Source organism: Streptomyces sp. x-19 (assembly GCF_046549115.1).
GTDB classification, from domain to species: Bacteria; Actinomycetota; Actinomycetes; order Streptomycetales; family Streptomycetaceae; genus Streptomyces; species Streptomyces albulus_C.
The window spans coordinates 1-57,671 of the sequence record NZ_JAJPWK010000021.1 but is presented as its reverse complement, the minus strand read 5'-3'; the positions used below and the strand labels follow the sequence as shown (position 1 = coordinate 57,671).

At 70.4% G+C, this 57,671-nt stretch carries 32 protein-coding genes and 5 pseudogenes (1 of these 37 running past the window's edge); 25 read left to right on the top strand and 12 right to left on the bottom strand.

Going from position 1 to position 57,671, the window contains the following annotated elements; translation table 11 throughout:
- The 7 genes from asnB to ACLJT4_RS32610 form a co-directional block, all read left to right on the top strand.
- Positions 1-1,320 carry the 3' portion of an asparagine synthase (glutamine-hydrolyzing) gene (asnB, locus tag ACLJT4_RS32640; protein WP_411127855.1) on the top strand. Its footprint begins 684 nt before the window's first position, so only the last 1,320 of its 2,004 coding nucleotides appear in the window; its start codon lies off the left edge, out of view; it ends in the stop codon at positions 1,318-1,320.
- The gene (locus tag ACLJT4_RS32635; RefSeq protein ID WP_411127853.1) at positions 1,317-22,421 is read left to right on the top strand and encodes an SDR family NAD(P)-dependent oxidoreductase; all 21,105 of its coding nucleotides are present in this window, start codon (positions 1,317-1,319) and stop codon (positions 22,419-22,421) included. Before asnB ends, ACLJT4_RS32635 begins: the two co-directional genes overlap by 4 nt.
- Complete coding sequence (locus tag ACLJT4_RS32630; protein ID WP_411127851.1) at positions 22,418-22,756, top strand: thioesterase II family protein; 339 nt, start codon at positions 22,418-22,420, stop codon at positions 22,754-22,756. The genes ACLJT4_RS32635 and ACLJT4_RS32630 overlap by 4 nt, the downstream gene beginning before the upstream one ends.
- The gene (locus ACLJT4_RS32625) at positions 22,753-24,039 is read left to right on the top strand and encodes an acetyl-CoA carboxylase biotin carboxylase subunit family protein (RefSeq protein ID WP_411127849.1); all 1,287 of its coding nucleotides are present in this window, start codon (positions 22,753-22,755) and stop codon (positions 24,037-24,039) included. Before ACLJT4_RS32630 ends, ACLJT4_RS32625 begins: the two co-directional genes overlap by 4 nt.
- Positions 24,040-24,207: 168 nt before the next feature.
- Complete coding sequence (locus ACLJT4_RS32620) at positions 24,208-24,723, top strand: flavin reductase family protein (RefSeq protein ID WP_411127848.1); 516 nt, start codon at positions 24,208-24,210, stop codon at positions 24,721-24,723.
- A 136-nt stretch (positions 24,724-24,859) separates the two neighbouring features.
- Complete coding sequence (locus ACLJT4_RS32615) at positions 24,860-26,116, top strand: MFS transporter (RefSeq protein ID WP_411127846.1); 1,257 nt, start codon at positions 24,860-24,862, stop codon at positions 26,114-26,116.
- An 86-nt stretch (positions 26,117-26,202) separates the two neighbouring features.
- Positions 26,203-27,333, top strand: a complete 1,131-nt coding sequence (locus ACLJT4_RS32610; protein WP_411127845.1) for an LLM class flavin-dependent oxidoreductase — start codon at positions 26,203-26,205, stop codon at positions 27,331-27,333.
- Between the two features lie 417 nt (positions 27,334-27,750).
- Here ACLJT4_RS32610 and ACLJT4_RS32605 read toward each other — a convergent pair whose 3' ends face one another.
- From ACLJT4_RS32605 to ACLJT4_RS32595, 3 genes and pseudogenes are all read right to left on the bottom strand, one after another.
- Positions 27,751-28,461 carry an SDR family NAD(P)-dependent oxidoreductase gene (locus ACLJT4_RS32605; protein ID WP_411127843.1) on the bottom strand — a complete coding sequence of 237 codons (711 nt, stop codon included), beginning with the start codon at positions 28,459-28,461 and terminating at the stop codon, positions 27,751-27,753.
- Between the two features lie 106 nt (positions 28,462-28,567).
- A pseudogene (locus ACLJT4_RS32600) lies at positions 28,568-28,822 on the bottom strand (leucine zipper domain-containing protein); the annotation flags it as partial.
- An 11-nt stretch (positions 28,823-28,833) separates the two neighbouring features.
- On the bottom strand, positions 28,834-29,766 hold the full coding sequence (locus ACLJT4_RS32595; protein ID WP_411127841.1) for an NADP-dependent oxidoreductase: 933 nt from the start codon (positions 29,764-29,766) through the stop codon (positions 28,834-28,836).
- A gap of 117 nt (positions 29,767-29,883) precedes the next feature.
- Between ACLJT4_RS32595 and ACLJT4_RS32590 the strand changes: the two genes are divergently transcribed.
- Positions 29,884-30,450, top strand: coding sequence for a TetR family transcriptional regulator (locus ACLJT4_RS32590; RefSeq protein ID WP_411127840.1), 567 nt, complete (start codon positions 29,884-29,886; stop codon positions 30,448-30,450).
- 518 nt (positions 30,451-30,968) lie between these two features.
- Here ACLJT4_RS32590 and ACLJT4_RS32585 read toward each other — a convergent pair.
- Entirely contained in the window at positions 30,969-31,667 is a 699-nt protein-coding gene (locus tag ACLJT4_RS32585) for a TMEM175 family protein (protein ID WP_411127838.1), read from the bottom strand.
- 238 nt (positions 31,668-31,905) lie between these two features.
- Between ACLJT4_RS32585 and ACLJT4_RS32580 the strand changes: the two are divergent.
- Positions 31,906-32,016 (top strand): annotated as a pseudogene (locus tag ACLJT4_RS32580) (IS5/IS1182 family transposase); the annotation flags it as partial.
- Positions 32,017-32,119: 103 nt separating this feature from the next.
- Here the strand turns inward: ACLJT4_RS32580 and ACLJT4_RS32575 are convergent.
- Together ACLJT4_RS32575 and ACLJT4_RS32570 are read right to left on the bottom strand one after the other, a co-directional pair.
- Positions 32,120-32,245: a hypothetical protein gene (locus tag ACLJT4_RS32575; protein WP_411127836.1), complete on the bottom strand. Its 126-nt coding sequence runs from the start codon at positions 32,243-32,245 to the stop codon at positions 32,120-32,122.
- Positions 32,242-34,005 (bottom strand): FAD-dependent oxidoreductase, encoded by a 1,764-nt coding sequence (locus tag ACLJT4_RS32570; protein WP_411127834.1) that lies wholly within the window; start codon positions 34,003-34,005, stop codon positions 32,242-32,244. The genes ACLJT4_RS32575 and ACLJT4_RS32570 overlap by 4 nt, the downstream gene beginning before the upstream one ends.
- Before the next feature lie 70 nt (positions 34,006-34,075).
- Here ACLJT4_RS32570 and ACLJT4_RS32565 point away from each other — a divergent pair, with 70 nt between their 5' ends.
- Positions 34,076-34,909, top strand: a complete 834-nt coding sequence (locus tag ACLJT4_RS32565; RefSeq protein WP_411127832.1) for a helix-turn-helix domain-containing protein — start codon at positions 34,076-34,078, stop codon at positions 34,907-34,909.
- A gap of 60 nt (positions 34,910-34,969) precedes the next feature.
- Here the strand turns inward: ACLJT4_RS32565 and ACLJT4_RS32560 are convergent.
- Together ACLJT4_RS32560 and ACLJT4_RS32555 are read right to left on the bottom strand one after the other, a co-directional pair.
- Positions 34,970-35,158: pseudogene (locus ACLJT4_RS32560) on the bottom strand (hypothetical protein); the annotation flags it as partial.
- Positions 35,159-35,774: 616 nt separating this feature from the next.
- Positions 35,775-36,266: a MarR family winged helix-turn-helix transcriptional regulator gene (locus ACLJT4_RS32555; RefSeq protein WP_020929292.1), complete on the bottom strand. Its 492-nt coding sequence runs from the start codon at positions 36,264-36,266 to the stop codon at positions 35,775-35,777.
- A 215-nt stretch (positions 36,267-36,481) separates the two neighbouring features.
- Here ACLJT4_RS32555 and ACLJT4_RS32550 point away from each other — a divergent pair, with 215 nt between their 5' ends.
- Positions 36,482-38,185, top strand: coding sequence for a chloride channel protein (locus ACLJT4_RS32550; RefSeq protein WP_411128005.1), 1,704 nt, complete (start codon positions 36,482-36,484; stop codon positions 38,183-38,185).
- Positions 38,186-38,680: 495 nt separating this feature from the next.
- On the opposite strand, the gene ACLJT4_RS32545 is transcribed toward ACLJT4_RS32550, so the two are convergent.
- Positions 38,681-38,860 carry a helix-turn-helix domain-containing protein gene (locus ACLJT4_RS32545; protein WP_411128013.1) on the bottom strand — a complete coding sequence of 60 codons (180 nt, stop codon included), beginning with the start codon at positions 38,858-38,860 and terminating at the stop codon, positions 38,681-38,683.
- Here ACLJT4_RS32545 and ACLJT4_RS32540 point away from each other — a divergent pair.
- From ACLJT4_RS32540 to ACLJT4_RS32520, 5 genes are all read left to right on the top strand, one after another.
- Positions 38,795-39,469, top strand: a complete 675-nt coding sequence (locus ACLJT4_RS32540) for an MFS transporter (RefSeq protein ID WP_411128003.1) — start codon at positions 38,795-38,797, stop codon at positions 39,467-39,469. The two genes, ACLJT4_RS32545 and ACLJT4_RS32540, sit on opposite strands and share 66 nt — an antisense overlap.
- A 411-nt stretch (positions 39,470-39,880) precedes the next feature.
- Positions 39,881-40,708, top strand: coding sequence for an aldo/keto reductase (locus tag ACLJT4_RS32535; protein ID WP_411127829.1), 828 nt, complete (start codon positions 39,881-39,883; stop codon positions 40,706-40,708).
- Between the two features lie 113 nt (positions 40,709-40,821).
- Positions 40,822-43,056 (top strand): excinuclease ABC subunit UvrA, encoded by a 2,235-nt coding sequence (locus ACLJT4_RS32530; RefSeq protein ID WP_411127827.1) that lies wholly within the window; start codon positions 40,822-40,824, stop codon positions 43,054-43,056.
- Positions 43,057-43,172: 116 nt separating this feature from the next.
- On the top strand, positions 43,173-44,024 hold the full coding sequence (locus tag ACLJT4_RS32525) for a VOC family protein (RefSeq protein ID WP_411127825.1): 852 nt from the start codon (positions 43,173-43,175) through the stop codon (positions 44,022-44,024).
- Entirely contained in the window at positions 44,021-44,971 is a 951-nt protein-coding gene (locus ACLJT4_RS32520; protein ID WP_411127823.1) for a Gfo/Idh/MocA family protein, read from the top strand. Before ACLJT4_RS32525 ends, ACLJT4_RS32520 begins: the two co-directional genes overlap by 4 nt.
- A 3-nt stretch (positions 44,972-44,974) precedes the next feature.
- On the opposite strand, the gene ACLJT4_RS32515 is transcribed toward ACLJT4_RS32520, so the two are convergent.
- Complete coding sequence (locus tag ACLJT4_RS32515) at positions 44,975-45,988, bottom strand: helix-turn-helix transcriptional regulator (protein ID WP_411127821.1); 1,014 nt, start codon at positions 45,986-45,988, stop codon at positions 44,975-44,977.
- Between the two features lie 119 nt (positions 45,989-46,107).
- Here ACLJT4_RS32515 and ACLJT4_RS32510 point away from each other — a divergent pair, with 119 nt between their 5' ends.
- Complete coding sequence (locus ACLJT4_RS32510; RefSeq protein WP_411127819.1) at positions 46,108-46,587, top strand: VOC family protein; 480 nt, start codon at positions 46,108-46,110, stop codon at positions 46,585-46,587.
- A 25-nt stretch (positions 46,588-46,612) separates the two neighbouring features.
- Here the strand turns inward: ACLJT4_RS32510 and ACLJT4_RS32505 are convergent, their stop codons facing one another.
- Both ACLJT4_RS32505 and ACLJT4_RS32500 read right to left on the bottom strand, forming a co-directional pair.
- Complete coding sequence (locus ACLJT4_RS32505) at positions 46,613-47,788, bottom strand: winged helix DNA-binding domain-containing protein (RefSeq protein ID WP_411127817.1); 1,176 nt, start codon at positions 47,786-47,788, stop codon at positions 46,613-46,615.
- Positions 47,785-48,405, bottom strand: a complete 621-nt coding sequence (locus ACLJT4_RS32500) for a TetR/AcrR family transcriptional regulator (RefSeq protein ID WP_411127815.1) — start codon at positions 48,403-48,405, stop codon at positions 47,785-47,787. Before ACLJT4_RS32500 ends, ACLJT4_RS32505 begins: the two co-directional genes overlap by 4 nt.
- 459 nt (positions 48,406-48,864) lie before the next feature.
- Here ACLJT4_RS32500 and ACLJT4_RS32495 point away from each other — a divergent pair, with 459 nt between their 5' ends.
- From ACLJT4_RS32495 to ACLJT4_RS32460, 8 genes and pseudogenes are all read left to right on the top strand, one after another.
- Complete coding sequence (locus ACLJT4_RS32495; protein ID WP_411127813.1) at positions 48,865-49,227, top strand: VOC family protein; 363 nt, start codon at positions 48,865-48,867, stop codon at positions 49,225-49,227.
- A gap of 28 nt (positions 49,228-49,255) precedes the next feature.
- Positions 49,256-49,663, top strand: a complete 408-nt coding sequence (locus tag ACLJT4_RS32490) for a VOC family protein (RefSeq protein ID WP_411127811.1) — start codon at positions 49,256-49,258, stop codon at positions 49,661-49,663.
- Positions 49,664-49,720: 57 nt separating this feature from the next.
- Positions 49,721-50,080 (top strand): VOC family protein, encoded by a 360-nt coding sequence (locus ACLJT4_RS32485; RefSeq protein WP_411127809.1) that lies wholly within the window; start codon positions 49,721-49,723, stop codon positions 50,078-50,080.
- A 53-nt stretch (positions 50,081-50,133) separates the two neighbouring features.
- Entirely contained in the window at positions 50,134-50,847 is a 714-nt protein-coding gene (locus ACLJT4_RS32480; protein ID WP_411127807.1) for an NADPH-dependent F420 reductase, read from the top strand.
- 527 nt (positions 50,848-51,374) lie between these two features.
- On the top strand, positions 51,375-51,965 hold the full coding sequence (locus ACLJT4_RS32475; RefSeq protein WP_411127805.1) for a hypothetical protein: 591 nt from the start codon (positions 51,375-51,377) through the stop codon (positions 51,963-51,965).
- Positions 51,966-52,292: 327 nt separating this feature from the next.
- A pseudogene (locus ACLJT4_RS32470) lies at positions 52,293-52,361 on the top strand (beta-ketoacyl synthase N-terminal-like domain-containing protein); the annotation flags it as partial.
- A gap of 52 nt (positions 52,362-52,413) precedes the next feature.
- A pseudogene (locus ACLJT4_RS32465) lies at positions 52,414-52,494 on the top strand (YjbQ family protein); the annotation flags it as partial.
- Between the two features lie 688 nt (positions 52,495-53,182).
- Entirely contained in the window at positions 53,183-57,457 is a 4,275-nt protein-coding gene (locus ACLJT4_RS32460) for a tetratricopeptide repeat protein (protein ID WP_411127803.1), read from the top strand.
- Positions 57,458-57,671 lie beyond the last annotated feature (214 nt).

Sequence of the window (57,671 nt, the reverse complement as noted above, 5' to 3'; positions counted from 1 at the left end):
GCGTTCGACGGCGACGAGCGGGAAGCCATCGTGTTCGTACGGGAGACGTTGCGCCGCAGCGTCGAGGTGCGGCTGCGCAGCGACGTCGAGGTGGGCGTGTACCTCAGCGGCGGCCTCGATTCGTCCATCGTCACCAAGCTGGCGACGGAGCAGTCCGCACACGAAGTCCGCACGTTCTCCGTCGAGTTCGCGGACCGGACCTTCGACGAGTCCAGCAGCCAGCAGTTGGTGGCCTCCCACCTCGGCACCCGGCACTCCGCCCTGCGCGTCTCCCACCGCGACATCGCCGACTCCTTCGCCGACGCGGTGTGGCACGCCGAGGTGCCCGCCTTCCGGACCTCGTTCGTCCCGATGTACCTGCTGTCCCGGCACGTCCGCGACGCGGGTATCAAGACGGTGCTCAGCGGAGAGGGCGCCGACGAGGCGTTCCTCGGCTACTCACTCTTCCGCGAGACCATGCTCCGTGAGTCGTGGAACACCCTGTCCGAGGAAGACCGGCTGCGTCGGCTCGCCACCCTGCACCCGGAGCTCGCACATTTCGGTGCCGCCCGCCGGTCCCATCTGTTGGGCCTCTTCCAGCAGTTCAGCGCCGAGCGCACCCCCGGCCTCTTCTCGCACGAACTGCGCTACCAGAACGGAATGTTCGCCACCCGCCTGCTCAAGGACCCCGGCGACCCGTTGGAATCCATGCGGGAACTCGTGCGCGGCACGCCCGGATACCACCGTCTCACCGCTGTGCAGAAAGCACAGTGGATCGAGTACAAGACGCTTCTGGCCGGATACCTCCTGGCGACCCAGGGGGAGCGGGCGAGCCTCGCCCACAGCGTCGAGAACCGTGCCCCGTTCCTCGACCCGTCCGTCGTACGCGCCGCGGCCTCTGTGAATCTCCGCTACGACGACGGATCGGACGAGAAGGCCATCCTGAAGAATGCCTTCGCCGATGATCTTCCGCAGTGGACGCTCAGCCGGCCCAAACAGCCCTACCGGGCGCCGGGCAGCGCGGTGTTCAAGGAACAACGGCCCGACTGCCTCGAACTGGTGCTCTCCGAGAACGAGCTGCGCCGAATCGACTGCGTCAATCCCGTCTTCGCCGGAAAACTCGTTTCGAAGATCATGCGGGCACCGGTCGAACAGATCAGCACCAAAGAGGACCAGGCGTTCGTGTACCTGCTGTCGACCGCGATCCTCAACCAGCAGTTCGTCCTCGCCGGGCCGGCGACTTCCGCGGGCGCGGCATACGGCCCGAAGCGGACGCGGATGAATCTGCGAACGACCGTCGACAAGCGGCGCGTAGCCGTCCGGACAGGAGCCGATCGATGAGCCGCCCGATCTCCGACCAGTCCTGTGACGTCGCTGTCATCGGCCTTTCCCTGCGATTTCCCGGCGCCGACACACTCGCCGGTCTCTTCCGCGAGCTGCGTGCCGGACGGTCGCTCATCTCCGAAGTTCCCGAGAAGCGTTGGCTCAAGGAGCGCTGGTTCGGCGATCCGCGCGGTGGTGCGGAGAAGACCAGGAGCGTCTGGGCCGGTTTCATCGACGACGCCGAATGCTTCGACGCCGCCTTCTTCAGCATCTCGCCCCGCGAAGCCGCAACCATGGACCCCCAGCAGCGGCTGACCCTCGAACTGGCGTGGAAGGCCATCGAGGACGCCGGGTACCCGGAGAGCGCGCTGGCCGGCACCAACACGGGCGTCTTCATGGGCGTCTCACACTCGGACTATGCCGAGATGATGGAACGGGACGGGGCGAAGATCGACGCCTACCTCCCCACCGGCACCGACTTCGCCATCGTGGCGAACCGCGTGTCGTACCACTTCGACCTCCACGGTCCGAGCGTCATCAACGACACGGCCTGCGCCAGCTCCCTCGTCTCCGTCCACCAGGCCGTCGCCGCGCTGCACGGCGGCGAGTGCGACATGGCGTTGGCCGGTGGCATCAACCTGATCTGGTCGCCCAAGCTGTTCGTCGCCTTCAGCCAGGCGGGCATGCTCTCGCCGACCGGCAGGTCGCACGCGTTCGACCAGGGCGCCGACGGGTTCGTCCGCGGCGAGGGCGGCGCCATGCTGTTGCTCAAGCCGCTGCACCGCGCCGTCGAGGACCGGGACCCGGTCTACGCCGTGATCAAGGCGACCGGCACCAACCACGGCGGCCGGACCAACTCGCTCACCGTCACCAACCCCGCCGCCCAAGCCGACCTCATCGAGGGCGTGTACACCCGCGCGGGCATCCCCGTGGGCAGCGTCGGATACATCGAGGCCCACGGACCAGGCACCCCGGTCGGCGACCCCATCGAAGTACTCGGCCTGAAGAAGGCATTCGCCCGCCTGCACGCGGCCGACGGCACCCGACCCGTGCCGGGGACCTGCGGCCTCGGCTCGGTCAAGACCAACATCGGTCACCTGGAGGCGGCCGCCGGGGTGGCGGGCATCGTCAAGGTGATCGGTGCCCTCGCCACCCGGACGCTGCCCGCCACGGTGAACTTCACCCAGCCCAACCGGCTCATCGACCTCGACGGCAGCCCGTTCTACGTCGTACGCGACACCCAGCCGTGGCAGGCCCCCGGTACCGCCCCGAACGGCGGCGAACTGCCCCGCCGCGCGGGAGTCAGCTCCTTCGGCTTCGGCGGCGCCAACGCGCACTGCCTGCTGGAGGAGCACCTCGCCGACGACCCGCCGGCCGGTACACGGGACGGACGCGTGGAGGTCTTCCCCCTCTCGGCGCGAACCGAGGACCGCCTGCGCGCGGTCGCCCGTCAACTCCTCGCACACCTCGCCGCTTCCGCCGACGGCGACACCGCGTCGCTACCGCCCCGCCAGGCACTGGCCGACATCGCGTACACGCTGCAGATCGGGCGAGAGGCCATGCAGGTCCGCCGTGTCATCACCGCCACCAGCCATGCCCGGCTGGCCGAGGCGCTGGAGACCCTCCTGCGGGATGGCCTGTCCGCCTCCGATGCGCCCGTGGACGGCAGCACGGACGGGGCCGCCACGGCGCCGGACGAGGACCCGGCCGTCCTCCTCGCCGTCGCACGGGAGTGGCAGGCCGGAGAAGCGGTCGACTGGGAGGCCGGGCGGCAGCGCGCGGGATACCCGCGGGCGCGCCGCGTCCGGTTGCCCACCTACCCGTTCGAGCGCGTGCCGCACTGGTACGTGATACCCGAGGAGCGGCGGGTCACCGCCGTCGGGAGCCGCGACGAGCCGCACCCCCTGGTGCACCGCAACACCTCCGTGCTCGGTCGGCAGCGTTTCACCTCAGTCTTCACCGGCGCCGAACCCTTCCTGGAGGCGCACCGGGTGAACGGCGCTCGCGTCCTGCCCGCCGCGGCGTACGTGGAGATGGTCCGCGAGGCGGTCGGCCGTGCCGTGGAACCCGACGGGCACGGGCAGCGGGCCGCCGTGACCCTGAAGGACATGACGTGGCTGCGCCCGCTGACCGTCGGCGACGAGCCCGTCAAGGTGCACGTGGAGCTCTCCCGGAACGAGGACGGTGCCGTCGCCTTCGAGGTACGGCAGGGCGCCGCTGACGGCTCCCCGGACACCGTGCACAGCCGGGGAACGGCCGAGGCACGGCTCCTGGCCGAAGCCCCGGCCGTACTCGACCTCGACGCGCTGCGGGCCGCCTCCGCGCCCGCGCCGGTCCCCGAGCTGTATGCCCAACTGCGCCGCCAGGGACTGAAGTACGGGCCTGCCATGCGCGGTCTGCGGGAGATCCGGCACGGTGCGCACGGCGTGCTCGCGCGGATCACCGTGCCCGGCGGCCAGGCGTCGCACGACGGTCTGGTGCTGCCCCCGAGTGTGCTCGACGCCGCGTTCCAGGCATCGGTCGCGCTGATGACGGCCGAGGCGCCGGAGCCGCCGGACGCGGCGGTGATGCCGTTCGTACTGGAACGGATCGAGATCGCCGGACCGAGCCCGGCCGAGACATGGGCCTGGGTCAGACGAGCTGGGAGCAGTGGCACGGTGGACAAGTTCGACATCGATCTCGCCGACGGCGAGGGCCGCGTGACGGCTCGGGTCCGCGGACTGGTCCAGAGGCCGGGGGCGCCGCTGCCCGCCGCCTCCGACGGCTCGCACGTCGTCGCGGCCGTCACCGGATGGACACCCGTCCCGCTGCCGGAAGGTACCGGCGAGCCTGACCCCGGTACCGTCGTGCACGCCTACCTCGCCGGGGCCCCGGACTCCGCTGCCACCGGCTTCGCACGGCTGCCCGCAGTGGCGCGCACCAAGGCCGCCGAAGGGATCGCGGCCGTCACGGACACTGTCTTCGGCGCGCTTGGTGCGGTGCTGAACAGCAGGCCCAGGCAGGACCATCGCTTCGTCGTCCTGGTCGACGACCGTGTGCCGCGGCATTTCCACGCCCCGCTCACCGGACTGTTCCGGACCGTGGCCCTGGAGAACCCCGTAGTCCGGGGACGGGTCGTCAGGGTGGCCGGGCTCGATGTGGCCGACGCGGAACTGCTGCGGCGCGTGGTGCGCGACGAGGCCGCCGACGCGGTGGCCGACGCAGAGGTCCGCTACACCGCCGACGGCGTACGGCACGTCCGCCGGACCCTGCCGGCCACGGTCGTCGAGGGACCCTCGACACCCCCACTCAAGGACGGCGGCGTCTACTGGGTCACCGGCGGCCTCGGTGGCCTGGGACGCCACATCGCCCGGTACTTCGCCCGCCACGATGGCGTCACCGTGGTGCTCAGCGGGCGCTCCGCGTCCGGCTCGGACACCGACGCCGCCCTGCGCACCCTGCGCGACGAGGGCGTCGACGCGCACAGCCTGCCTGTGGACGTCACCTCGGCGCAGGACGTCGAGCGCGCGGTGAGCGCCATCATGCGCGCTCACGGCTCCCTCGACGGTGTCGTCCACGCGGCCGGTGTGCTCCGGGACGGCTTCGCCCTGCGCAAGAGCCACGAGGACCTGCACACCGTGCTCGGTCCCAAGGTGCGCGGCACCCTGCACCTCGACGCCGCGACCCGCGACTGCGATCTGGACTTCTTCGTCCTGTTCTCCTCCGTTGCCGGAGTCTTCGGCAATCCGGGACAGTCCGACTACGCGGCGGCGAACGCCTTCCTCGACGCCTTCGCCGGGCATCGTCAGGCCCTCGTCGAGGCCGGAGAGCGCACCGGAACCACCCTCGCGGTGAGTTGGCCGCTGTGGGCCGAGGGCGGGATGCGCGTCGACGATCCGACCCGCGCGTCGATGCGCGAGCGGCACGGCTGGGAGCCGCTGCCCACGGAGGCGGGCGTGCGCGCTCTGGGACACGTGCTCGCCCACGGCCCCACGCACGTCGTGGTGGCCCACGGAGCCGAGGCGAGGCTCACCGACCCGGCGCTCACGCCGGTGGCGGCCGCCGGCGCCGGACGCCGGGACGACACCTCGAATCCCGCCCCGACGCTGCCCGGGGACGAACCCCGGACGGGGGTCCCGGCGGCCCCCTCAGAGGAGGCTCTTCGGGCGGGCGCGGTGATGCTCGTGACGAGGCTTCTCGCAGAGGTCCTCCAGCACCGTCCCGACGCCATCGACCCCACCGCGAACCTGGTCGAGTACGGCATCGACTCCCTCGCCATCCTCGACATGACCGCGCGCCTGGAAGGGTTGTTCGGCACGCTGTCCAAGACGCTCTTCTTCGAGTACCTCAACGTCACCGACGTGGCCGGATACTTCGCCGAGGCCCACCGGGACAGGCTCGTGAGCCTCCTCGCCGAACAGGACACGGAACGGGCCCCGGAACAGGACGCGGAGCAGGCACCCGAGCCCACCGCCCCGGCGACGGCCACGAAGCCCGCCACGGGCACCGCGACGCCGGTGGCCGCGGCACCGGCCGCCGGCCCGGCGGCGATCACCGTCACGGAGCCCGCGAAGCCGTCCGCCGAGGCCGACGGCAGCCGGGACATCGCCATCGTCGGCATCTCCGGCCGTTACCCCGGCGCCGCGACCATGGATGAGCTGTGGCAACTCCTGCGGGACGGGCGGCACTCCTTCGAGGAGGTCCCACGCGAGCGCTGGGACCACGACGCCATCTACAGCCGCGACCGGGCCAGGCCGGGCAAGAGCGTCATCCGCACCGGCACCTTCCTGCGCGACATCGACAAGTTCGACCCCCGGTACTTCCACATCTCCAAGCGCGATGCGGAACAGATGTCGCCGGAGGTCCGCCTCTTCCTCCAACTCGGAGTCGAGGCGCTGGAGGACGCCGGCTACTCGCGGGAGCAGATCCAACGCCAGTACCAGGGCGACGTCGCGGTGCTCACCGGCACCATGAGCAACCACTACGGCCTCTACGGCTTCCAGAACAGCCTGGTGCGCGGAGCCCCGCAGAGCGGCAGCTACAACGCGACCATGCCCAACATGCTGTCGTACTTCTACGGGCTGACCGGCCCGTCGCTCTTCGTCGACACGATGTGCTCCACGTCGTCGACCTGCGTGCACCAGGCCGTCCAGATGCTGCGGGCCGGCGAGTCCAGGATGGTCGTCGCGGGCGGTGTCAACCTCCTGCTGCATCCGTACAACCTGATCACGTCGTCCCAGGAGCACTTCACGACGGCGACCTCCGACGTCATCCGCAGCTACGGCCTCGGCGTGGACGGGACCATCCTCGGCGAGGGGGCCGGCGTCGTGGTCCTCAAGACCCTCGCCGACGCGGAGCGGGACGGCGACCACATCCACGCGGTCATCAAGGGAACGGCGATCACCAACGCGGGCACCCGCAACGGGTTCACCGTCCCCAGCGTGGCCATGCAGGCCAGCGCGGTCAGGAAGGCCCTGGACGACGCGGGCGTCGACGCCCGGACCGTCAGCTACGTCGAGGGCCACGGATCGGGCACATCGCTCGGCGACCCCATCGAGGTCAAGGCGCTGGACGACGCCTTCCGGGCGTCCACGGCCGACACCGGTTTCTGCGCCCTCGGTTCCGTCAAGTCGAACATGGGCCACCTCCTCGCGGCGGCGGGCGTGGCCGGCATCACCAAGGTCGTCCTGCAGATGCGCGAGGGCCAGCTCGCGCCCTCGCTGCACAGCGACGAGATCAACCCGGACATCCCGTTCGGCGACACGCCTTTCCACGTGCAGCGCCGGCTCACCGACTGGCGCAGGCCGACCACGCTCGTGGCCGGCGGTCTGGTCGAGCACCCCCGGCGGGCCGGGGTCACCTCGATCGGAGCGGGAGGCATGAACTCCCACCTGGTGCTGGAGGAGTACACCCCCGCCCCCGTCCCGGCACACGACGGCGGTCACGAACTCTTCGTCTTCTCGGCGATGACCGACGAAGCCCTCGAGAGCTACCTGCTGCGCTTCCGCGACTTCGTCGCCACGCGCTCCGACGACGACCTCCCCGCCATCGCCTTCACCCTGCGCGTCGGCAAGAACGAACTGCCGCGCCGCTGGGCGTTCCTGGCGAAGGACCGCCAGGGCGTCCGCGCAGCCGTCGAACGCTACCTCGCGGGAGACCGCGACACCGCTGCCGCCCTTGCCGGGGACGGTCCGCAGGCCGAGCAGGCGCGGGAGACGGCCCTCAACTGGACCCGCGGCCACAAGACCGACTGGAGCGTGCTCGACGGAGACCGCAGGCCCCGGCGCCTGCCGCTGCCCGCCTACCCCTTCGCTCGGGTGAGCTGCTGGGTCGAGGAGGACCCGGCCGCGCCCTCGGTCGTCGCACCGCTGGTGTTCCGCCGCGCGCTGCATCCGTTCCTCGGCGAGAACGAGTCGGACCTCGGTGGCCTGCGCTACGGCACGGACCTGCGCCTGGACGACCTACTCGATTACGGTCACCTGCGCGACAAGCGGCGCGCGGTCGTGCCGACGTTCGCCGTCGACTCGGCCCTCGCCTGCGCGCGCGTCTCCGGCTTCCCGGCCGGTGCCCGGATCCGTGATCTGCGCACCGTGGGCCGCGTCGACTGGGAGAAGGCGTCCCGGCTGGTCACCACGTTCGCCGCCGCCGAGGGCCGCGGGTACGGCACGGTCTTCACGCAGGACGATACGGGAGCCCGTACCGCGATCGCCGAGTTCACCGCGCACGCCGGTGACGACGCCGGCCCGGCGGACCGGTGGGCCGGTACCGCGCCCGGCGCCGGCGATCTCTCCCGTGAAGCCGTCGCCGTACTCACCCAGGAGCAGTTCCTCGCCGAGCTGGCCGAAGGCGGCATCGAGCGGCAGTCGATGTCCGAAGGCGTGCGGGCGGCCTACTGGCTGCCGGACGGATGCCTCGCGCTCGACGTCACCCAGCCGGACTTCCAGCAGAACCACGTCAAGCGGAACGTCTCGATCGAGCCCGCCGTCCTCGCGGCCGTCGCGCACGGCGCGCAGCTCGTGGCGAAGCGGGCGGGCACGGCGAGGTGGGCGAGCCTGATACCGCACCGCATCGGCGAGGCCGCCGTGGTGCATCCCCCGATCGCCGATGTGGCACGCGTCGTCCTCGACCTCGTCCCCGGCGACGGCGGACTCGGCGGACGCGTCCTGTTGCTGTCCGGCACCGGCCGCCTCGTCGGCGAGCTGACCGACGTGTGGTGGGGCGACGAGGATGCCGACCTGCCCGGACGTCGGACCGAGCGGCGTGCCGTCCCGTACGCCTCGGCTCCGCCGCGCACATCCGTCTCCGTACCGGTGGGCGCGCCGTCGCCCGCCTCCGCAGGCGCGTCCGCGTCCCTCGACGAGGCCACCGAGGCCACAGAGGCCACCGAGGCAGCCGCCTCCGGTGCGGGTGTGGTCGGGTTTGTCGCCGGTGAGCTGCGGGTGATCGCGGCCGGAATCCTCGGGTTCGAGCCCGAGGAGATCGAACCCACCACGGGCTTCTACGCCTTCGGGTTCGACTCGATCTCGCTCGTCACCCTCGCCGGGCGCGTGAGCGAACGGTTCGGCGTGCAGGTCAGTCCGGCCCTCTTCTTCGATCTGGACACGCTCGACGCCCTGGCACGACACCTGGTGGCGGAGTTCGGCGACCGGATACCCACCAACTGCCCCCGGCCCCCGGCCCCTCCCGCCGCGCCGACGACCGGCACCGCGCCCCCACACCCCGTCGGCGCCCAGGAGCAGACGGCCGATGCCACCACGGCCGCGTCGGAGCGCTCGCCCGACGCCCGGAGGGCGGCGACGGCTCCCGTCACTGAGGCAACCGGCCCCCGGGACACCGTCGACGGCTCACCGATGCCCGTCGCCGTCGTCGGCGCGGCCGGACGCTTCCCCGGTGCCCGCAACCTCGACGAGTACTGGGCGAACCTGGTCGCGGGCGTGGACTCCGTGGGCACGTTCCCGCTGCACCGTTACGACGACACGTACCGGGCGATCGCCGAGGACGCCGACTTCCCGCACCACGCGGGAGTCCTGGAGGACGTGGACGCCTTCGACGCGGGCTTCTTCCGCATCTACCCGCGCGAGGCCGAACTCCTGGACCCCCAGCACCGCCTGGCCCTGGAGACCGTCTGGAACGCGCTGGAGGACAGCGCGTACCGCCCCGTCGACCTGCCGGTCGACACCGGTGTGTTCCTCGGCGTCTCGGGCACCGACTACGCCACGCTGCTGAGCGCCCACGGCATCGAGCCGGACGCGTTCACAGCGACCGGCAACGCGCATTCCATGCTCGCCAACCGCCTCTCCTACCTACTGGACGTACGAGGGCCGAGCGAGCCGGTCGACACGGCCTGCTCCAGCTCCCTGGTCGCCGTCCACCGCGCCCTGGAGGCCATCCGCTCGGGCGCCTGCCGCATGGCCGTGGCGGGCGGGGTGAACCTGCTGCTCAGCACGGACACCTTCGTCAGCGCCCACAAGGCGGGCATGCTCAGCCCCGACGGACGGTGCAAGACCTTCTCCAGCGAGGCGAACGGCTACGTTCGGGGCGAGGGCGTCGCAGCGGTCGTCCTCAAACCCCTCGCCGACGCCGAACGCGACGGCGACGCCATCCTCGGGGTACTGCTCGGCAGTGCCGAGAACCACGGAGGTCGGGCCCAGTCGCTGACCGCGCCCAACGCCGACGCGCAGGCCGATCTCGTCGCGACGGCCGTCGGCGGCACCGACCCGGACACCATCGGATACATCGAGACGCACGGCACCGGGACGGCGCTCGGCGACCCCGTCGAAGTGCGTTCCCTGCGCTCGGCGTTCCGGCGCCTCGGCGCGAGCGGCGACGGCGCCTGCGGCCTGGGCTCCGTCAAGTCGAACATCGGTCACCTGGAGGCCGCGGCCGGGATGGCCGGGTTGCTCAAGGTGCTGCTCGCCATGCGGCACGGCGTGCTGCCGGCCACGCTCCACTGCGGCGAGATCAACCCGTTCATCGAGCTGGACGGCGGACCCTTCCACATCGTGCGGGAGCACGAGATCTGGCAGCGGCCCACCGGCCGCGACGGCGCCCTGGCCCCGCGCCGCGCGGGCGTCAGCAGCTTCGGCTTCGGCGGCTCCAACTGCCACCTCGTCGTGGAGGAGTACCTGGACCCGGACACCGGCCGGGCCGACCAGGGCACGGCCGCGGGCGCGGTCGTCGTCCCGCTCTCCGCGCGTACGGAGGACCGCCTGCGCGACATCGCGGGCAACCTTCTCGCCCGGCTGCGGGACGAGCGCCACACTCCGCTTCCGCTCACCTCCCTCGCCTGGACACTCCAGGTCGGACGGGAGGCCATGGCGGAACGCGTGGGATGGGTGGTGGAGTCCCACGAACGGCTCGCGCAGGCCCTCGACGCGTTCGTCACCGACGGCCACGTCGTCGAGGGCGGCGCGCGGGGAAGTGTCGAACTGCCCGCCGACGTCGGTGCGCGGCGCCACGCCGGCACGGGCGCATCCGCCATCCCCGCGACGGACCGGACGGCCGGGTACGACGACCTCCGGCGGGTCCTGGTGGACTGGACCCGCGGCGCCGAACCCGACTGGCGGACACTGCACGGAGCGCGCACGCCGAAGCGTGCGCACCTCCCGGGGTACCCCTTCGCCCGCGATCGCCACTGGATTCCCGGCCACCCGCCGCGCCGCATCCCGGCCCCTGCCGCCGGGCGGGCCCCGGCCGTGCCGACGACCTCGGACACCGGCTCCGGCACCCCCGCCATGAGGACCCAGGCCATGGAGACCACCCTGCTCGTGCCCCGGTGGACGCCTCGGCCCCGCACGGCGGCCGAGCGCGCGACCGCCCCGGCACGGCGCCTGGTCATCCTCCTGGAGGAAGCCCAGGCCGCGCGGGACGCCCTCGTCCAGGACCCCGACGTGCGCTGTGTGACCGTCACCTCGCCCAAGGAACGACTCGACGGCTGGTTCCGCGACGTGACGCGCCAGTGCCTGGGCGCCGTCCGTGAGGCGGCGGCCGACGAACGTCCGGGCAGGACCCTCGTACAGGCGGTCGTCCCGGCCGCCGGACGGGGAGCCACCGCGTTCGCCCTCGCCGGGCTCATGCGGACCGCGATGCTCGAAGCGTCCCACTTGACCTGCCAGGTCATCGGGTTCGACGAGCCTGGCAAGGGCGGCGCGCTCGGTGCCCTCCTGGCCGCGGAGGCGGGCGTCGGCGACGACCTGGTGCTCCACCGCGACGGCGAGCGCCTGGTCCGTACGTGGGAGGCGGTCCGGGCGGCGCAGCCCACCGCGGACGGCCCGCTGCGCCCCGACGGCGTGTACCTGATCACAGGCGGGGCCGGGGGAGTCGGTTCCGTCGTCGCGCGCTGGATCGCCGAGCGCGCGGAGCGGTCCACTGTCGTCCTGGCGGGCCGCTCGCCGCGGAGCGCCGCGACCGACGCCCTCCTCGACGGCCTGCGGGCCGCCGGCGCCACCGTCCGCCACGCGCGGGCCGACATCTCCCGATGGGAGGAGACACACCGTCTCGTGGCGGGTGTCCGCGCCGAGTTCGGCCGGATCGACGGCGTGTTCCACGCGGCCGGTGTGCTCCGGGATTCCGCGCTGACCACCAAGACCGACCAGGAGTGGGAGGACGTCCTCGAACCCAAGAGTGACGGCCTGGTCAACCTCGACCGCGCGCTCGGTGACGCGCCGCTCGACTTCCTGATCGCCTTCTCCTCCGGGGCCGCGGTCACGGGGAACCCCGGCCAGTGCGACTACGCCACTGCGAACGCCTTCCTCGACGAGTTCGCCGAGCTGCGCAACGCGCGGGTCGCGGCCGGGGAACGCCAGGGACGGACCCTGTCGGTGGCCTGGCCGCTGTGGGCGGACGGCGGGATGCCGGTGTCGCCCGCGGCCCTCGCCCACCTGTGGCGGAGCCGCGGCCTCGCCCCCATGCCCGCCGCCGACGGGATCGCCGCGCTGTCCCGTGCGTGGCAGCTGGGCGAGGACCGGGTGTGGGTGCACCACGGCCGGCCGTCCCCGGTACCCGCCACGCCGGGCCGGGAGGCTGCCGGCACCGCGCCGACCGCCTCCCGCGAGCGCGACGCCGCGGACAGCCTGCGCCATCTCGTCACGCTCTTCGCCCGTGTGACGAAGACCGCCGTGGACACCATCGACGTGGACCGGCCGCTCGGCGAGACCGGCCTCGACTCGATCATGGTCGTTCAGCTGAACCGGGAACTCGCGCCGGCCTTCGGCGACGTGCCGAAGACCCTCTTCTACGACCTGCCCACCCTGCGGAAGATAGCGGAGCGGCTCGCGTCCCCCGGTGCGGACGCCGCGCGGCCCACCGAGGCCCCAGAGCCTGCTCCCGGACCGGCCGCGCCGGAGCGCGGTGGCGGGCACGGGATCGCAGAGCCGGATGGGGACGGGCGCCGCCCGTACCGTCCCGCGACGGCGGGCCGGGGAGCCGACCGGGTGCCGGGGCGGCGGAGCGCCGCGGCCTCCGTCCCGCTGGTGCGCGAGCCCATCGCGGTCATCGGCATGAGCGGGCGCTACCCGCAGGCGGACAACCTCGATGCGTTCTGGACGAACCTGCGGGAAGGGCGGGACTGCATCCGCGAAGTGCCCGCCGACCGCTGGCCGTTGACCGGCTTCTACGAGCCCGACCGGCGCAAGGCTGTCGCGTCCGGCCTCAGTTACAGCAAATGGGGCGGATTTCTCGACGACTTCGCCGCGTTCGACCCGTTGTTCTTCCAGATCGCCCCGCGCGACGCCTACGTCATGGACCCGCAGGAGCGGCTCTTCCTCCAGGCGGCGCACGAGGTGATGGAGGACGCCGGATACACCCGTGAGACGCTGAGCCGCCGCCACGGCAAGCGCGTCGGGGTCTTCGCCGGCGTCACCAAGAGCGGCCACATCCGCCACGGCGCCGCCCGGCTGCCCTCGGGTGAGACGGTCGTACCCGCGCTGTCGTTCGCGTCTCTCAGCTCCCGCACGTCGTACCAGCTGGATCTCAACGGTCCCAGCATGACCCTCGACACGATGTGCTCGGCATCGCTGACCGCGGTGCACGAGGCGTGCGAGAACATCCACCGGGGCGCCTGCGACATGGCCATCGCCGGTGGCGTCAACCTCTACCTCCACCCGCTGGACTACATCGAGCTGTGCCACTCGGGCATGCTGTCGCAGGACCAGCACTGCCGGAGCTTCGGCTGCGGCGGCCACGGGTTCGTGCCGGGCGAGGGAGTGGGCTGCGTCCTGCTGAAGCCCCTGTCCATGGCCGAGGCCGACGGCGACCGCATCCTCGCGGTCATCCGTGGCACGAGCGTCAACCACGGCGGCCGCTCCAACGGCTACACCGTGCCGCGCTCCGGCGCCCAGGCGGAACTGATCCGCGAGGCCCTGGACCGCGCCGGGGTGTCCGCGCGCGACATCGGCTACGTCGAGGCTCACGGCACCGGCACCGAACTGGGCGACCCCATCGAGATCCAGGGGCTGACGACCGCCTTCGAACAGGACACCGACGACAAGCAGTTCTGCGCGATCGGGTCGGCGAAGTCGGCCATCGGGCACCTGGAGGCCGCGGCCGGCATCGCCGGACTCACCAAGGCGGTCCTCCAGCTCCGGCATCGGCAGTTCGCGCCCACCCTGCACGCCGGGGAACTCAACCCGAACATCGCGTTCGACCGCACCCCCTTCTTCGTTCAGCGCGAGGCGGCGCCCTGGCACTTCGACGGTCGGCCCCGGATCACCTCCGTCTCCTCCTTCGGAGCCGGCGGGTCCAACGCCCACGTGATCGTCGAGGAGTACACACCGCCACAGACCGAGGAGCACCTTCCCGCGATGACCCAGGCATCCGCCAACGGCTCCGAGCAACTCGTCGTCCTGTCGGCGCGTACCTCGGGGCAGCTCACCGCCGTCGCCGCACGGCTGGCCGAACACGTCGCCCGCACCGACGCCGACCTGGCCGACCTCGCCTACAGCCTCCAGACCGGCCGGGAGCCCATGAGCGAACGGCTGGCCGTCGTCGTCGCCTCGAAGAGCGAACTCCTCGACGCCCTGGACGACTTCCTCACGGGAGCCGGACCGGACCATGACGGCGCGGTCCTCCACCGCGGCACCACCACAGGCGGTGCGGCGGGCCTGCTCGCAGAACTGGCCGACGACGACGTGCGCGAGCTGCTGGCCGAACGGTGGGCCCGGTCCGGAAAGCTGACGAAGCTGGCCGCCGTGTGGGTCCAGGGCCTGGACGCCGACTGGCGGTTGCTGCACGAGGGGCGCGTCCGCCGCCGGGTCGCCCTACCCACCTACCCGTTCGCCAAGGACCGGTACTGGATCGGGGACCTCGCCCCCGTCTCCGCGCACAGCGACGGGGCGGGCCCGGCCGCGCACGCTCTGGAGCCTGTGGCCGTGCCCGTCGCACCGGCCGGGCGGCCGACACCGGAGACCGAGGCCGAGACCGAGGGCACGCGGTCGCCCGCGGCCGGGCTCCGGGCCGAAAGGGCCGGCGCGTCCCCGTCGGCCCCGGGGACGCGGACGCCTGCCCCGGCGCGGGTCGTGCCGAAGAGCGCGCGCACGGCGGCCCCCGCCCCGCTCGACGTGGAGGTCCCGCGTGTCGTCCGTGCCGTTCTGGCGCGGGCGCTGGCCATGCCGGAGACCGACATCGCCGACAGGTCCGCCTTCGCCGACTACGGACTCGACTCCATCCTCGCCGTACGGGTCGCGCACGAACTCGGCGAGGCACTGTCACTCGACCTGGACACGGGTGTCCTGTTCGACCACAGCTCGGCCCGACGCCTGTCCGACCACCTGCTGACGGCCCACCGCGACTCCATCGTGCTGCCCCGTCCGGCTGCGGCCCCCGGACTCCCGGCAGCCGAGGAACCGGTCACCGCGCGGCCCGAGGCCACGGCAGCGGCCCCCGGAACGTCGCCGTCCCAGGCGTACGAAGTCCACGAGGCGCAGGAGGCCCACACGACCGAGGCGCCCGCGCCGTACCCCGCGCCCGCCTCCCGGTCCGTCGCCCGCCCGCCCCTCGCGGTCATCGGGATGAGCGGCCGGTTCGCCGGCTCGGACTCCCTGGACGCCCTGTGGGAACACCTGGCCGACGGGGACGACCTGATCACCCCCGCGACCCGCTGGGACACGGCTGCCTCGGGCGACGCCACGGCCGCGCCCCGCGGCGGATTCCTGGACCGGATCGACGAGTTCGACTCGCTGTTCTTCAACATCTCGGGCGTCGAAGCGCGTGGCATGGACCCGCAGCAGCGCCTCCTCCTGGAAGAGACGTGGAAGGCTCTTGAGGACGCGGGATACCCGGCCCGCACGATGGACGAACGGCGATGCGGCGTCTACGTCGGCTGCTGGGCCGGCGACTACCCCGGAGGCGAAGGCGAGTCCGCGCCCGTGCAGGGGCTGTGGGGCACCATGGGCTCCGTCATTCCAGGCCGGATCTCCTACTTCCTCAACCTGCGCGGACCGGCCCTCGCCGTCGACACCTCCTGCTCCAGCTCCCTGGTGGCGATCGACCTCGCCTGCAAGGACCTGTGGTCGGGCGAAACGTCCATGGCGCTCGCGGGCGGCGTGTTCGTGCAGTCGACACCGCGCCTGTACGACCTCGCGGGCCGCGCCGGCATGCTGTCGCCATCCGGCCGCTGCCACACCTTCGACCACCGTGCCGACGGCTTCGTGCCCGGCGAGGGGGTAGGCGTCCTCGTACTCAAACGCCTTGACGACGCCCTCGCCGACGGGGACCACATCCACGGTGTCATCAGGGGTTCCGGCATCAACCACGACGGCGCCACCAACGGCCTCACGGCCCCGAGTTCCCTCTCACAGGAACGCCTGCTGCGCGAGGTGTACGACACCTTCGGCGTGGACGCCCGACGCATCGGCATGGTCGAGGCACACGGAACGGGCACCCGGCTCGGCGACCCGATCGAGTTCGGTGCCCTCACCCGCGCGTTCCGCGTCGGCACCGACGACACGGAGTTCTGCGCGCTCGGATCGGTGAAGACCAACCTCGGGCACACGCAGTTCGCGGCCGGGATCGCCGGAGTGCTCAAAGTGCTCCTCGCGTTCCGGCACCGGAGCATCCCGGCCTCGCTCCACTTCGAGGCACCCAACAAGGCCATCGACCTCGGCAAAAGTCCCTTCTACGTGAACACGCGCACCCTGCCGTGGGAGACACCCGCCGGGGTGCCGCGCTGCGGAGTGGTCAGCGCGTTCGGCGCCAGCGGCACCAACGCCCACCTCGTCCTGGAGGAGGCACCTCGGCCCACCCGCGCCCTGCGTGAACCGCGCCCGGCCCACCTGGTCGTACTGTCGGCCCACTCGCGCGAACAGCTCACCGAGCAGGTGCGGCGCCTCGCGGCACACTGCCGCGCGCACCCGTACCAGGACACCGGGGACATCGCCTGGACGCTGATGGCGGGACGGGAACACTTCCGGTACCGCTTCGCCTGCGTCGTCCGGGACCACGACGACCTGCTCCGCGTGCTCGACGCCGGAACCGGCGGACCCCGTGCCGTCATCGGAGACGCCGGTGCGGGGCGCGTGACGGAAGCTGCGGGCGGAACGGAGCAGGAGTCCCTGCGCAGGCTCGCCGGCCCCGTGGACCCCCACACCCTGTGCGCGGAACTGGAGGCGCTGGCCGACCTGTTCGCCGGTGGCGCCGAACTGGACTACGAGGCCGCCTTCGCCCCCGGCTCCCACCGCCGGGTACCGCTGCCCACCTACCCGTTCGCCCGCGTCCGCCACGGGGCGGGTGCGGAACTCCCCGCCGGGACTCCCGCCGCATCCGGCGAAGCCGCCCAGGACGCCGCCGCACCGAGCGGAACCGGCCGGGCCCCGGCTGCGACCGACGGGCAGCGGACCCGCCTCACCCTCGGCGACTTCCGGCGGTTCCTGGACGACCACGTGGTCCAGGGGCGCCATGTTCTGCCCGGTGTCGTCTACCTCGAAATGGCCAGGGCGGCGGCGGCGCGCTTCCTCGGCGCGGACCCGGACACGGCGGTGCGCCTGCGCAACGTCACCTGGGTACGGCCGATCTCGGCCGATGGCACCCAGGCGGACCAAGTGGACCAGGCGATGGGGGACATCGAGCTGTGGGTGCGTCGTGCGCCCGGAGGCGCTGCCTTCGAGTTCCGTTCGGCCGGTGCCGAGGACGCGGTCTTCTGCGAGGGCCGGGCCACCTCGACCGGCGCGTCCCGCCCGCCGAGGACCGACCTGCCCGGACTGCGCCGCGACTGTGCCACCACGGTGGCAGGCGAACGCGTCCACGAGGCGCTGGTGGAACGCGGTATCGACCACGGCCCCGCGCTGCGCGCCCTCCACGAGGCACACGTCGGTCCCGGCACGGTGCTGGCGGAGCTGCGGACACCCGATGCGGCGCCGGCGCCCGCGGTCCCCTTCCTGCTGCACCCCTCGCTGCTCGACTCGGCCATCCAGGCATCGGTAGCCCTGAACGTGGCGGGCGACGGCATGCCGCAGGGCACCGCCGTGCCCTTCGCCCTCGAACAGCTCGACGTCTTCGCCGAGTGCGCACCGTCCATGTGGGCCGTCGTCCGCACCGCGGACGACCCGGCGGTGGACAGCCCGCTCAGCCGCCTCGACATCGACCTGGTCGACGACGCCGGAGAGGTGTGCGTGCGGATGACCGGCTACACCGCCCGCCAGGTCACGCAGGCGCCGCCGTCGCTCTTCGCACCCGTCTGGGACGCTCTCCCGGCACAGGACTTCACCGCGTCCTCTCCCGAACACGACGACCACGTCCTGGTCGTCGGCGGCGACGCCGAACAGCTCTCCCGGATCACCGGCCGCTGCGCCCGTACCACGGCGTGGCACCTGCCGGCCACCGCGTCCACTGACGAGGTGGCCGGGGCGCTGCGCGCCATGGACCCGGTCGATCACCTGGTGTGGGCGGCTCCCAAGACCGCTCCCGCGGTGATGGACGCGGCCGGCCTCCTCGGTGCGCAGACCGACGGTGTGTACGCGGCCTTCCGCATGATCAAGGGGCTGCTGCGCGCCGAGTACGACCGTAGGCCGCTCGGCATCACCCTGGTCACCCGATGGGCCCTCGCCACCCACTCCGCCGAGCCGGCCTCGCCCGCCCACGCCGGGCTGCACGGACTGTTCGGCTCGCTCGCCCAGGAGTACCCGAACTGGACCGTGCGGCGCGCCGACCTGGCGGACGACCCCTGGCCCGAGGACCTCGTAGCCCTGCCGGTACCTGACCGGGCGGACTCCTGGGTCCACCGCGGCGGCCAGTGGCTGACCCGGCGCTGGGCGCCCTGTGACGTCGAGGGGACCCGCCCGGCCGGCTACCGCGAAGGCGGCGTCTACGTCGTGATCGGCGGGGCCGGCGGTCTCGGCGCCGCCTGGACCCGGCACGTCGTCGAGCACTTCGGCGCCCACGTCGTCTGGATCGGGCGCAGCCCGCGCGACGCGTCCGTGGATGCCGCCCTCGCGTCCGTCCGGGGCCGGGGCAGCGTCCACTACGTGCGGGGTGACGCGTCCGACCGCGCCTCGCTGCAGGACGCGTACGACCGCGTCAGCGCCGAGTTCCCGCGAGTCCACGGTGTCGTGCACGCGGCCCTCGTCCTGCGCGACCAGAGCTTCGCCACCATGGACGAGCAGACCATGCGCGCCAGCCTCTCCGCGAAGGTCGACGCCGTCGTCACCACGGCCGAGGTCTTCGGCGGAGAGGACCTGGACTTCGCGCTGTTCTTCTCCTCCGTCCAGTCCTTCGCCACGACCGCCGGACAGGGCAACTACGCGGCGGGCAGCGCCTTCCTCGACGCCTACGCGCGCCTGCTGGACCGGCACTGGAACTGCCCGGTGAAGGTGATGAACTGGGGTTGGTGGGGGAGCCAGGGCAGCGTCTCGTCGGCGTACTACCGCCGTCGTATGCGTCAGGCCGGCCTCGTCTCCATCGAGGCCCCCGAGGCGATGGCGGCCCTCGACGTACTGCTCGGCGGACCGTGCGGCCAGATGGCGTTCGTCAAGCTCACTGGGACGGACGCGCTGACCGCCGCCGAACCGTCGGTGCGTGTGGCCCTGCGCCCACCCGCCGGCGAGCGCGTGCCCGCCCACGCGCTCACCGGGCACGGGACGCCGGGCGAGGAACGGGAGGCACTCGGCTCCGTCGCCGCATGGCGCGAGAACGAGCGGGACCCCATGCTGGGCCGCGTCCTGCGGGCGCACCTCGTGGCCCTCGGCGCGCTCGACCCCGAGGAGCGGGTCCGCGAGGACGTCTCCGGCACCGCCGCCGAGGCGGACGCCGGTGCGCGTTGCCGACGTGCGGGCATCCTGGAACGCTACCGGCCCTGGCTGCGCCAGGCGCTGCGGGTCGTCCCGGACACCGCGCCGCCGCTGCAGACGGTGGAGCGCGAGTGGGACGAACGGCGGCGTGCCTGGTCCCTGGACGCGGGCGTCAAGGCCGAACTGGAGCTGGTGGACGCGACGTTGCGGGAGCTGCCCGGCATTCTGACCGGTGTCAGGCGCCCCACTGACGTCATGTTCCCCCGAGGCTCCTTCGGGCTCGTGGAGGGCTGCTATCGCGACAACCCGGTTGCGGACGCCTACAACCGGGCCGTGCAGGACACAGTCGTCCGCCTGGTGACCGAGTGGCTGAGCCAGGACCGGGGAGCGAAGATCCGCATCCTGGAGATCGGTGCGGGCACCGGAGGCACCAGCGTCGGTCTGTTCCGGGCGCTGAAGCCCTTCGAGGACAGCATCGAAACGTACCTGTACACCGACCTGTCCAAGGCGTTCCTCAACAACGCCCGCGCCACGCACGGGCCCCACGTGCCCTACCTGGACTGCGCGCAGTTCGACGTCGAGCGGCCGCTGGCCGGCCAGGGCATCGAGGAGGGCGGCTTCGACATCGTCGTCGCCGCGAACGTCCTGCACGCCACCGCGAACATCCGCCGCACGCTGCGCAATGCCAAGGCCGCCCTGCGCGACGGCGGTTGGCTGGTGCTGAACGAGCTGTCGCAGTTCGACGTCTTCAGCCATCTCACCTTCGGTCTGCTGGAGGGCTGGTGGCTGTCCGAGGACACCGCGCTGCGCATCCCCGGTTCGCCCGCGCTCTCGCCCGACGGCTGGCGTGAGGTCCTGCACGGCGAGGGATTCGCCACCGTCGCGTCCGTGCTGCCCCAGGCAGCCGAACTCGGCCAGCAGATCATCGCCGCGGAGAGCGACGGCACCGCGCGCCAGACGGTCCCCGGACGGACCCCCCGGCCCCACGTCGCACCGGCCTCGTCTTCCGGTGCCGTGACGGTCTCCCAGACGGACACCGCGACTCCGGCCGATGTGCCCGACCCCGCCGCGACGCCGCATACCGTCGTGCTCTCCGGCAACGCCGCGCCCGGCGAGGCCCCGCGGCCGCAGACGCCGCCGACCGTTCCGGCGGAGCGGATACCTGCAGGGCGCGAGCCTGCCCGGCGCGTCCAGGCCGAGCCGGACCCGGCCGGGCCCAAAACCGCCGAGGCCCTCACCCGCCACCTGAGCGAAATGGCGGCCCAGATACTGGGCATCCCGGCGGAGCGGATCGATCCCGCGGTCCCGCTCACGTCCTACGGCCTGGACTCGTTGCTCGTCCTGCAACTGACCAACCTGATCCGCGCCGACCTCGGTGACGACGTGTCGTCCACGCTGCTGTTCGAGGTCGAGTCGGTGGACGGCCTGGTGGCGCACTTCCTGGCCCGCCGCGCCGACGCGGTCGACGCCCTCGTGGCGCCCCAGCCAGCTGCGGGCAGCAGCGAACGCTGGCCCCTGTCCCGCAGCCAGAGCAGGCTGTGGCACGGACACACGGGCCAGCCGGACGCCCCCACCTACAACACCCCCCTCCTGTTCGAGATACACGGCGCCTTCGACGAGAAAGCGCTGGAACAGGCGTGCCGCACGCAGCCGCGACGCCACCCGATGCTCGCAGCGGTCTTCCACAGGGAGGACGGCGTGCCCCAGATGGAGATCGACCGGACGCGTGAGATGTCCTTCGAGACCGTGCTCGTCACGGCCGCCTCGCGGGACGAACAGCTCGACGAGCTAAGGGAATTGGTCAACCGCCCGTTCGACCTGGAGGCCGGACCCCTCGCGCGGGCGCACCGCGTCACGCTCGACCCCGGGTCCGGCGCCCCGCGGCACCTGCTGCTCGTCACGGTCCACCACGTCGTCATGGACGGAACCTCCGCCGCGCTCCTCGTCCAGTCGCTGAAGGACGCCTACACCGCGGCGCTGCACTCCCAGGAGCCCCCCGCCCCTGACCCGGACGAGACAACCTTCGCCGACTTCGTGGCCTGGGAGGCCGCCCTGCTCAACAGCCCCAAGGCCGAGCGGCACCGCGCTCACTGGCTGAGTGAACTGCGCGGCGCCCGCGGCGATCTCGCGCTGCCCCGTGACCACCGGGACACCGCCGGGCTCGCCCCCCGCACCGGCTTCGTCCTCGTCAAACTGACCCCCGACGTCACGGAGACCTTCGTCGCGCGAGCCCGCGCGCACCAGTCCAGCGTCGCCACGCTCTTCCTCGCCACGTACACGGTCTACCTGCACGCTCTGACCGGTCAGTCGGACCTCGTCGTCGGTTTCACCACGGCGGCCCGCTACGAGGAACGGTTCAAGAACGTGATCGGCCAGTTCATCAACTTCCTGCCGATCCGGTCCATGCTGAGCGGCGAGGAGGACTTCAGCGCCTTTGTCAGCCGCGTCGGTCGGGCCGTCGTCCAGGGCATCGACCACGGCGCCTACCCCCTGCTGGAGATCGAGCGGGCGCTGTCCGAGGAGGAGAGCCGCCCGGTGACCCCTCTGCTCACCACCAACCTCATCTTCCAGAACTTCAACGGGGCGTCCGTGTTCACCGGGGCCGGCGGCGCCGAGGCCGGCCCGCTCGACCTCAGGCCCTTCGACGACCTGCCGGACTGCGGCGAGATGCCGGTCACCATCGAGATCTACCAAGGGCCGGACGGCTACAAGCTGTTCTTCAAGTACGACGCGCGCGCCTTCGAGGCGTCCACCGCACAGTCCATGGCGGACGAACTGGGCCGCGTCATCGAACACGTCGCGCACACGGCGGACTTCCGGATCGGCGATCAGCCGTGGCGCCACGCGGACCACGCTCCGGTGGACGCCGACGCACCCGACGACGACGCCGACGAACCGCGCGAAGGGGACGAGCACGCGTGACAGGCGCATCCGCCACCTCGGCCGCCCGCTGGCTCAGACGGTTCCACCCGATCCCCGAGGAGGGGCCGCGACTCGTCCGCTTCCCCCACGCCGGGGGATCGGCCTCGTACTACTTCAAGCTGTCCCGCGTGCTGCACCCGTCCCCTGCGTGCCCGGTCCTCTCCCTCGTCGGAACCGACGACCCCCAGGCCACGACCGACGAGGCCAGCGCCTGGGCCGGGCATACCGACGGCCCATTCACCCTGCGGGTGTTCGACGGCGGCCACTTCTACCCCGACACCCACACCGACGAGATCGCGGACGTGATCCGCAGCACCGCAGGAGGCATGTCATGAGCCGAAGAGAACATGTGGTCCACGTCGGCTTCGCCGACCAGGACGTCTCCCACATCGACTTCGACAGCTACGACGTCACCCTGCTGCTGGACGCGTACAACCACTCGCTCATGCCGCAGCACACGCGGGACCGCTTCGCGCGCATCGGCATCATCGACACCCCCCACCGGATCAACGTCGAGGACTACGACCTGTCGATCGGCCAGATGATCGACCACGTCCGCGAGTTCGCGCGGGACCTCGGCGCGCCCCGAGCCATCGTGGGCCTGTACGAGCACACCGTGCTGCCCGCCGCCCGGCTGCGTGAGGCGTTCGGCCTGCCGGGAACCGACGTACGCACCGCTCTCCTCACCCGAGACAAGGTCCTCATGAAGGAGGCCCTGCGCGAGGTGGTGCGAGTGCCGCGGTACTGGAGCGTGGGGAGTGGCACGACGGAGGCCGAGCTGACGGAGATCGCGGCGGCGCTGCCGGGGAAGGTCGTGCTCAAGCCGAAGTGCCAGGCGGCGAGTTTCGGCGTGGAGATGTTCGACGACGCCGAGAGCTTCCTGCGGCACGTGCGGGACCGGGGCTTCGAGGACGGACACCATGTCGAGGAGTTCGTCGAGGGAGACGTGTGCCACTTCGACGGGTTCGTGCGCGACGGCGAGATCCGGTTCCTCCACGCCTCCCGCTACCTCGGCGACTGCTTCAGCTTCCAGTACCGCCGGGAAGGTCTCGCCTCCGTAGCCCTGGACGACCCGGACGAGGTGGCGGCAATCCGCGACTTCACCCAGCGGGTGCTGAACACCCTGGGGCTGCGTGACAGCGCCTTCCACCTGGAGGCGTTCCGCACGCCGGAGGGCGGACTCGTCTTCCTGGAGATCGCGGGCCGGTTCGGCGGCGGCTACATCCGGCGCCACTTCGAGGTGGCCTATGAACTCGACCTCATCCGGGAGTCCATCGCGGCCTGCATGAACCTGCCCTCCGCCGTGGACAGGCCCCTCACCAACCTCGACCTGCGCGACGCCGGACGGGGCGTCACGGGCTGGGTGCACCCGGCGCTGCGGGAGGAGGCCAGATGCAGGGTGACCGAGGTCAAGGGCCCCGACACCTATCCCGACTCGGTGATCCTCGCCGAGACGCCCGAGGTCGGCACCGTCTTCAACGACGCTCCTGGCCTCTTCGTCGGCAGCGGCCTGTTCATCCTCGCGGGGGAGAGCACCGCGCAGATCGAGCGGGACGCCAGGACGATCATGGACGTGTACGACGTCGAGGTCGAGGTCCTCCCGGAACCGGAGCGGTGACGGTCGACACCGCCGCGGTGATCCGCGCAGGGGGACAGCGGACCCGCCCGGCCCCCCTGTCGCCCCGCCACACCAGGACCCGGCGCAGGGCCCGGCACGGCGACAGACGAACCCTCACCCGGCAGACCACGGCGCCCCTGGGCGCCCGGAACGGAGAACGGTCAACCCATGACACACCCGGCACCGGCCGGCCCGGAAGAGCTGGCCACTGCGGAGCTGCTGCGTTCGGTGTTCCGACAGCACGCGGCCGGCGTCGCCGTGATCACGGCCTTCGGCGACGCGCCCGTGGGATTCACCGCCACCTCGCTCAACTCGGTCTCTCTGGACCCACCGCTGGTCTCGTTCGGCATCGGCACCTCGAACTCCTGCTGGCCGGTCATCGCACAGGCCGAGTACGTGGGAGTGCACCTTCTGGCCGCCGAACAGCGGGAGTTGGGGGCCACGTTCGCCCGCAGCGGAGCCGATCGCTTCGCCACCTCCACCGCCTGGCATCCCGGCCCCAACGGCGTGCCCCTGCTGGACGGGGTCCTCGGGCGGCTCGTGTGCCGGATCGTCGCCCGCATGCCCGCTGCGGGCCACCGCATCGTCGTCGCCGAGGCCCTCACCGGCCGCACCTCGGGACCGGGCAGGCCGCTGCTCTACCACGACGGCGGCTTCCACCACCTGGCGCCACTGCTTCGGTGAACGCCAGGTCGGCGATCAGCACCAGGGGCCGGGCCTGAGAACCGAGCCGATAAGGGGAACAGTGAGGGAGACTCGATTGGGCACCGATACGAGGCGGTGCGGACGGGGCGGTCCCATCGCCCGTCCGCCGCTGCTCTTGAGGCTTGTTGACGGATTCGACATCCTTCGGCAGCCCAACTACCGCCGGTTCCTGACCGGGCAGGTCTTCTCCCTGGTCGGCACGTGGATGCAGCGGATCGCACAGGATTGGCTCGTACTGGAACTGTCGGGCAAGGACCCGATGGCGCTGGGCGTGGCGACGGGTCTGCAGTTCCTGCCGGTCCTCCTCCTGTCCCTGTGGGCAGGCGTACTCGCCGACCGCCTCGACGTACGCCGGGCCTTGATGGTGCTGCAGTCCCTGATGGGAATGTGCGCACTCGTCCTGGGGCTGCTGGAACTCACCGGTTCGGTACGGCTCTGGCACGTCTACCTGCTGTGTTTCGCCCTGGGCTGCCTTTCCGCGCTGGACGCTCCGATCTTCGAGTCGTTCGTGGTGGAGATGGTGGGCAAGGACGACGTGTCCAAGGCCGTCGCGCTGAACTCGACGACGTTCAACGTGTCCCGCGTCGTCGGTCCGGCTCTTGCGGGCTGGGCCATCGGCTGGTGGGGCACGGGTCCGGTCTTCCTGTGCAACACCGTGAGTTTCGCCGCGGTGGTGGCGGGGCTGATGGCGACCGACCCGAGCACCCTGCACCGCAGGCCCACCGCGCGGCGGGCTCGGGGACAGCTTCGCGAGGGTCTGCACTACACCTGGAACGATCCGGATCTGATGCTCCTGATGGGCCTCACTTTGGTGGTCGGCACGCTCGCCAGTTTCAGCACCGCCGTGGCGACGGCCGCTGCGAAGGTGTTCGGTGCCGGTGCCGGCTCCTTCGGGCTGCTGTCGACGCTGCTGGCGCTGGGCATGCTGGCCGGCTCCGTCATGACCTCGCTGCGCGGCAAGACCTCCCTGGAACGTCTGCGGATGCTGCTCGTACGGTCCGCCGCCCTACTGGGGGTACTGGACCTGGCCCTCGGACTCATGCCCGGCATCTGGCTCTTCGGCTTGCTGCTGGTCGGCGCCGGCACCGCAGCGACGGTGTTCGTCATCGCGGCACACACCACCGTCCAGATGTCGGTGAGCGACGAGGTGCGCGGGCGCGTCACGGGCCTCTACATGCTGGTGCTGCTCGGCGGCACTCCCCTCGGCGGCCCGCTGACCGGCTGGCTGGCCGACGCACTCGGCGGCCGGGCGCCCTTCGTCCTCGGAGGCGCGGCGATCCTCCTGGCGGCCGGCATCGTCGCAGCCGCGTTCCATCGCCGACATGGACGGACAGCGGCCGACGCCCGCACCGCCGGGCCGTCCACAACCTGACAACCTCCGCGAGCGGTGCTCCCCTCGCGCCGAAGAACGACCGGCAGCCCCTGACCGGGGCCCGCCCTTTGAGGAGACGACTAACCATGCCCGTGAGCTTCGTAGGCTCTGCCATGACCAACGACGGTTCGGAGACCCGCGCGCGTTCCGGCCCGGTGTTCGACAAGGAGTACACGCTGCGCCTCGCCCGGGCACACGAGGAGGCCGGCTGGGACCGCCTGCTGATCGCCTACCGTTCCAACTGGCCGGACCCCGCGCAGATCGCCGCATACCTCGCCGCGAACACCGACCACATCGAGTTCCTCGTGGCGCACCGGCCGAACGTGTCCTGTCCCACCTTCGCAGCCACCACGTTCGCCACCTTCGACCATGTCACAGACGGTCGGCTCACCCTGCACTTCATCAGCGGGGCCTTCGACGACGACCAGCAGCGCGAGGGCGACTTCCTGAAGAAGGACGAGCGTTACGCACGCACTCGCGAGTACATGCAGATCGTCAAGAAGGCGTGGACCTCGCACGAACCCTTCGACTACGAAGGCGAGCACTACCGCTTCCACGACTTCGTCAGCGACGTCTTCCCGGCGCAACAGCCCCGGCCCGCACTCTCATTCGGCGGCTCGTCGCCGGCGGCGTACGCGGTTGGCGGCGCGGAGGCGGACATCTACGGCCTGTGGGCGGAGTCGCTGGCCGGCACCGCCGAGCAGGTCAACTCCGTGTACACGGCGGCCCGAGCGGCCGGACGCACCGAGATGCCCCGTCTGCACTGCGCCTTCCGGCCGATCCTCGGCGCCACTGAGGAACAGGCTTGGGAGAAGGCGCACCGCGTCGTCGACCAGATCCACGCCCGCAAGCAGGGTCTGAGCAAGAGCGCGGACGTCGCCTCCCACCGTCTGCGCCAGCTTGCCGCGCAGGGCGAGCGCTTCGACCGCTGCCTGTGGACCGGGACCGTGGCCGCCACCGGCGGCGGCGGCCCCGTGGCGGCGCTGGTCGGCACGCCCGAGACGGTCGCGGCCGCGCTGCTCGACTACGTCGACCTCGGGGTGGAGATCATCGCGGCCCACGGCTACGACTACCTGGAGGACGCCGTCGAGTTCGGGCGCGAGGTCATCCCGATCGTGCGCGCGGAGGTCGCCAAGCGGGACGCCCTGCGGCAGAAAGCGGCGGGCGCCCCAGCCCCGACCGCAGACGCCGCCGCTCTGCGGCCGGTCGGCGGCTGAGTTCAGCAGCGCGTCCGCGAGCTGCTGGAACCGGGCCCCGCAGCGTGCCTTCACAGGGAGGGACCTTAGCGCCCCGCAGGCTGCCCGTCCGGCGCGGTGGCGCTTGCGGCATCCGGAGGCAGCCGCGGGTGACCAGGGCTTGGTAGTGGCGGGCTCGTTGTCGTAGCGGGTGGCCAGTGCTTTGTTGTGCTTGAGCCGAACGCGGAGCCCACTCCCTGGCCATCCGTCAAGCGGAACCACCCCGGACTCCATGAACGAGTCCGCCGCCTGCCCTGGCGTGACGTCCGCCTCGACTGGGTGTGCGTAGTTGGCCTACAGGAAATCCCGGTGAGTTTGATCGTGGTCGGCTGGCTTCGAGGCCGGGGCAGGCCGGCCTCGGTGAACGTTGCTCGTCGGAGCCGGGTGAGGAGTTGCGCGTCAGGGGCGGGGGTGAATGCCGATGCCGCCGGAGACGGTGAGGTTGTCGCCGGTGATGTAGCTGGCGGCGTCCGAAGCGAGGAAGGCCACGGCGTCGGCGATGTCGGCGGCAGCGCCGACGCGTCCGAGCGGGATGTCCTGGCCCCAGGAGTCGATCGTTTCCTGGGAGATGCCCATCTTGCCGTAGGCGGGGGTGTTGATCACTCCTGGGCTGATGGCGTTGACGCGGATGCGACGGGGGGCGAGTTCGAGCGCGAGGGACCGCACGAGAGGCAGCAGGGCGCCCTTGGCTGCTGCCATGGCGGCCCCCATCCCTCCGCCGACGCCCACGGTGAACACGATGGAGGCGCCTTCGCTGAGGAGCGGGAGTGCCTTTTGCAGGGTGAAGAAGTTGCCCTTGACGTTGATGTCGAACAGGGCGTCGAAGGTGTCTTCGTCGGTTGCTTCGATCGGGCCGGGGCGGGAGATGCCCGCGTTGAGGAAGAGCAGGTCGAGGGAGCCGAATCGCCGGCGTGCCTGGTCTATTGCCTGGTCGATGTCCGGCAGGGACCGGGCGTCGGCCCGCACGACTGTGATGTCTTCGGGAAGCCCGGCGGCGAGGGTGTCGAGGCCGGTGACCATGACGCGGTAGCCGCGGGTGTGGAGCAGTTCAGCGGTCGCTTTGCCGATGCCGCTGGTTCCGCCGGTGATCAAGGCTGCAGGTGCGGACATGATGCGTTCCTTTGCGTGTTCCTGGGAGGTGGACGGGGATCGCTGAGCGATCCAGGCTGTGGGGCGGGGGAGTGTGCTGCAACGACCACTTGGATGTGAAGGAAACCCGCTCGCGTCGTTGAGCGCAGATCCGTTCCTCCACGTCGGCGGGCGTGCGGTGTGGAGTGGCGCGGGGCCGGCTCGTGCGGTCGCACAGGCCCGCATCGCCCTCGGCCCGCCAGTGCCGAACCCACTTGTGGGCCGTAGCCCGGGAGATGCCCCTCTCGTCAGCGACGTGGGCGACGGGACGTCTGGCCCGGAGACGGTCGACCAGGAGTCGGCGGCCGTGAACGGTCGGCCGGGCGTGGGGATGTGACGCCAATGCCCCTGAGGTCACTCGGTCGTGATGACAAGCTTGCCGCCCTTGGGCGTGCCGTCGCGTTCGAGCTCGGTGAGTGCCGCGATTGCTTCCGCGAGCGGCACCGTACGGGCGATCGGCACCCGCAGTGTGCCGCGTCCGGCGGCGCGCGCGACCTCCCCGAGGTCCTCCGTGACGGGTCTGGTGATCAAGACGTTGTACGGGCCCGGCAGTGCGCTCTTTGCGATGTTCGCGGGCGTGGGATGGATGCTGACGATGCGTCCGTTTGGCTTCAGCATCTTCTTCGCTGCGTCGGTCGGGAGCGTGTCGGCAGTGTCGACGACGAGGTCGAATCGGCCGCTGAGCGCCGTCGGGTCGAAGTCGAATTCGACGATCGGGTCGAGGCCGAGGTCGCGCGCGTCCTGCGTGGCGGTGGCGCGGCAGCTGCCTCCCACTGAGGCGCCGTGCGCCAGCGCGATCTGGGCGCCGGCTCGGCCGACTCCACCGAGGCAGCCGTTGATGAAGACCGATTGCCCGGGCTGCAGCTTTCCCTTCTTGACGACGGCTTGGAGTGCGGTGAGGCCAACGGTCGGGATGGCGGCGGCCTCCTCGAAGGAGAGTTCCGCGGGCTTCCTCACAACCCCTCTCTCCGCGGCCAGGACCATCTCGGCGAAAGCTCCCGATGCCTTGATCGACGCCCCGCCGAGCACTTCGTCGCCGACGGCGAGCCGAGTGACGCCCTCGCCGACCGCCTCGACGACGCCGGCGAAGTCGTAGCCCAGTGCGCGCGGGAACTTCCGTCCGGTCACCATCTTCATGGCGCCGCTGCGGATACCCCAGTCCATCGGGTTGGCCGCGGCTGCCCGCACGCGGACCAGAACCTCCCCGGAACCAGGACGAGTCGGCTCGAAATCCTCCAGACGCATGACTTCGGGGCCGCCGTACTGGTGGTACTGGATGCGCTTCATCGGTGCCTCCACAAGTGATGTCATCGAATGACATCACTCTACCACGGCGATGTCATCGAGTGACATCACGGTGAGCAGGGCGGGGCGTCACGAGGTGCCATCACCTAGACTCGCGGCATGGGACGGTGGAAGCCTGGGGCCGGTGACCGGCTGCGCGAGGCCGCGCTGTCGCTCTATCTGGAGCGCGGCTTCGAGCAGACGATGGTGGCGGACATAGCTGAGCGGGCGGGCGTCACCGCGCGCACGTTCTTCCGGTATTTCGCCGATAAACGCGAGGTCCTCTTCGGCGATTCCTCCGCCCTGGAAGAGAAGTCGCTGGCTGCGCTTGAGGGGTTGCCGACCACGACGTCGGCGCTGGATGCCGTCGCGGCCGTACTCGAAACCGTGGCCCAGATGGTGGGTGTCGACCGTGAGCTCGCCCGGAAGCGACAGGCCGTGATCATGGCCAACGCCGATCTCCGCGAACGCGAGTTGATCAAGCTCACATCCCTGTCGACCGCCCTGGCCGACAGGTTGCGACAGCGAGGCATCGGCGACATCGAGGCCAGCCTGGCCGCCGAGACCGGCATCGTGGTGTTCCGCGTCGCCTGCTCGCGATGGGTCACCGCCGCCGAGGATCAAGTCCTGCAAGACGTCATGCGCGAGACGTTGGACCGACTGCGGGCCCTGGCCGCCAGCGGCTGAACCACATTCCGGCTCGCCCACGCCCGTCGACGTGGAACAGCCAGTCCTCGCCCACTCGCCATCTGTCAACAACGCTCGTGGTCAATACGGCTGGCGCACCGGCCGTGGACCCTGCTGAGGTTCGGGGAAAACCGGTCGGGTGGGCGTCGGGGCTCGCTACGGCCCGGCCGTGCCGGCGAAGTTTCTGACCGATGAACAGGCCGAGGCGTACGGGACGTTCACCGAGGCGCCCACGCGTCCGGAGGCGCTACTCCGATACCAGCAACCTGACGAGGGACTCGCCCACTGCCGCTGACACGCCCCCACCGGCAGGTGAGACGGAGGGCAGCTGTCCGCCTCAGCCGGGTGAGCCGCCGAAGCACGCCGACCCGATCAAGACCGAGGCGCGGGGAGCAGTGGGGCCGGCAGGTGGTCTCCTGCCGGCCCCACCGTGTGCACCGTGGCCGCCGAATCCCCGAGCCGCAGGGCAGATGGCCCCAGGGCTCAGGCGGATACCCGGGCACTGGCCGTTCCGATGGTCAGCGCGAGCGGCGCCGGCCCGTGAAGCGCACCCGCCCCGGCAGGATCAGTAGCAGCAGGCTGTAGTACTGCAGCATCGGTACGGCGAGGGCGAGGGCGAACGCGACGACCACGGCGATGACGTTGATGTAACTGTCGGTGTACAGGCGCGCGATCCTGAGGCGGGCTTCTTCGCCATCGCCCTCGACCATCCCCGGATTGCTCTTCAGGACCTTCAGCATGGCTAGCCGGCACACCATGCCGACCAGGAGCACCGCGTAGTAGAACGCCGCCACGAACCGGTCGCGGCCGAAGGCGCCGATCATCTCCGTCGGGAGTGGTAGCACGACGACCGACAGCAGCCACCCCATGTTCCACACCGTCAGGGAGCGGGTGGCCTTGATGACCGTCGAGAAGGCCCGGTGGTGCTCCTGCCAGATGTTCGCGATGACCGCGAAGCTGAGCAGGAAGCTCCAGACCTGGTCGAGGTGACCGGTGATCACCTCGCTGGCGCCCTCGTGGGCGGACGCGACCTCGGGGACGAGGTCCACCAACGGCAGGATCAGCAGGGTGATGGAGATCGCGGTCACCGCGTCGGTGAACAACACCAGCCGCTCTCCCGAGAGACCCCCCTCGATCCTGTCCGGGGCGGGAACCGACGGCTCTCCCGGGCCGCCACGTCCCGTTCCGGTCTCGTCGATGACGCTACTGGCACCCATGTGTTTGCACCTCTCTCTTGTCATGCCCGCCGCCCCTGCCATCGCCACCGGACCCTGCTGGTCATGGACGTTCCAACGAACTGCGCGGGCTCCACCCACGGAGGCAGCGAGAAGTTGACAGAGTCCGCAGCCGCTGCCCCCTACGCACAGGGGCATCCTGTCGAGGCGCGGGCGATTGGGGCGTTCGGATTATCAATTGGTTGTTCAAGGTTAATCTTTGGTGAGTCCTTGAGGAGTCTGGCTCTCCAACTGCCGCCACCTGCACCGACGCTACGAGCGCAAGCCCGAGCCCTTCCTCGCTTTCACCGCCGTAGCCACCAGACGGATCACCTACCGCCGACTCACCAACGGCAACGACGTCTTGGCCGGGAAGTCGGGTGAACTCCTTGCGGGGGTCGGCGAAGCTGGCGAAGTGGGCGCGATGGAAGCAGCGTTGGCCGCACAGTCACGGACTATCCCGGACCGATTCGGACGGTCGCGTCAGGGGCGAGCAGAGTCGGCAGTTCTTCGAGCGCCGAGTCGTCGTGCACCGCCCGGTCCGACAGGCCGATGGACCGGTCGAACGTGGTGTCCGTCATTGCGCGGCAGCTCCTTCGGTGGTGGCCGCCGCCTTTTCCAGGAGCTCCGGATCGAACAGTGTGTCGGGGTGACGCAGCATGTAGGAGACGTTGTTGAATGCCCGCGACACATCCGCATCGGCGAGGGCGGCGCCGGCGATCTGCGCCATGACCCGGCGCTGCTGCCGTACTTCCTCCGGCACCTCGGTACCGTTCTCGGCGTCGATGCGGGCGGCGTCACCTCCCGCGGACACGGCCCAAGCCGCGTCGACGACCACCTGCTGCAGACGGAAGAACTCCATGGCCGCTTCGTCGAGATCGGTACCGCTGTCGAGGTAGGAGGCCAAGCAGGAGGCGTGCAGCGCGGCGGAACTCATGCCTTGGCCGTAGACCGGGTTGAAGGAGGCCACGGCGTCCCCCATGCTGACCAGGCGCGCCGGCAGGCAGCCCGCTTCGGCGAAGTGACGGCGCCTGTTTTCCGCTTGACGGTACGTCACCACCCCACGGGTGACGCCGCCACTGGTGATGTCGCTGAATATCGCGGGCAGCGCGGCACAGCGCGCGCGAAACTCGTCGAGCGTCCTGCCTGGCCGGTTGTCGCCGTAGCCCATCAGCATGACGAGCCACTGCTGCTCTTCGATCGCGTTCGCCGCCGCGACGGACACTCCGCCCGACGGGTACTGCGGCGTGAACAGCTGCAGTACGGTCGCCACTTCCAGCTCCGGGAACTTCACTGGGCGCTCAAACAGCGCGGTCGCGTAGTTGACCGGGGATTCCAGCCGTTCGAGCCGGGGCTGGTCGTAACCGTCCTGCCTGAGCCAGTTCGACAGCCGGCTGGAGCGTCCCATCGCGTCCACGACGAAGTCCGCCGCGAGGTCCCCCTCCGCCCGCTCTCCCTGATCTCCGTTCCCAGGCCCGGCGAAGCGCACGCCGACGACGGCGCCGTCGCCGTATCGCAACCCGGTCGCCTGCGCCCGCAGGACCGAGACATTGGGCAGGGCGGTGACCCGGGCCCGGACGAGAGTCTCCAGCAGAGGACGCCCGACCGCGAGGAACTGGTGGCCCACGCCGTCCGATGCCTGCCGGATGTCGTCGTAGCCGACAAACTGCTTGTCGGGTCCGACGAGCGACGCGCCCCGGTCCTGCGCCTCCTGCGAAACACCGGGAAGCCACCGCTCGATCCACAGCCGACCGGCCGGCAGCAATGTGTGCACCTGCTGGTCCTGGGGCACCCCGGAACGCGACTCGGCCTCCGCCGATGTCTCGTCGGGCTCGACGATGACGACCCGGCGCGCGCGGTCGGAGAGCACCCGTGCCGCGAGGAGCCCCGCGATGCTCCCGCCCATCACGCACGCTGTGTCGAACAGAACGGGTACGTCGTGCGGCGGCTCAGCGCCCACCAGACTCTCGAAGAGAGTCACCACGGATTCGGACACCGAATACTCCAGTTGGTGAGTGAAACAGACCTGGACAGGCGGATCAGCGCCCAGGCGCTCGGAACCAGGGCCCCGGAGGTCCGGCGAAACCTGCTCGTCCCAGAGGAGAGAACCCGCTCGTGCCGGGGAGGCGAGCAGGCGCCCGATCATGATGACAAGGCCCGGACGCCGGCGACTTGTACCAGTCGGCCCCGTGCGTTGTACTTCCTTGCCACCCAGGGCCGCACGGTGAGCCTTGGCCGGGGCGGTGGCCAGGGGGAGGAGTAGCTTGGTCCGGATGCGCACCGAAGTCAGCGGGTCTCCTTGGCGGATCGGGAACCCTTCCACACCCTTGGTCGACGTCACCGTGCCGTATGCGAACGAGAACCGGAACTCCGTGCTCCTCAGGGAGTGGCGGCGTCAGGGGGGCGAGTCGGTGCCGGCTCCGCCCATGCGGCTGCCGCGGCACAGCGAAGGGACCTACCGCGCCCGCATCTGGAAGCAGAATCTGCTCGACCTCTTCCTGGAGGACCAGTGCAGCGACGCGGTCGCGGGGGGCACCGGGGGTCCTGATGGGCACCTCGAGGACCGGATCGTGACAAGTGTGACGCTCAGCGGTGAGTGGCGGTTCGCCACGAAGGGGCAGCGAGCCACGGCGACGGCCGGAATGCTGTGCGCGCGTAGGAACGAGGATCTCTGGGACTTCGAGGTCGCCCGGGGCACCCGGGCGATCACCCTGGTCCTTCCCGCGAGCGAGATCCGCTTCCCGGCGAACACGCGGGCGGTCACCGCGGAACAGGCGTCACCCGCCGCGGCCCTTCTGCTCGCCCACCTCCGTCTCTGGGCGGAACTGGCGGACGGACTCGGTGCCGCCGCAGCCGGGGCCGCCCGCAACGCGACCCTGGAGCTGTTCAGAGGACTCATGAACGACCAGGTCATCGACGACGCGGAGTTCGCACCCGCGCTCCTCAGGGCGGCGATGGACCACATAGAGGCCCGGCTGCTCACCGACCCCGACCTCGCCCCCAAGGGGATCGCGGCGGCCCTGAACGTGTCCGTCCGCACCCTCTACCGCGCGTTCGGTCAAGGGGGCACGTCGTCGGTCATGGGATACGTGCGCGAACGCCGACTCGAACGCGCCAGGGCAGAGCTGCTCTCGACACGCCTCACCGTCTCCGAGATCGCCGCCCGCTGGCATTTCGCCGACAGCAGCCATTTCGTCAAGGCATACAAGAAGCGATTCGCCGAGACTCCCGCCGCAGGCCGGTAGCCCGCAGAGAGTGTTTAATCCAGGTGGATTACCCCATATTCCTAGGTCGTGTCTGCACAGTCATGGCAGCCAAAGCCGTAGGCAGGCGAGGGTCACCAGCACTTGGTAGTGGCGGGCCCGTTTGTCCGCGATTGCTGAGACGGCGAGGGTGCCGTTGAAGACGTAGTGGTGTTTGTCGTGCCTGCTGGCCACTGCGCGGTGCTGCTCCCATTTTCTGACGCGTCGCTCGACAGCGCTGCGGTGACGGTACTGGACCGTTTCGAACAACCATCAGACTTCGGCGAGCGTCAAACGCTTTTCCGGCAGCGACCGCTTTCGCCGCACCTTCTATATCACGCCTGCCTGTCCCCCCAGACATGCACCGCCAATGGCCGCATATCGCCATCAGGAATTTCGGCCTGGGAATCTGCCGAAACGAGGATCCCGATTGTCGCATCCCGCATGTGCATAATGACGGTGCCGTGATGCCGGATCGCTTGAGCTTGATACTCGCCATTCCGTAGGCTTTCGACGGGCGCCGTGGAAAGGGTTGGATGGGGCTTCCAAGTCACGATGCCGAGCAGTGGCAGTGGTGCCGCCCCGTATCAGTCCCGTCGGTCCAAAGTCTCAACGAGCCTGCGGAGTTCGCGCGACCGGCGGCGGGACATCACCAGCATCGCCGCATCGAGCAACTCGCGAGCCTGCCACGGGTCACCGCAACATGCCCACTTCGTGCAGCCACCGCTCGTACTCCCACAACCGTCGATTCGGCTGGCGGACGAAGCTCCGCCAGCGCACCATCGCCGACCCGGTCGAGCCCGGCCACAGGTACTTCTTCTGGCGTTCGATCCGTCGAACCTCGCGTCGGACGGGGCCTGGCGGTTTGTTAGCGGGTGGTGTTGTCGGTCCAGCCCAGCGGGTAGGCGTCGGGGCCGGCGCTGGGTGCCGCGGGTTCGTCGGCGGCTTCGGCGAAGGCGGTGAGGGCGTCGACCAGGGCCTGCCCCTGGTCGGGGTCCATGCGGCTGACGATGGCGGTGATCTCCTCGCGACGGCGGGCGGTGACCTCGTCGACGATCCGGCGTCCGTCCTCGGTGAGGTGGATCAGGGATTCACGCCGGTTGTCGGGGTTGGGCTGCCGTTCGGTGAGGCCAGTGGCGGTGAGCCGGTCGATCATGCGCATCGCGGTGGACGGGTTGACACCGAGGATTTCGGCCACCCCTGACAGGTTGGTGTCCCCGTGTGCGGACAGTGCGATCAGCAGGCGGAACTGGGGGAGGGTGACCTTGTCCTCAGCGGCCGCCAGGGAGCGTGCGGAGACGCCCACCAGCACGCGCGAGGCGGTCAGCACCGCCCGGGTGACCTCGTCCACGTCCGCCATGTCCGGTAACGCTCCCTCGCCCTCGATCATGTTCCTTTCTACCTCGGACGCGGACGCCCTTGACATCGTTTGCATAATGCAAAAAGAGCGAGGAGAGGAAAAATATGACCGGCATAGATGCGGTGCCCCCTTCCGACACGGTCGCGCAGACCTCGGTCGTCGAGGCACGGCCCCCGTCCCTCACGGCGAGGCTGCGCGGAGCGTCGTGGGGAGTGTTGGTACTCGCCATCGTGGTGGGTGCCGGTGCCGGTCTGGGATCGATCGCCTTCCGCTGGCTGATCACCACGTTCACCCACCTCTTCTCCGGCCACGCCGACTACGCGGGCGCCGGCGGCAGTGCGAACCCGCACGTGCCGTGGCTGGGACCGGCCTTCGTCGTCATCACCCCCGTCGTGGGCGGACTCCTCTACGGGCCGTTGGTCGACCGGTTCGCCAAGGAGGCCCGGGGCCACGGTGTCCCCGAGGTCATGCTCGCCGTCGCCCAGCGCGGCGGGCGGATCAATCCCCAGGTCTCCGTGGTCAAGGCGCTCGCCTCCGCGCTGTGCATCGGCTCCGGCGGGTCGGTCGGCCGGGAGGGGCCGATCGTCCAGATCGGCTCCGCACTCGGCTCGACCCTGGGGCGGATGGTGAAGGTCCGGGACGAGCGGATGCGGCTGCTGGTCGCCTGCGGCGCGGCCGGCGGCATCGCCGCCACCTTCAACGCCCCCCTGGCCGGCGTCTTCTTCTCCATGGAACTGATCCTGGGCGCCTTCAGCGCCGAGGCGTTCGGCGCCACCGTGCTCGCAAGCGTCACCGCCAGCGTCATCGGCCGCGCGGCGTTCGGCGACACCGCCTTCCTCACCCTGCCCCCGTTCCACGTCCAACACCTCGCACAGTACGGGCTGTTCGCCGTGCTCGGTGTCGTGGCCGGAGGGGTGGGCGTGGGCTTCACCCGCGTCCTGTACTGGATCGAGGACGCCTGCGACTGGGCCTGGCACGGCCCGGAATGGCTGCGACCCGCCGCCGGCGGACTGCTCCTCGGCCTGGTGCTGCTGGCCCTGCCCGAGATGTACGGCGTCGGCTACCCCGTACTCCAACACGCAGCCCAGGGCGGCTACGTCGTCGCCTTCCTCCTGCTGCTCCTGGTCGGCAAGGTCGTGGCGACCAGCCTGACCATCGGCATCGGCGGCTCCGGCGGCGTCTTCGCACCGAGCCTGTTCATCGGGGCGATGCTGGGCGCCGCATACGGCACGATCGCCGGCCACCTCACCCCCGACACGGCCGGGAGCATCGGCGCCTATGCCCTCGTCGGTATGGGTGCGGTCTTCGCCGGCGCCTCGCGGGCACCGATCACCGCCGTCGTCATCCTCTTCGAACTCACCGGCCAGTACTCGATCATCCTGCCCCTGATGCTCGCCGTCGTCCTGGCCACCGCCACCAGCCGCCTGCTCTCCCGCGACACCATCTACACCCTCAAACTCCGCCGCCGCGGCATCGACCTCCATGCCCCCGCACCCCACACCACCCTCGGCACGCAGACGGTGGGCACGGTGATGGAGGCACTGCCGGCACCACTGACCGCGGACACCGACCTTGCAACGGCGGCAGACCTGCTGGTCCGCTCCGACCACGGCGTACTCCCCGTCCTCGACGACCACGGCCGCTACGCGGGCACACTCACCGCACGCACCGTCGCCGAAGCACTCGCTGACGCACCAGACGCCCAACCGCCACAGGCGGGCGACCTCGCCCAGGCAGACCCGGCCCTCACCACGGACATGCCGCTCGCCACCGCCCTGCACGTGTTGATCACTGCCACCGGCACCGGCCTGGCCGTCCTCGACCCGGGCAAGGAACACCTTCTCGGCTGGCTGACGCACCAAAGCGCCCTCCGGGCTCTGCACGGTGCCACCCCCACGCCGACAGCCTCCGTGGCCTGAAGCGGCGCGGTCGTGGCCCGCCCGCGCGCCGCCCAACCGCCACAACGGGGGCCGACCTGCCCCGGTGCGAGGAGCCGTTTTCGACGATGAAGAAGACCCGATTCACGCTGGCGTAGGGTTCGTTGCCCATCACCTGCTCAACCAGTCTCATGAACGGCACGATGCCTGTGCTCTGTTCGCAGTGGCCGAAGACCTCGGCCTGGTGGATGTCGTAGGCGGCCAGGTGGGCCAAGGCGCCGCCGCGCCCGTAGGCGTGGTGTGGTTGACGCGCATCGGACGGGCCTGGCCCGGGGCCAGGGTGGGATGGCAGCGACAGCGGGCCTGGATGGAGGTCTGCTCATCCGCGGAGATGACGAACTCGTCCTCTCCGAGCGGCGTGCCATCGAAGACGCGCGCGTACCGGTCCAGGACTCGTTGAGCGGTGGCGCGGAAGCTCGGGTCGCGGATGAAGGTCCAGGAACGGTGCTCCCGAGGCTTGAGTACGTTGTCCCTGAGTCAGCGGCGCACGGTGGAGGCGGAGTTCGAGTCGGTGACGGCCCGGGTGACGGCCTCGCGTGCGAGCTCGGGGCACGACCAGCGCGAGAGTGGGGCTCCGGACTCGGTGGGCAACTGGCAGGCCAGTGCCTTGACTTCGGCGATCTGCAGCGCGGTGAACGTCGGAGGCCGCGCCTCCAACTGGGGCTGGGCTTTTCGCCGCTGAAGGCGGGCCTGTCCGGGCTGCCGCTCTCCCTGCTGCTGATGGCCGGCGCCGGCGTTTCGATGCAGGTGCTGGTGCCGCGCTTCGGCCGCGGGGTGCTCCAAGCAGGCGCACTGATCGCCGCGGCCGGGATGGTCCTCTTCGCGTGGCTGACCGGCCACTACGGCACGGACATCACGCTGTGGCAGACGATGCTGCCGCTGGTGCCGATGGGGATCGGCATGGGCCTGATCGTCGCACCGCTGGCGGACATCACCCTGTCCGACGTGCCGCACCAGCACGCCGGTTCGGCCTCCGGCCTGAACAACACCACCACCCAGCTCGGCCAGGCCGTCGGCACCGCCCTCTCCTCGGTGATCTTCTTCAACCACCTGGGCGGCGACGGCAACCCCGCCACCCATGCGGCCAAGATGCCGGACGCCTTCGCACACACGCTGCCGTACGTCGCCGCCGCCTTCCTCGCCGCCTTCGCGCTGCTGTACGCGGTGCCGCGCAGCGCCGGGCGCAAGGGTGCCGACGCCGTCGGCGGTGCCTGCGCCAAGGAGCAGGACGGGCAGCCGGCCCCGGAGGCCACGCTCGCCCGCTGACGTCGGATCGGCCGCGCCAGAGCGTGATCGTCGCTCAGCCGATGCGGGATGAGGGTGTTCACGAGGGCGTCTCGCGGGCTTGCCCCGGGTCCTGTTCTGCCAAGAGGGCGCCGCCTCACGAGAAGGGGTGCGACGGTCCGCGCGCGGGGACGCACGGCCCTTCAACCGGACATTCGCTGACCTATTGGGCTTCTAGGGTCGGGGCACAGCCGGGCCGCGTCCGCTGACCGTGACAGCGCGGTACCGGCCACCGAACCTGACGCTCGTAGGGCTGCGCGGCCGGATCCGCAGCCGGCAGGCTCCTGCGACCACCTTCTGAACACCCTGTTCCGGCACCACTGCCGGCAACCCGCGCCGGCTCGCCGCCGAGATCCGTCCATGACCTCGTGACCTACTGGAGGAAGGACCCCCATGCGTTTCCCCCTGGCAGACGCCACCGTCACGCGTGCCCGCCCCGGGCCCGTGCAGGTGCGAGGCCGGCCGGCGATTCCGCCGCTCGGCTTGGGCACCTGGCAGCTCAAGGGCGACGACGCCTATCGGGCGGTCTCGCTGGCCCTGGAGACCGGCTACCGGCACATCGACACCGCCACGCTGTACGGCAACGAGGAAGCGGTGGGGAAGGCGCTGGCCGCCAGCGGGCTACCTCGCACCGAAGTGTTCGTGACCACGAAGTTCGCCCAGCGGCAGCCCGGCAGGGAGCAGGACGCACTGGAGCGGTCGCTGGGCCTGCTCGGCCTGGAGCAAGTCGATCTGTGGCTGCTCCACTTCCCGCTCAAGGACCCGAACGAGAACGCCGCGGTGTGGGATAGCTTCCTGGCCGCAGCCGAGCAGGGCCTGGCCACCGACGCAGGAGTGAGCAACCACGGCCTGGCCCAGCTCGACGCGCTGACCGCCGCGACCGGCCAGGCCCCGGCCGTCAATCAGGTCCGCCTCAATCCGCCGCTGTACGACCCGGCCGTGGTGGCAGGACACCACCAGCGCGGAGTGGTGCTGACAGGACACAGCCCGCTCCGTCCGCGCAAGCCCGGACTGGACCACCCCGTCCTCGTCCAGATAGCCGCCGCGCACGACGCGACCCCGGCGCAGGTCATCATCGCCTGGCAGCTGGCGCACCGGATCCCGGTGATCCCCAGGTCCGGGCGTCCGGAACGCATGGCCGAGAACTTCCACGCTCGCGGCCTGGAGCTCAGCGCCGAGGACATCGGCCGCATCGACGCTCTCGGGAAGCCCGGACGGTGAGCGGACACCAGGGGCCGACGCGCTGCGGCGACACGCATGGCCCGGCATTTGCTGAGGGCGACCAGCAGGGGAGACCTCTGCGCTTGGAACACGAACTTTCAGAGAGCTCACGCATGAACGAGGAAATCCTCATCGAGGGCGCACGCCAGCACAATCTCCGCAACGTCTCGCTGCGTATCCCCAAGAACAAGATCACGGTCTTCACGGGGGTGTCGGGCTCGGGCAAGTCGTCGTTGGTGTTCTCGACCCTCGCGGTGGAGGCACAGCGGCAGTTGAACGAAACCTTCACCACCTTCGTCCGCAACCGGCTGCCGCGCTACGAGAAGCCCGACGCCGACCGGATCGACCATCTGTCCACCGCGGTGGTCGTGGACCAGAAGCCGATCGGCGCCCATGCCCGGTCCACCGTCGGTACGGCCACCGACATCGCCTCGATCATCCGCTTGCTGTTCTCGCGTGCGGGAGAGCCCTCGGCGGGCATGGCGACGGCGTACTCCTTCAATACTCCCGAGGGCGCCTGTCCGACCTGTGCCGGGCTCGGCCGGACCGTCCAGCCCGACCTGGAGACGTTCTTCGACACCACCAAGTCGCTCAATCAGGGCGCGCTGCGCTTTCCGCTGTTCAACGTCGGTGGTGTGCAGTGGAGCCTGTTCACCCGCACCGGCCGGTTCGACCTGGACAAGCCGCTGAAGGACTACGCCCCACAGGAGTGGCAGCGCCTGCTGCACGGTGAACCCGGCTCCTCGGCGGCCTCCGACGAGGGACTGATCCCGCGCTTCGAACGCCTCTATCTGGGCCGGGACATCTCCACCCTGTCGCCCCGCACCCGCAAGGCCGTCGAGGACTTCACGATCCAAGGCACCTGCCCCAGCTGTCATGGGGCACGACTCAACGAGGCCGCGCTGGCAACCCGCGTCAACGGGCACCGCATCAGTGACTGGATGGCGATGGAAGTCACCGAACTGCTCGACGTACTGGGCCAGGTCGACCACCCGCTGGGTACCCCGCTCGCCGAACAGGCCGCCTCGGGACTGCGCCGCCTCGACGACATCGGGCTCGGATACCTCAACCTGGGCCGTGAGACCTCGACCCTGTCCGGTGGCGAGGCGCAGCGCCTGAAGACGGTGCGCTTCCTGGGCTCGTCGCTGACCGGGATGACGTACATCTTCGACGAGCCGTCCACCGGCCTGCACCCCCGAGACGTCGGCCGCATGAACGCGCTGCTGCGCGAGCTGCGCGACCGCGGCAACACCGTGCTCGTCGTCGAGCACGACCGCGACGTGATCGCCGCCGCCGACCACGTCATCGACATGGGTCCCGGTGCGGGCACGCACGGTGGCCGCGTCGTCTACCAGGGCACCGCCGCCGGCCTCCGGAAGACCGACACCCCAACCGGGCGCTGCCTGCGGCGCACCCCGGCGCTCAAGGAACAGGTCCGCACCCCGACCGGTTGGCTGACGGTCAAGGACGCCGCCCTGCACAACCTCAAGGACATCACGGTGGAGATTCCCACCGGGGTGCTGACCGCCTTCACCGGGGTCGCGGGATCGGGCAAGTCCACCCTGGTCACCGAGGTGTTCACCGCCCAGCACCCCGAAGCGGTCGTGGTCGGCCAGGGCAGCACCGGGGCGTCCTCCCGCTCCACCCCGCTCAGCCACCTCGGCATCATGGACACCCTCCGCAAGGCGTTCGCGAAGGCGGGCGGCGTCGACGCCGGGTACTTCAGCTTCAACTCGCGCGGCGCCTGCCCTCTCTGCCACGGCAAGGGCGAGATCACCGCCGACATGGCCTTCATGGACCCCGTCACCACCACCTGTGAGACCTGCGCCGGCACCCGCTACGACCCCGCCGTGCTCGCCCACACCCTGGGCGGCAGGAACATCGTCGACGTCCTCGGCCTCACCGCCGAGGAAGCCGCCGGCTTCTTCACCGACCGCACCCTCATCCGCAGGATCAGCCTGCTGAACGAGGTCGGCCTCGGCTACCTCACCCTCGGCCAGCCCCTGTCCACCCTCTCCGGCGGCGAACGCCAACGCCTCAAGCTCGCAGGCGAACTCCACAGGACCGGCGGCATCTACGTCCTCGATGAACCCACCACCGGCCTGCACATGTCCGACACCCGGACCCTGCTGGCCCTCCTGGACCGGATGGTCGACGCGGGCAACACCGTCCTGGTCATCGAACACGACCTCGACGTCATCGAGCACGCCGACTGGATCACCGACCTCGGCCCCGACGGCGGACGGGGCGGCGGCGAGGTCCTCTTCACCGGCAGCCCCGCCCAACTCCTGGAGCACCCCACCTCCCACACCGCCCGCGCGCTACGGCGCGATCTGGCAGGCCGGTGACAGCCCTGCCGGGCGGAGACCTTCTAGGACGTCGCCGGCCCTATTGGGTTCCTACCGTGAGACCAGCGCACATCGCGCTTCTCCCCTTCCCCCACACACGCCACAGGAGGTCTGCCATGAGCAGTTTCATGTCCCCCGGGAACGTCGTCTGGTTCGAGTTCGCCACCGCCGATCCGCAGGCGGTCGAGGGCTTCTACGGCCCGCTGCTGGGCTGGTCCTTCGAGAAGGACCCGGACTCCTCCATCGACGGCAACACCTACCTCCGCATCATGGCTCCCGGCATGCCCTGGCCGATGGGGGCCGTGACGAGCCGGGAAGGCGAGGCCGGGGTCGGCGAGGCATCCAACCTCTCGATCCTGTCCACGGATGTGGCCGCCGACGTCGAGCGGCTGCGCGGGCTGGGCGCGAGCGTGCAGATCCCGCCCACCCCGGTCGGCGACGTCACCGTCTTCGCCCGGCTGCGCGACCCGCAGGGCAATGTCTTCTCGCTGTTCTCCCAGAGCAACGCGGCCCGCTTCGAGGACCGCATGGAGGCCACCCACGAGCAGATGGAGCAGGTCGCCTTCGCACCGCGGCCCGGAGCGTTCGGCTGGTTCGAGATCGGCACCACGGACCCGGGAACCACCCGCGACTTCTACACGCGGGCCTTCGGCTGGAGGTTCGAGGGCGAGGGCCCGTACCAGTCCATCGTCACCGGCGGCCCGTACCCGGTCGGCGGGCTGTACGACCACAGCGGGCGCAAGGGCGGCGCCGACTATGCCATGCCGTGCTTTCTGACGGACGACGTCACGGGCCTGGTCGACAAGGCCGTCGCTGCCGGTGCTCGTGCCGAGCAGGGGCCCGAGACCTCGCCCGACGACTGCCGCTTCGCCCGCCTGCTGGACCCGCGCGGCAACCGCTTCGGGGCGTTCGACAACGGCAACAGCAAGGGCGGCAACCCTCACCACAGCGAGGAGGACGCACGATGAAGATAGGTCTTCTGGGCACGGGCTTCGGCCGCGCGCACGCCGCCGCCTACGCCGCCCGCCCCGACGTCGAGAACGTCGTCGTCTTCGGCCGCACACCGGCCAAACTCCAGCCGATCGCGGAGCAGTTCGGCTTCACCACGACCACCGACCTCGATGAGATCTACGGCGACCAGGACATCGGCCTCGTCGACGTCTGTCTGCCCACCCCGTTCCACGCCGACCACGCGGTACGGGCCATGGAGGCGGGCAAGGACGTGCTGTGCGAGCTACCGCTGGCCACCTCCATGGAGGACGCACACCGCGTCGTCGAGGCCCAACGCGCCACCGGACGGCAGGCGTTCGTCGATCTCTTCGCCCGCTTCAGCCCCGTCAACGAGTACCTCCTCAAGGCCATCGCCGACGGCACGTACGGGCCGCTGCGCACCTGGGAGAGCGAGGTCCGCACCGCTTTGCTGTGGGAGGGGTACGACCTGCGTCTGGACTCCCTCGTCATGGACGCCATGCACAGCGAGCTCGACCTCTTCGCCACCGCCCTGGGCCGCCCCGAGTCCGTCACCGCCCTCGGCGCCGAGGGCGCGTGGCGCGGCTCGGCCGGCGAAGCGTTGCTGCTCTACCCCGGCGGCGTACTGGCGCGCTGTGCCGCCTCCGCCCTGATGCCCAAGACCTACGGCATGAGCGGGGGCTCGCGGGCCGTCTTCGCCGACGGCGTCCTGGAGACGGAGTTCGCCGGGGGCGCCCAGGGGCAGGGACGCACCCGCCTCATCGAGTACACCGACGCCGGGCGGCGCCCCCTCGACCTGCCCGAGCGCGACACCTATGCGGCCGTCATCGACCACGTACTGGCCTGTCTGGCCGGAAAGGAGACCTCCCGGCTCACGCCCGAGAGCGCGCTGGACGGACTCCAGATCACACTCGACGTCCGCCGGCGGATCAACGACCGGGCATAACACTCAACCTCGCCCGTCAGGGCCCTGGGTCGTCTCGATGGCGCCAAGGGCCCGTTCGGCGATCCGCCGCAGGTGCGGGACGATCTCGGGCGGGCCGATCAGGGTGTAGTCCAGGCGCAGGGCGGCGATGCGGAAGGCGAGGAATTCGGGGGAGTCCACGGCCGTCCGCAGCCGGCAACGGTGCTCGTCCAACTGCTCCAGGACGCCGAGCGAGGCCGGCACACCCTCGGCAGCGCGCTCGATGGGGGCATGGACGATCAGCTCGGCGCGGCACTTGCCCGGCCCAGCCCCCAGGACGCCCGCCACATACGCCGCGGCGTCCTGCCCGTCGGGGAGCTCGCGTTCGGGGACGCGAGCGCCGGTGCGATGCAGGGCATCGATGCGATCGACGCGGAAGGTGCGCCAGTCGCCGCGGTCGACGTCGTACGCGACGAGGTACCAGCGCCGCCCTGCGGCCACCAAGCGGTTGGGCTCGGCCAGCCGTCGTGCGGGCTCGCCGCGGGCCGGGGCGTAACGGAAACGGATCCTCTCGTGGGCCACACAGGCCGCGGCGAGCGCGGCAAGGAGATCAGCGTCAGGGCCGGCAACAGGCTGAGAAATGCAGGTGGCGGCCTCGGCGAGATGGGACACCCGGCGCCGCAGACGGGACGGCAGTACCTGTTCCAGCTTGGCCAGGGCCCGCAGCGAAGTGTCCTCGATGCCGCTGACCGCCGCGGTCGCGGCGGTGCGCAGGCCGATGGCGATGGCCACGGCCTCATCGTCCTCCAGGAGGAGCGGCGGCATGGCCGTCCCGGCGACCAGCCGGTAACCGCCGATGTTGCCCTGGGTCGCCTGAACGGGATAGCCCAGTGCCCGCAGGTGCTCGATGTCGCGGCGGATGGTGCGGGGCGTGACCGCCAACCGCTCGGCCAGCTCGGCGCCCGTCCAGTCGCGCGGGGCCTGCAGCAGGGAGAGCAACTGCAGCAGCCGGGCGGCGGGATCTCTCGTACCTCGGGTCTCTCCTGGTTCGGCTCTCATGCCGATCACCTTCGCCGAGCATTAGGACGTTCGATGACCTATCAGCCCTCTACCGTCGAAGACGCCGGGCGAAACACCCCGTTTCCTCACCATTCCCGGCCGTGAGAGAGGAGCCCACCGTGGTCACCGAGGAAATCTTCCAGCGCTTCGTGCCCCTGCTGTACGTGCGCGACAGTCTGGAGGCCATCGCCTTCTACACCGATGCCTTCGATGTCGAGGAGCTCACCGAGCGCACCATGCTGCTGTCCCAGGTGCCCGGCATGGACAAGACGCCCGGCGCGGACAAGACGGTCGTCTACTCCAAGCTCCAGTTCTCCGACGGCAGCGCGTTGGGCGTTGCCGAGCTGACCGCCGACACCAAAGCCGACGGCGAGCACATCATCGGCAACAACATCCACATCGGCCTGGTCTACGAGGACCCCGCCGAGCAGCGCACCGCCTTCGACAGGCTCGCCAGGGACGGCAAGGTCCTCGAAGCCCTGGAGAACCGGTTCTGGGGCGCCGCCTACGGTGCCGTCCGCGACAAGTACGGCGTCATCTGGGAGACCAACTGCTACCTCGCCCAGGGTGATGGCGAAGGGGCCGGTGGGCCCGTCTGACGGGCCGGCCGCTGCGGGCGTGGGTTCACGAGGCGAGTTCGCGCTCCAGCGGCGTGCGGTAGGCGGGGGTGAAGCGGCGCTCCCCGAGGAAGGCCGTCGTCCGTTCCGCCTCGGCCTCGATGGCGGTACGGGCCTCGCGTCCGGGATCGTCGAGCAGTCGCCAGGCCAGGGTTCCGTCCTTGCGTTGTGCCCAGCCGCCGATGATCCGGCCGTTCCACCACACGGTCGGGCCGATGTTGCCCATCCGGTCGAAGAGGGCGGGCACGTGCTCGGGGTCGAGGTAGAAGCCGCGGTCGCGCCAGCCCATCGGGGTGGAGTCTAGGGCCGGCAGCAGCGCGGCGGCCGGCTCAGCCTCGGCAGCCGGCGGCGCTTCGAGATTCTCGGGCAGGGCGTAGCCGGGGCCGTCGTCCAGGCGGACCTCCACGGCGTCGGTGGCGGCGAGGGCCTTGCGGGTCTCGGTGAGGGTCCAGCCGGTCCACCACTTCAGGTCGGCGAGGGTGCCGGGGCCGAAGACGGTCAGCCATTGCCGGACCAGCTCTGCACGGGCCAACGGAGCGGTAATATCCGGCAGTTCAGGGGCGGGGGTCCAGGCATGCTGGTTGCTGGTCCAGCCGCCGCGGCGGCTACCGCGGGTGAGGTGTCCGCCGGCGGCCAGGGCGAAGAGCAGATCGGTGGCAATACTGCGGCGCGTCTCGTACGTCTTGCCGGGCGAGACCACCAACTGCCGGTCCAGGCCCGGTACGGCGGTGGCCAGCTCCGCCGTCGTGGCCTCGCCCCGCTCCCGTACGACCTCCAGCGCGCTACGGCTGACGTTCTCCAGCCAGGCGGCATCGCCGTAGCCGTTCCCTTCCAGTTGGCGCAGCAGCCCCTTGGTGCGGGCTGCGGCGTTCGGCCGGCCGACGGCGGCCAGCATCACGGGCGCCAGGGAGGTGGGGACAACGAAGAGGGTGCAGCGCATCGCCGTCATCCGCAGCAACTCCTGCCGCTCGTACAGCTCGCGTTCGACGGATTCGTGGCGGGGGTCGCCCAGGCGGGCGGCGGCCGAGAGGTAGACCGTTGCGGCGTCGGTGGCGTGCAGGGCCAGCACCGATTCGACCACCTCACGGGTGGTTGTCAGCCGCAGGCCGGGGCCGGGCAGGTGGCGGCGGACCAGGCGGGCGCGGCGCTGCGCGTCGGTGATGCGGGGAACGGCGGGGCTCATGCGGGGGCCTGTGGGGTGTCTAGGTCCGTGGCGGGGGCGGGCAGGCTGGGATTGGGGGTGAGGATGCGGCGCAGGACGCCCTCGACCTCGGCCCGGGTGGGGGGCGTGGTGCCGGCGAGTCCCCGCAGGGTCAGGCCGTTGGTGGCCACGGCGGCGGTGCGGGCGGTGAGTTCGTCGACGTACGGCAGAAGGGCGCTCACGCTCAGTTCGATGAACCGGTCGGCGATCGGGCGCAGCGCGGGCCGACGCAGGGCGGCGAGGTAGAGCTCGAATTCCATCACCTGCTGGTCGCGTTGGGGTCCGAAGCAACCCATGAGGGCGTCGGTGAGCAGCACGGCGAGCTGTTCAGGGGTGAGCTCGGGGCGTTGGGCGACCCAGTCGGCGAGGTAGGCGGCGTAGCGGTCCACCGACCGCTGGAGGGCGGCCTGGATGAGGTCGTCCTTGGTCGCGAAGTGGTAGGTCGTCGCACCCAGAGGGACACCGGCCTTCTCCGCGACCGCGCGGTGGGTCAGCCCTTCGATGCCGCGCTCGGCAATGACCTGCTCGGTGGCGCTGGTGATCTCCTCGATCCGCCGCTTGGGGTCGTACCGCCGCCTCGTGGCGTCCTGCCCAGCCATGACCACATCCCTCCCGAGGGTCTTACACGCTACGGAGAAACTGACTTCTGTACGAAGGTATCAAATTGCCTCCGATCAGACCTGTGAGTCGCCCTCTATCGGGAATCAGGGCCTCTTTCCTGTGTCCCTTCGGTTACGGATTGCCATATGCGCCGGCCCGACCGCGTCCATGTTTAGGTGATTTGCCCTACTCGCGAGTACGCCTCGACAAGGATGCGAGACGTATGTACTAATTGGAGTCCGGGACGCCGAGAGTCACTCCCGCAGCCTGTAGAGGCGGGACGCCGCTGCGCGAAACCGGGCCCGCCGCCGTGCGGCCACGGCGACACCGCCCCGCGGAAGGCATGGAGCAGGCGACGCGCCGACGGGGTACCCCTCTCGCGATCCGCATCCCGCATCCCGCATCCCTGTTCACGACCACGAGGAGCCGATATGGCCACCCCCACAGGAACCGTTCGCATGTCCGCGTTCTGGGCCCCCGACGGCAGGGCGCTCGCGGACTTCTACGCCGCCGCGCTCGGCTGGGAGGTCACCGCCGAGCACAAGGACGACGACGGCAACAGCCTGGCCACCCTCATCAGCGACGGCCACGCGACCTACGTCTTCCACACCGCCCGCCACTTCCGGGCCCCGAACTGGCCCGCGGATGAACTGCCCTTCCATCTCGACCTGGCCTTCGACGACGTCGAGGCCGCCGAGCGGCGGCTGATCGAGCTGGGCGCCACCAAGCCGGCCCACCAGCCCGGCGGCGCGCACTGGGCCGTGCTGCTCGACCCCTCGGGCCAGCCCTTCTGCCTCAGCGCCACCCCCGAACGCGCCTGACCCACCCACCCCTACCGCGGAGACGATCATGACGTTCGCACCCTGCATCAGCGTCCGCGACACCGACGCCAGCCTCGCCTTCTACCGTCAGCTCGGCTTCGACGCCGACTCCAGCACCGCCCGCCCCGGCGACGACATCCACATGCTGCTCTACCAGGGCACCTTCTGCGCGATGCTCTACAGCAACGCCGACCTGAAGACCTGGCTGCCCGTCCTGGCAGACACCCCCGTCGGTTTCGCCGGCATGTTCTACCTCGGCGTGGACGACCTCGAAGCCGCCTTCGCGCAGATCTCGCAGCACGCCGAGATCGTCAAGCCGCTGACCACCGACCACAACGGGCAGCGGATGTTCTACTTCCGTGATCCCGACGGCTACGTCATCGGCATCAACGAAAAAGCCCGGCTGCACAGCAGTGATCTCGGCAAGTACGCCTGACCACCCACCACTTGGAAGCCAGCGCCCGTCATGATGAACATCGCCCCGTGACTGGCCGTGAGCGACCCCCTGGCCACCGCGGACTTCTACCAGAGACTCGGCTGCGGCGTCCTGGACACCGGCCCCCTCGACGCCGAGCACCCCCTCCTGATCATCACTCACGACGGTAAGCCCTCGCTGATGATCCAGGGCCAGGAGAGCCTGCGGGAGCTGCTTCCCGCCATGCGGCCCGTCAACGGCTGCTCGGGCATCCACTACTTCACCGTCGCCGACTTCGACGCCACCGTCGAGCGCATCCGGCCCCTGGTCGACGTCGTCAAGGACACCGTCCCCAACCACGACCGCACCGGGCGGGAGTTCTTCTTCCGCGACCCCAACGGCCACCTCATCGGCGTCACCCAGAAAACCCGGCGCTGACCACCGGGACACCCGGAAAACCACCGACCCCACGCACAACAAGGAGCAACACCATGAAGATCGCAGTCCTCGGCACCGGAGGCGGCGCCCGCGCCCACACCGCCAAGCTCCTCGAACTCGGCCACGACGTCTCCGTCGGCACCCGCGACGTCGACGCCACCCTGGCCCGCACCGAGCCCGACATGATGGGCAACCCGCCCTACCGCCAGTTCCTGGCCGACCACCCCGGCATCCAACTGCGCACCTTCGCCAACGCCGCAGCAACGGCCGACCTCGTCATCAACGGCATCGACGGCGCCAACGCCCTGGCCGCCCTGACGGCTATCGCCAACCAACTCGCCGGCAAGACCCTCATCGACTACGCCGTCCCCTACCTCTACAACCCGCAGGTCGAGCACCCCTGGCCCACGCCCTTCGGTGTCATGCCGAAGCTGGAGCCGTGCGACACCGACAGCCTCGCCGAACAGATCCAGCGCGCCCTGCCTGAGGTGAGGGTCGTCAAGTCCCTCGTCACCCAGGAACAGGACACCGTCGTCAACCCCAAGGCCGTCGGGGGCGGCGACCACACCATGTTCGTCGCCGGCGACGACGAGCAGGCCAAGAAGACCACCACCGAACTGCTCCGGTCCTACGGCTGGAGCGACATCCTCGACCTCGGCGGCCTCGTCGCCGCCCGAGGCATGGAAATGTACGCCCACATGCACGCCGCTATCGGCATCGCCCTCGGCCTCGGTAACCACTTCGGCGTCAAGATTATCCGCCACTGACCCGACAGTGACAGCCGCAGTCGCGGCATCGTCCCGGGGCGGAACCAGCGCGACATCACCCCCTCGGTCAGGGGGAGGGTATCGGGATCGCCATACCACTGACCTGTGAAGACCTGAACGGGAACCGGAGAGCCGTCGCGCAGGAGCGGCGCGGCGAGGGCGCTGAGTTGCGTGGCGATGGTCGGATTCGCTGCGGACGCCGGGGGTGTGGTGCACGGCGCCGGCCATGGACGTGGACCACGTCGCCCCGGGCAATGACCACGACCCGGCGAGTCTGCGGGCGTTGTGCCGGTGGCATCACGCGCGGAATTCCAGAGCGGAGGGCGCGGCGGCCAGGCGGAGGTGGGTGCCGAGGCGGAGGCCGGAGGTGCGGCCCGGATCTCCTGGCGGGTTGAGCGCGCGGGCACCGAGAGTGGAATGAACCGTTTCTTGACCTCCCGTCACCTATTCGCCTGTTCGCTCGCCTGCCAGGGTTCTCGTGAAAACCACCGAGGTACGAGGAGAAAGGGCTCCCGGTGAGCTTAAGGGTGAGATCGGCGCTGGCGGCCGGCCTGCTGGCGGCTGCGGCAGTGGTGGGAACAGCGGGCACCGCCCAGGCGAACACCTACCAGTACAACGTGATGCTCCAGGACTACGCCACCGGCTACTGCCTGGACTCCAACGGCGGCGATGTCTACATCAATCCGTGCCAGCCCGGTAATCCGTGGCAGCGTTGGAACGTCGTGTCCTACGACGGCAACGTCGGTGGCTACTACGACCGGGTGCAGATCGTCCATCGCAAGGAGGGCAACTGCCTGCGAGTCCAGTGGTCGCATGCCGTCTCGGATCCCAGTGGCTGGTTCGCGACCCGCGCGGCCGGGTGCAATTCGAGCGACTACCACGACCAGTGGAACATGACCTGGGTCGGCAACAGCTCCGGCAACCCTCGCAACAGTTGGCAGTTCGCCAACTACCAGGCGGACTCCAATCTCAACGCGGTGCTCTGCCTTGACCGAGGGCAGGACGGACACTACAACCAGCTGCTGTGGAACCAGGGCCACCCGCAGGGCGCCCCCATCGCCAAGACCACCTGCTACAACCACACCAACCGGTACCAGATGTGGAACATGGTCCATTGACGTGTCCGAGGGGTCGGGCGACGGAACCGCCGGCAGATCGTTCCGTCAGTCGTGGGACGGGCGCAGTACGTGCAGCGCCTGCGGCTGATCCAGAATGGGGAGTTTTGCGGCCTGCGTCAGGGTCGAGGCGATATCGGCGGATTCGGCCTCCTCCACCTCACCTCACCCGCACCACATGCCGCTTGGTGAACCGGCCTGTTATCGGTCCGTGGAACCGGGAGCCCGAAAGCCCCGGGACGGAGGCCACGGTCCGAGCCGCGGTGCATCGTGTGACCGGCACCGTGCCGGCGTCCGATCTCCCACCTGGATACCGCTTGCTCCTCGTCGTTGGTCGCTCTGCACCTGGCCGTCCAGACGCTGCACTCCGGGGACTGCTCGCTGGCGATCGTGGGAGGGGCGACCATGATGGCCGCACCTGACGTGTACGTCTTCTTCAGCGAACAACGCGGGCACTCGGCAGTCCGTCTGCCTGGTGGACACGAACGCGAATAACACGGACCGTCGGGTCCGGTTGAGCTTCCTGGGGTGACTTTACGGTTTTCCCGGGAGCCAGTCCTCAACGACGAGCGCCAGGCGACCGCCATCGCCTTCTGGAGACGCGCGAACACCTTTTTCACCGCGTACACCTCCCCGAAGCAATGTTCAGGATTTCGGCATCCCTGGTGCATCCAGACTGCGCTCACGTAAGCACGCTGCACAGTGAGCCACAGGTGAGCGATCCGCCCCCCCTGTTCACCGTTGCACGGATCGCTCAAGGCACGACCACGGATAACCCGGACCGCCGGAACCAGTGGCAACGGCATGAACGTCCCTGCTATACCTGCGGAAAGGTTGGCCAGGGGGAAGGCGGGACGGCGTGACACAGCCGTGGAAGATCGTGCTGATCGTGGTCGGGGTGGCCTGCATCGCGGCGACACCGATGGTGTGGTTACTGAACGGCCCAGGGACCGGGGAGCTGGTCGGGGCGTCGTTGCAGGTCGGCACCGGGGTCGCAGCGCTGGTATGGGCGTGGTTGCAGCCCCGGCAGGGGGACTCGGCCACAGATACAGGCCAGGCGAAGGCGTCCGGTGGTGGGTCGGCGCACACCGGGATCCGCAGGCCCGGTGGGGCGGGCACGGGATCGGCGCGGCTGGATCGGACTGGTGACGCAACGGCTGACGGGTCCGGCAGCAGTGCCGGTACCGGGATCGACTACAGCTAGCCTCGGGGGCGGGTTGATGGAGGACGAGAACGGGCCCGGCGACGCCCGGCCGGGCGCCGAGGTGCGGGACAGCGGCGAAGCCCGCGCGACGGACGGCGGTACCGCGATCACCGGAGTCAGCGCGGCGAAGGTGGCCGGCGCGCCCGGCTCCGTCTCGGTCAGGGCGACGGGGGCGGCGTACGCCTCGCACGGTGGGGTGGCAATCACTGGGTACGTGGCGGGCGACGTCCGTGTGACGCTGCCGTCCCCACAGTCCCGCTCGGTGCAGGACTCCGTCCTGCCCGGCGAACGGCGCCCGCGCCTGTTCGGGCGCGAGGCGGAGATCTTCGCCGGCCTCGACGTGCTGCGGCGCGCGGACGACGGCGGCCGGGCGGCAGTTGTGGTGACCGGGGCTCCTGGCATTGGGAAGAGCGACGTCGCCCTGCGCATGTCCCGGCTGGCTGCGGAGCGGTACCCGGACGGCCAGTTCCACATCAATCTCGCACTGTCGACCGGCCCCACGGACCTCGTGTCGTCGATACTCCACGCGCTCTTTCCGCCCGAGCCTCCCCTGCCGGACCGCCGTGACCAGCAGCTGGCGCTGCTACGGACGACGCTCGCCGACAAGCGCGTTCTGCTGCTCGTCGACGACATCGTCTCGGAGGAGGCACTCCTTGAGATCCTCTCCGTCGACGGCCCGTTCGCGCTGGTGGGGACCAGCCGCGTCAAGCTCAGCGGGCTCAGCGGCCTAGTCCGCCTCATCGACCTCGGTCCACTGCCGGCCGTGCCCAGCGAGGAGCTCGTACGGTCGGTCGCCGGCCCTGGCCGGCTGACCGGCGAGCAGACGGCCGCGCTGTCCGCGGCGTGCGCCGGTCACCCGCTCGCCCTGCACATCGCCGCGGCGCACCTGGCCCGCCGGCCCCGCGTGAACGTCGACCGCTACCTGTCCGAGATCACCAACCCCGACCGCAGCGTCAAGGCCCTCGTCGCAGGCCAGACCGCGCTGCAGCCTGTGTTCCAGCAGAGCTTCGACGCGCTCGAACACGACCAGGCACAGGTCTTCTCCGCGCTCGGTGTTCTGCCGCACATGTCGTTCACCATCGATGTCGTCGCAGCGGGCATCGCACAGCCTCCGCTGGACGAGGTCGACGACGACAACCTGATGGACACGGCCGCGCTCCTCGACTCGCTGGTCGAACTCAGCCTCATCGAGCAGCTCGACGACGACCGATTCGTGATGCACGAAATTCAGCACCGCTTCGCTCGGCTGACGTCCGCGCCGTGGTCGGAGACACAACGGGCGGATGTCGTTCGTCACGCCTGTCTCGTCACAGCTCTCCGTGTGCGGTCGTCTACCGATGCGATCGGCTTCCTGGACGAGGAGGCAACCGTCCCTGCCGAGAGCAGTACTGAAGCGCTGCAGTCGCTGGACGCGGACCGTCCCGGCGCGGTCGCTCTCGTCGAGACGGCCCGGCAGTACGAGGTTTGGGACCACCTACTGCTTCTCGCCTTCGCGCTCACCGAGCATCTGCGGCTTGCCAGTCACTGGAAGGAGCTGGACCGCGTCTACCAGTGCGTACAGGAAGCCGGGGAGCTGGCCGGGCGCGCCAACTGGACGGCCACCGCGCTGTACAACCGGGCTGTGGTTGCCGGGCACTTCGGCGAGAGCCAGGATGCGGTGGATCTGTACAACCGTTGTGCTGAAACGGCGCGCGCGGCCGATGATGCCGAGTATCTGTTCATGGCGCAGCTCGGTCTGGGGACGCTGCTGATCAACCTGGGCCGGCCCCGCGACGCCATCGATTACCTGCGAAGCGGACTGCACTACTGGCGGACCGTCGGGCATCATCAGGTACTCGTGCTCGCCCTGGGGCACTTGGGCCAGGCGTACCTGGCGGTCGGACAGACCCGCCGGGCCGAAAACTACCTGCGCAACAGCCGGGACCTGAGCCGGAACAGAGGCTTCGGCGAGATGCTAGCCACCCGGTCGATCGCCACACTGTTGAGCAGCACGGGCCGAGTGGCGGAAGCGGCGGAGGAGTCCGTCCGGGACATCGAACGGGCACGGGCCATCGGCAGCCGGGAGTGGGAGGCGCGGGCGCTGATGGACCTCGCGGCGGTCCCGGCCAGCGCTCGGCCGGAGTCGGCTCCGGCCGAGCCGCTCGAGGCCGCTCTGTCCATCCACCAGGAGACGGGTGACGTGCAGGGCCAGGTCCGGGCGTTGTTCCAGCTCGGTGAGGATGCCGCGCATCGTGCTGACCTCGACCGGGCCGCAACCTACCTCGCGCAGTGCGCGGAGCTCGCCATCGCAATCGGCGACCATCAGCATGCGGCGCGCTCCCTGACCTATTTCGCTTCGTACAGCGGCGGTATCGGGCACCACGACACGGCGGAGTCGCAGTTCGAGGTCGCGTCGGACATGGCCCAAGAGTCCGGCAACCCGGTCCTTCAGGCAGATGTTCTGCGGAAGCGAGCCCAGTTGCTGTGGCACAGGGGGAGGATCGGAGACGCCGTCCGCCTGCTGACCGAAGCGGAGCAGTCCCTCGCCGCCACCGACGAGAAGCGGGCACTCGCCCAGGTCCGGGCGGCTCTGGGAGAAGCCCTGGTCGTCGCGGGGCAGTGGCAGGACGGCGCCCGCATGCTGCGGTCCGTAGTCTCCGACTTCAGCGACGCCGCCTCCTCCCGCACTCGGGCCCGGGCGACGCGCGCCCTGGCCGTCGTCCACTCGCGACGCGGCCAGCACACCGAAGCCCTGTCCGCGATCACAACGGCACTCAACGACTGCGAGCGGCACGACGACGTCGACGGCGTCCTGCACTGCCGGATGGCACTGGGCAACATCCACGCACGGGCCGGGCGGTGGGCCGAAGCAGCCGATCAGTACGAACAGACCGCGCGAGCCGCTGCCGAGTACAAAGATCTCCATGTCCTCCTCTCCGCCCGCGCACAGGTCGCGACCTGCATGCTGCATACCGGCAACCGGGACGAAGCCGTCGCCCTGATGACCAAGAACATCCCGCTCGCCGAAAGGCTCGGCATGGACTCCGTGCTGACGTCCCTGCACACGAACCTCGGCGCCTGCCACGCCGAGGCCGGCGAGCACCCCGCCGCGGCCGCGTCTTTCCGCACGGCCCTGCAGATCAGCGAACGTCTCGACGACGGCCCCCTGCGCGCCACCTGCCTGTTCAACCTGGCCCGCGCCGAGAAGGCCCTCCATGCATCGGAGGCCGCGCGTTCCCGCGCCCGGCAGGCATTCGTGCTCCACCAGGCGCTCGGCAACTGGCCGGAGGCGGGCGAGACGCTGGTCTTCCTGGGCGCACTCCACCAGGAGACGGAACCGGGCGGGACCGTACCCAGCCCCGTGGAGCTCGTGGGCGGCGCCCCAATCGACCTGCGCGTCCTCGAATCACTCCGCGCTCGCGTCCTCCGGGACGGTCGCGACGACGCCGTTGTGCCGTCACCTAACCTCCCCCGGCTTCGCAGCGTGCGGATCTCCGACTCCGTGCAACAGGAACTGTCCGCATTCGACCTGGAGTCGCTCACGCTTCGGTACGCCACCTCCCGGCAGTACTGCACTATGTGCAACCTGATCATCGACGAGTCCGGCGAGGCCGAACTCCTCTTCCTCCGCCACCCGGACGTCCACCACCCGATGCTCCGGCTCGCGCACACCCACTGCCACCTCTCCGACGTGATCGAACTTACCGGCCCGGCCCCCGATCGCTCCCCTGATCGCTTCGACGCCGAATGCATCCTCTTCGGCGGCGACCGTGCCGGAGTCGTCCTCGACTGCCACGGCGGCTGGGGAGCGATCAACGGCAGCCGTCGCATCGAGGACGTCGCCCTCCGGCTCTTCCTGGAGTCGGGCTTCACCAACCTGCGCACTCTGCACACCGAAAACGGGGGCAAGCCCCTCGACCCCCGCGAACTGCCGCCCGTCTCCGGCCGGGACCTTCAGGCCCGCCTGGTCGACAACAAACTCACCCTCAGCAGCCCCCAAGGCGACCTCTTGCCCGGGCTGCCGCTCAACTTCTTTCCTCACTGGTACGAGCGGGCCCACCAGGACTCGCTGATCGTCATCGCCGGCCGGAACCTTCCGGGCATGGTGGCGGAGGACCCCACGCACCTCAACCGCGCCATCCTCCTCGGGCAGGCTGTTGGCGCAGCCGTGCCGCTCACGGTGGTGCGGCCACGCAGGAATGCGCCGTGTCCATGCATGATGCGGCGGGGGCGGAAGTTCAAGCACTGCTGCAGTGGGCGGGAGGGGAGGGCGGTGTCGGCGAGCGGGGGTGATGTGACCGCCCGGCCTTGATTAACCTCGTTGTCCGTTGCGATCGGCGACTGCGGCGAGTTTGATGCGGACGTTGGCTGCGACCGGATCGTCCTTGTCCCGCACCCGCTAGTAGTGCTTTGTTACGTGGTCTTGTCACGGTGGGTGTGTGGTAGTTCGCTGGTTGTATGAGGGCTGGGGAACTTGCTGTGTGTCGGGGCCGGTTGGAGGAGTTTGCCGGGGAGGTGTTTGCGCC

What these genes read in the sequence shown, in the direction of transcription:
- ACLJT4_RS32610 (WP_411127845.1), top strand. Translation starts at nt 26,203, where the DNA reads ATGCCCGTGAGCTTCGTAGGCTCTGCCATGACCAACGACGGTTCGGAG.
- ACLJT4_RS32595 (WP_411127841.1), bottom strand. Translation starts at nt 29,766, where the DNA reads ATGAAGCGCATCCAGTACCACCAGTACGGCGGCCCCGAAGTCATGCGT.
- ACLJT4_RS32575 (WP_411127836.1), bottom strand. Translation starts at nt 32,245, where the DNA reads ATGACGGACACCACGTTCGACCGGTCCATCGGCCTGTCGGACCGGGCG.
- ACLJT4_RS32530 (WP_411127827.1), top strand. Translation starts at nt 40,822, where the DNA reads ATGAACGAGGAAATCCTCATCGAGGGCGCACGCCAGCACAATCTCCGC.
- ACLJT4_RS32535 (WP_411127829.1), top strand. Translation starts at nt 39,881, where the DNA reads ATGCGTTTCCCCCTGGCAGACGCCACCGTCACGCGTGCCCGCCCCGGG.
- ACLJT4_RS32490 (WP_411127811.1), top strand. Translation starts at nt 49,256, where the DNA reads ATGACGTTCGCACCCTGCATCAGCGTCCGCGACACCGACGCCAGCCTC.
- ACLJT4_RS32460 (WP_411127803.1), top strand. Translation starts at nt 53,183, where the DNA reads ATGGAGGACGAGAACGGGCCCGGCGACGCCCGGCCGGGCGCCGAGGTG.
- ACLJT4_RS32590 (WP_411127840.1), top strand. Translation starts at nt 29,884, where the DNA reads ATGGGACGGTGGAAGCCTGGGGCCGGTGACCGGCTGCGCGAGGCCGCG.
- ACLJT4_RS32525 (WP_411127825.1), top strand. Translation starts at nt 43,173, where the DNA reads ATGAGCAGTTTCATGTCCCCCGGGAACGTCGTCTGGTTCGAGTTCGCC.
- ACLJT4_RS32620 (WP_411127848.1), top strand. Translation starts at nt 24,208, where the DNA reads ATGACACACCCGGCACCGGCCGGCCCGGAAGAGCTGGCCACTGCGGAG.
- ACLJT4_RS32585 (WP_411127838.1), bottom strand. Translation starts at nt 31,667, where the DNA reads ATGGGTGCCAGTAGCGTCATCGACGAGACCGGAACGGGACGTGGCGGC.
- ACLJT4_RS32605 (WP_411127843.1), bottom strand. Translation starts at nt 28,461, where the DNA reads ATGTCCGCACCTGCAGCCTTGATCACCGGCGGAACCAGCGGCATCGGC.
- ACLJT4_RS32480 (WP_411127807.1), top strand. Translation starts at nt 50,134, where the DNA reads ATGAAGATCGCAGTCCTCGGCACCGGAGGCGGCGCCCGCGCCCACACC.
- ACLJT4_RS32635 (WP_411127853.1), top strand. Translation starts at nt 1,317, where the DNA reads ATGAGCCGCCCGATCTCCGACCAGTCCTGTGACGTCGCTGTCATCGGC.
- ACLJT4_RS32520 (WP_411127823.1), top strand. Translation starts at nt 44,021, where the DNA reads ATGAAGATAGGTCTTCTGGGCACGGGCTTCGGCCGCGCGCACGCCGCC.
- ACLJT4_RS32515 (WP_411127821.1), bottom strand. Translation starts at nt 45,988, where the DNA reads ATGAGAGCCGAACCAGGAGAGACCCGAGGTACGAGAGATCCCGCCGCC.
- ACLJT4_RS32505 (WP_411127817.1), bottom strand. Translation starts at nt 47,788, where the DNA reads ATGAGCCCCGCCGTTCCCCGCATCACCGACGCGCAGCGCCGCGCCCGC.
- ACLJT4_RS32495 (WP_411127813.1), top strand. Translation starts at nt 48,865, where the DNA reads ATGTCCGCGTTCTGGGCCCCCGACGGCAGGGCGCTCGCGGACTTCTAC.
- ACLJT4_RS32555 (WP_020929292.1), bottom strand. Translation starts at nt 36,266, where the DNA reads ATGGCGGACGTGGACGAGGTCACCCGGGCGGTGCTGACCGCCTCGCGC.
- ACLJT4_RS32625 (WP_411127849.1), top strand. Translation starts at nt 22,753, where the DNA reads ATGAGCCGAAGAGAACATGTGGTCCACGTCGGCTTCGCCGACCAGGAC.
- ACLJT4_RS32500 (WP_411127815.1), bottom strand. Translation starts at nt 48,405, where the DNA reads ATGGCTGGGCAGGACGCCACGAGGCGGCGGTACGACCCCAAGCGGCGG.